This is a genomic window from Streptomyces chartreusis (genome assembly GCF_008704715.1).
Lineage (GTDB): Bacteria > Actinomycetota > Actinomycetes > Streptomycetales > Streptomycetaceae > Streptomyces > Streptomyces chartreusis.
The window spans coordinates 4,802,910-4,858,583 of the sequence record NZ_CP023689.1; the positions used below are offsets into that span (position 1 = coordinate 4,802,910).

General features: G+C 72.3%; 55 protein-coding genes and 2 pseudogenes (2 of these 57 running past the window's edge). 31 read left to right on the plus strand and 26 right to left on the minus strand.

All coding sequences use genetic code 11. The features are described 5' to 3' along the window. The 3 genes in view from CP983_RS20815 to CP983_RS20825 are tightly spaced (at most 51 nt apart) and all read right to left on the minus strand, a layout consistent with a single transcriptional unit that may run on beyond the window. Positions 1-727: the 5' end (the start) of a vWA domain-containing protein gene (locus tag CP983_RS20815; protein ID WP_229914992.1), read on the minus strand. Its footprint begins 788 nt before the window's first position; only the first 727 of its 1,515 coding nucleotides appear in the window; the start codon lies at positions 725-727; its stop codon lies beyond the left edge, outside the window. Continuing rightward, on the minus strand, positions 724-1,974 hold the full coding sequence (locus CP983_RS20820; RefSeq protein WP_150501077.1) for an AAA family ATPase: 1,251 nt from the start codon (positions 1,972-1,974) through the stop codon (positions 724-726). Before CP983_RS20820 ends, CP983_RS20815 begins: the two co-directional genes overlap by 4 nt. A 51-nt stretch (positions 1,975-2,025) precedes the next feature. Beyond that, positions 2,026-3,435 (minus strand): hypothetical protein, encoded by a 1,410-nt coding sequence (locus CP983_RS20825; protein ID WP_150501079.1) that lies wholly within the window; start codon positions 3,433-3,435, stop codon positions 2,026-2,028. Between the two features lie 233 nt (positions 3,436-3,668). Between CP983_RS20825 and CP983_RS20830 the strand changes: the two genes are divergently transcribed. Further along, positions 3,669-4,607, plus strand: a complete 939-nt coding sequence (locus tag CP983_RS20830) for an expansin EXLX1 family cellulose-binding protein (RefSeq protein ID WP_150501081.1) — start codon at positions 3,669-3,671, stop codon at positions 4,605-4,607. 15 nt (positions 4,608-4,622) lie between these two features. Here CP983_RS20830 and CP983_RS20835 read toward each other — a convergent pair whose 3' ends face one another. The 4 genes from CP983_RS20835 to CP983_RS20850 form a co-directional block, all read right to left on the minus strand. After that, complete coding sequence (locus tag CP983_RS20835; protein WP_150501083.1) at positions 4,623-5,153, minus strand: hypothetical protein; 531 nt, start codon at positions 5,151-5,153, stop codon at positions 4,623-4,625. Beyond that, on the minus strand, positions 5,137-5,631 hold the full coding sequence (locus CP983_RS20840) for an RNA polymerase sigma factor (protein WP_150501085.1): 495 nt from the start codon (positions 5,629-5,631) through the stop codon (positions 5,137-5,139). Before CP983_RS20840 ends, CP983_RS20835 begins: the two co-directional genes overlap by 17 nt. 131 nt (positions 5,632-5,762) lie before the next feature. Further along, complete coding sequence (locus tag CP983_RS20845; RefSeq protein WP_167537741.1) at positions 5,763-6,398, minus strand: class F sortase; 636 nt, start codon at positions 6,396-6,398, stop codon at positions 5,763-5,765. After that, on the minus strand, positions 6,395-6,793 hold the full coding sequence (locus CP983_RS20850; RefSeq protein WP_150501087.1) for a Tat pathway signal sequence domain protein: 399 nt from the start codon (positions 6,791-6,793) through the stop codon (positions 6,395-6,397). The genes CP983_RS20845 and CP983_RS20850 overlap by 4 nt, the downstream gene beginning before the upstream one ends. A gap of 178 nt (positions 6,794-6,971) precedes the next feature. Here CP983_RS20850 and CP983_RS20855 point away from each other — a divergent pair, with 178 nt between their 5' ends. The 6 genes from CP983_RS20855 to CP983_RS20880 all read left to right on the plus strand — a co-directional run bounded on the left by CP983_RS20855 (position 6,972) and on the right by CP983_RS20880 (position 10,464). After that, positions 6,972-7,394 carry a DUF6153 family protein gene (locus CP983_RS20855; protein WP_373309881.1) on the plus strand — a complete coding sequence of 141 codons (423 nt, stop codon included), beginning with the start codon at positions 6,972-6,974 and terminating at the stop codon, positions 7,392-7,394. Between the two features lie 108 nt (positions 7,395-7,502). Beyond that, a complete protein-coding gene (locus CP983_RS20860; RefSeq protein WP_150501089.1) occupies positions 7,503-8,135 on the plus strand; it encodes a DUF305 domain-containing protein in 633 nt (210 codons plus the stop codon). Positions 8,136-8,421: 286 nt separating this feature from the next. Further along, the gene (locus tag CP983_RS20865) at positions 8,422-9,249 is read left to right on the plus strand and encodes a class I SAM-dependent methyltransferase (protein ID WP_150501091.1); all 828 of its coding nucleotides are present in this window, start codon (positions 8,422-8,424) and stop codon (positions 9,247-9,249) included. A 30-nt stretch (positions 9,250-9,279) separates the two neighbouring features. Continuing rightward, a complete protein-coding gene (locus CP983_RS20870) occupies positions 9,280-9,729 on the plus strand; it encodes a VOC family protein (protein ID WP_107904860.1) in 450 nt (149 codons plus the stop codon). 68 nt (positions 9,730-9,797) lie between these two features. Further along, positions 9,798-10,166, plus strand: a complete 369-nt coding sequence (locus tag CP983_RS20875; RefSeq protein ID WP_125529253.1) for a DUF6479 family protein — start codon at positions 9,798-9,800, stop codon at positions 10,164-10,166. Between the two features lie 109 nt (positions 10,167-10,275). Next, positions 10,276-10,464, plus strand: coding sequence for a hypothetical protein (locus tag CP983_RS20880; protein ID WP_163016870.1), 189 nt, complete (start codon positions 10,276-10,278; stop codon positions 10,462-10,464). Here CP983_RS20880 and CP983_RS20885 read toward each other — a convergent pair. After that, positions 10,424-11,017, minus strand: coding sequence for a DUF7144 family membrane protein (locus CP983_RS20885; RefSeq protein ID WP_229914993.1), 594 nt, complete (start codon positions 11,015-11,017; stop codon positions 10,424-10,426). The genes CP983_RS20880 and CP983_RS20885 overlap by 41 nt on opposite strands. A gap of 176 nt (positions 11,018-11,193) precedes the next feature. Between CP983_RS20885 and CP983_RS20890 the strand changes: the two genes are divergently transcribed. Beyond that, positions 11,194-11,652 carry an FxLYD domain-containing protein gene (locus CP983_RS20890; RefSeq protein WP_150501093.1) on the plus strand — a complete coding sequence of 153 codons (459 nt, stop codon included), beginning with the start codon at positions 11,194-11,196 and terminating at the stop codon, positions 11,650-11,652. Between the two features lie 36 nt (positions 11,653-11,688). Here the strand turns inward: CP983_RS20890 and CP983_RS20895 are convergent, their stop codons facing one another. The 8 genes from CP983_RS20895 to CP983_RS20930 form a co-directional block, all read right to left on the minus strand. Further along, positions 11,689-12,435 (minus strand): class I SAM-dependent methyltransferase, encoded by a 747-nt coding sequence (locus CP983_RS20895; RefSeq protein ID WP_150506756.1) that lies wholly within the window; start codon positions 12,433-12,435, stop codon positions 11,689-11,691. Between the two features lie 146 nt (positions 12,436-12,581). Further along, positions 12,582-13,364 carry an ABC transporter permease gene (locus CP983_RS20900; RefSeq protein ID WP_150501095.1) on the minus strand — a complete coding sequence of 261 codons (783 nt, stop codon included), beginning with the start codon at positions 13,362-13,364 and terminating at the stop codon, positions 12,582-12,584. Then, positions 13,361-14,350, minus strand: coding sequence for an ATP-binding cassette domain-containing protein (locus tag CP983_RS20905; RefSeq protein ID WP_107904865.1), 990 nt, complete (start codon positions 14,348-14,350; stop codon positions 13,361-13,363). The genes CP983_RS20900 and CP983_RS20905 overlap by 4 nt, the downstream gene beginning before the upstream one ends. 110 nt (positions 14,351-14,460) lie before the next feature. Beyond that, a complete protein-coding gene (locus CP983_RS20910) occupies positions 14,461-15,300 on the minus strand; it encodes a DUF4097 family beta strand repeat-containing protein (RefSeq protein ID WP_150501097.1) in 840 nt (279 codons plus the stop codon). Positions 15,301-15,393: 93 nt separating this feature from the next. Next, on the minus strand, positions 15,394-15,912 hold the full coding sequence (locus tag CP983_RS20915) for a hypothetical protein (RefSeq protein WP_150501099.1): 519 nt from the start codon (positions 15,910-15,912) through the stop codon (positions 15,394-15,396). A gap of 245 nt (positions 15,913-16,157) precedes the next feature. Further along, on the minus strand, positions 16,158-16,988 hold the full coding sequence (locus CP983_RS20920) for a carboxypeptidase regulatory-like domain-containing protein (protein WP_150501100.1): 831 nt from the start codon (positions 16,986-16,988) through the stop codon (positions 16,158-16,160). A gap of 141 nt (positions 16,989-17,129) precedes the next feature. Next, positions 17,130-17,414, minus strand: coding sequence for a hypothetical protein (locus CP983_RS20925; RefSeq protein WP_229914994.1), 285 nt, complete (start codon positions 17,412-17,414; stop codon positions 17,130-17,132). Continuing rightward, positions 17,415-18,113, minus strand: a complete 699-nt coding sequence (locus CP983_RS20930) for a TetR/AcrR family transcriptional regulator C-terminal domain-containing protein (protein ID WP_150501102.1) — start codon at positions 18,111-18,113, stop codon at positions 17,415-17,417. A 179-nt stretch (positions 18,114-18,292) separates the two neighbouring features. On the opposite strand from CP983_RS20930, the gene CP983_RS20935 reads away from it, so the two are divergent. The 3 genes from CP983_RS20935 to CP983_RS20945 all read left to right on the plus strand — a co-directional run bounded on the left by CP983_RS20935 (position 18,293) and on the right by CP983_RS20945 (position 20,969). Then, a complete protein-coding gene (locus CP983_RS20935; protein WP_150501104.1) occupies positions 18,293-19,228 on the plus strand; it encodes an ATP-binding cassette domain-containing protein in 936 nt (311 codons plus the stop codon). Positions 19,229-19,299: 71 nt separating this feature from the next. After that, positions 19,300-20,118 (plus strand): ABC transporter permease, encoded by an 819-nt coding sequence (locus CP983_RS20940; RefSeq protein WP_150501106.1) that lies wholly within the window; start codon positions 19,300-19,302, stop codon positions 20,116-20,118. Between the two features lie 200 nt (positions 20,119-20,318). Next, complete coding sequence (locus tag CP983_RS20945) at positions 20,319-20,969, plus strand: DUF4142 domain-containing protein (RefSeq protein ID WP_150506760.1); 651 nt, start codon at positions 20,319-20,321, stop codon at positions 20,967-20,969. Between the two features lie 9 nt (positions 20,970-20,978). Here the strand turns inward: CP983_RS20945 and CP983_RS20950 are convergent, their stop codons facing one another. Further along, a complete protein-coding gene (locus CP983_RS20950; protein WP_150501108.1) occupies positions 20,979-22,643 on the minus strand; it encodes a glycoside hydrolase family 13 protein in 1,665 nt (554 codons plus the stop codon). 249 nt (positions 22,644-22,892) lie between these two features. Here CP983_RS20950 and CP983_RS20955 point away from each other — a divergent pair, with 249 nt between their 5' ends. After that, entirely contained in the window at positions 22,893-23,825 is a 933-nt protein-coding gene (locus CP983_RS20955; RefSeq protein WP_150501109.1) for an LAETG motif-containing sortase-dependent surface protein, read from the plus strand. Positions 23,826-23,921: 96 nt separating this feature from the next. Here CP983_RS20955 and CP983_RS20960 read toward each other — a convergent pair whose 3' ends face one another. Both CP983_RS20960 and thrS read right to left on the minus strand, forming a co-directional pair. Then, positions 23,922-24,893, minus strand: coding sequence for a nucleoside hydrolase (locus CP983_RS20960; RefSeq protein ID WP_150501111.1), 972 nt, complete (start codon positions 24,891-24,893; stop codon positions 23,922-23,924). A 137-nt stretch (positions 24,894-25,030) separates the two neighbouring features. Beyond that, positions 25,031-26,323, minus strand: a pseudogene (gene thrS, locus CP983_RS20965) (threonine--tRNA ligase); the annotation flags it as partial. A gap of 188 nt (positions 26,324-26,511) precedes the next feature. On the opposite strand from thrS, the gene CP983_RS20970 reads away from it, so the two are divergent. Together CP983_RS20970 and CP983_RS44760 are read left to right on the plus strand one after the other, a co-directional pair. Beyond that, positions 26,512-27,360 carry a helix-turn-helix domain-containing protein gene (locus CP983_RS20970; RefSeq protein WP_150501115.1) on the plus strand — a complete coding sequence of 283 codons (849 nt, stop codon included), beginning with the start codon at positions 26,512-26,514 and terminating at the stop codon, positions 27,358-27,360. Continuing rightward, positions 27,320-27,445: pseudogene (locus CP983_RS44760) on the plus strand (DUF397 domain-containing protein); the annotation flags it as partial. The gene CP983_RS20970 and the pseudogene CP983_RS44760, both read left to right, overlap by 41 nt. On the opposite strand, the gene CP983_RS44765 reads toward CP983_RS44760, so the two are convergent. Beyond that, positions 27,410-27,625 carry a hypothetical protein gene (locus CP983_RS44765; protein WP_229914995.1) on the minus strand — a complete coding sequence of 72 codons (216 nt, stop codon included), beginning with the start codon at positions 27,623-27,625 and terminating at the stop codon, positions 27,410-27,412. The pseudogene CP983_RS44760 and the gene CP983_RS44765 overlap by 36 nt on opposite strands. Positions 27,626-27,723: 98 nt before the next feature. On the opposite strand from CP983_RS44765, the gene CP983_RS20980 reads away from it, so the two are divergent. The 6 genes from CP983_RS20980 to CP983_RS21005 all read left to right on the plus strand — a co-directional run bounded on the left by CP983_RS20980 (position 27,724) and on the right by CP983_RS21005 (position 33,371). Beyond that, positions 27,724-29,073 carry a helix-turn-helix domain-containing protein gene (locus tag CP983_RS20980; RefSeq protein ID WP_150501119.1) on the plus strand — a complete coding sequence of 450 codons (1,350 nt, stop codon included), beginning with the start codon at positions 27,724-27,726 and terminating at the stop codon, positions 29,071-29,073. Between the two features lie 58 nt (positions 29,074-29,131). Then, the gene (locus CP983_RS20985) at positions 29,132-30,151 is read left to right on the plus strand and encodes a permease (RefSeq protein WP_229914996.1); all 1,020 of its coding nucleotides are present in this window, start codon (positions 29,132-29,134) and stop codon (positions 30,149-30,151) included. Beyond that, complete coding sequence (locus tag CP983_RS20990) at positions 30,148-30,954, plus strand: TIGR03943 family putative permease subunit (RefSeq protein WP_150506764.1); 807 nt, start codon at positions 30,148-30,150, stop codon at positions 30,952-30,954. Before CP983_RS20985 ends, CP983_RS20990 begins: the two co-directional genes overlap by 4 nt. Positions 30,955-31,123: 169 nt before the next feature. Next, positions 31,124-31,891 carry a GAF and ANTAR domain-containing protein gene (locus tag CP983_RS20995; protein ID WP_150501121.1) on the plus strand — a complete coding sequence of 256 codons (768 nt, stop codon included), beginning with the start codon at positions 31,124-31,126 and terminating at the stop codon, positions 31,889-31,891. 11 nt (positions 31,892-31,902) lie between these two features. After that, on the plus strand, positions 31,903-32,181 hold the full coding sequence (locus CP983_RS21000; RefSeq protein WP_150501123.1) for a ribosomal protein L7/L12: 279 nt from the start codon (positions 31,903-31,905) through the stop codon (positions 32,179-32,181). A 20-nt stretch (positions 32,182-32,201) separates the two neighbouring features. Then, on the plus strand, positions 32,202-33,371 hold the full coding sequence (locus CP983_RS21005; protein WP_229914997.1) for a thymidylate synthase: 1,170 nt from the start codon (positions 32,202-32,204) through the stop codon (positions 33,369-33,371). A gap of 18 nt (positions 33,372-33,389) precedes the next feature. On the opposite strand, the gene CP983_RS21010 is transcribed toward CP983_RS21005, so the two are convergent. Next, positions 33,390-34,163, minus strand: a complete 774-nt coding sequence (locus CP983_RS21010; protein ID WP_167537742.1) for a hypothetical protein — start codon at positions 34,161-34,163, stop codon at positions 33,390-33,392. Between the two features lie 330 nt (positions 34,164-34,493). Between CP983_RS21010 and CP983_RS21015 the strand changes: the two genes are divergently transcribed. Beyond that, entirely contained in the window at positions 34,494-36,491 is a 1,998-nt protein-coding gene (locus tag CP983_RS21015; protein ID WP_150501125.1) for an Ig-like domain-containing protein, read from the plus strand. A gap of 9 nt (positions 36,492-36,500) precedes the next feature. Here the strand turns inward: CP983_RS21015 and CP983_RS21020 are convergent, their stop codons facing one another. Further along, complete coding sequence (locus CP983_RS21020) at positions 36,501-37,754, minus strand: hypothetical protein (RefSeq protein WP_150501127.1); 1,254 nt, start codon at positions 37,752-37,754, stop codon at positions 36,501-36,503. A 70-nt stretch (positions 37,755-37,824) separates the two neighbouring features. Continuing rightward, positions 37,825-39,027 (minus strand): PP2C family protein-serine/threonine phosphatase, encoded by a 1,203-nt coding sequence (locus CP983_RS21025; protein WP_150501129.1) that lies wholly within the window; start codon positions 39,025-39,027, stop codon positions 37,825-37,827. Positions 39,028-39,171: 144 nt separating this feature from the next. Between CP983_RS21025 and CP983_RS21030 the strand changes: the two genes are divergently transcribed. Next, positions 39,172-39,618 (plus strand): hypothetical protein, encoded by a 447-nt coding sequence (locus CP983_RS21030; protein WP_150501131.1) that lies wholly within the window; start codon positions 39,172-39,174, stop codon positions 39,616-39,618. A gap of 203 nt (positions 39,619-39,821) precedes the next feature. Beyond that, positions 39,822-40,739: a hypothetical protein gene (locus CP983_RS21035; protein ID WP_150501133.1), complete on the plus strand. Its 918-nt coding sequence runs from the start codon at positions 39,822-39,824 to the stop codon at positions 40,737-40,739. Here CP983_RS21035 and CP983_RS21040 read toward each other — a convergent pair. Next, positions 40,654-41,973 carry an aminotransferase-like domain-containing protein gene (locus tag CP983_RS21040; protein WP_150501135.1) on the minus strand — a complete coding sequence of 440 codons (1,320 nt, stop codon included), beginning with the start codon at positions 41,971-41,973 and terminating at the stop codon, positions 40,654-40,656. The two genes, CP983_RS21035 and CP983_RS21040, sit on opposite strands and share 86 nt — an antisense overlap. Positions 41,974-42,048: 75 nt before the next feature. Between CP983_RS21040 and CP983_RS21045 the strand changes: the two genes are divergently transcribed. The 3 genes from CP983_RS21045 to CP983_RS21055 are packed head-to-tail and all read left to right on the plus strand — an operon-like array spanning position 42,049 to position 45,878. Beyond that, positions 42,049-42,861 carry an alpha/beta fold hydrolase gene (locus tag CP983_RS21045; RefSeq protein ID WP_150501137.1) on the plus strand — a complete coding sequence of 271 codons (813 nt, stop codon included), beginning with the start codon at positions 42,049-42,051 and terminating at the stop codon, positions 42,859-42,861. 42 nt (positions 42,862-42,903) lie between these two features. Then, positions 42,904-43,905 (plus strand): endonuclease/exonuclease/phosphatase family protein, encoded by a 1,002-nt coding sequence (locus CP983_RS21050; RefSeq protein ID WP_167537743.1) that lies wholly within the window; start codon positions 42,904-42,906, stop codon positions 43,903-43,905. A 29-nt stretch (positions 43,906-43,934) separates the two neighbouring features. Beyond that, entirely contained in the window at positions 43,935-45,878 is a 1,944-nt protein-coding gene (locus tag CP983_RS21055; protein ID WP_150501138.1) for an FUSC family protein, read from the plus strand. 95 nt (positions 45,879-45,973) lie between these two features. On the opposite strand, the gene snpA is transcribed toward CP983_RS21055, so the two are convergent. Further along, on the minus strand, positions 45,974-46,621 hold the full coding sequence (snpA, locus tag CP983_RS21060) for a snapalysin (protein WP_373309885.1): 648 nt from the start codon (positions 46,619-46,621) through the stop codon (positions 45,974-45,976). A 178-nt stretch (positions 46,622-46,799) separates the two neighbouring features. On the opposite strand from snpA, the gene CP983_RS21065 reads away from it, so the two are divergent. Continuing rightward, the gene (locus CP983_RS21065) at positions 46,800-47,744 is read left to right on the plus strand and encodes a LysR family transcriptional regulator (RefSeq protein ID WP_107904890.1); all 945 of its coding nucleotides are present in this window, start codon (positions 46,800-46,802) and stop codon (positions 47,742-47,744) included. A 17-nt stretch (positions 47,745-47,761) separates the two neighbouring features. On the opposite strand, the gene CP983_RS21070 is transcribed toward CP983_RS21065, so the two are convergent. Further along, the gene (locus CP983_RS21070) at positions 47,762-49,843 is read right to left on the minus strand and encodes a PhoX family protein (protein ID WP_150501140.1); all 2,082 of its coding nucleotides are present in this window, start codon (positions 49,841-49,843) and stop codon (positions 47,762-47,764) included. A gap of 276 nt (positions 49,844-50,119) precedes the next feature. Here CP983_RS21070 and CP983_RS21075 point away from each other — a divergent pair, with 276 nt between their 5' ends. The 4 genes from CP983_RS21075 to CP983_RS21090 all read left to right on the plus strand — a co-directional run. Continuing rightward, complete coding sequence (locus CP983_RS21075; RefSeq protein ID WP_150501142.1) at positions 50,120-51,613, plus strand: VWA domain-containing protein; 1,494 nt, start codon at positions 50,120-50,122, stop codon at positions 51,611-51,613. Between the two features lie 167 nt (positions 51,614-51,780). After that, the gene (metG, locus tag CP983_RS21080) at positions 51,781-53,496 is read left to right on the plus strand and encodes a methionine--tRNA ligase (RefSeq protein ID WP_150501144.1); all 1,716 of its coding nucleotides are present in this window, start codon (positions 51,781-51,783) and stop codon (positions 53,494-53,496) included. 41 nt (positions 53,497-53,537) lie between these two features. Next, positions 53,538-55,106: a methionine--tRNA ligase gene (gene metG / locus CP983_RS21085; RefSeq protein WP_150501146.1), complete on the plus strand. Its 1,569-nt coding sequence runs from the start codon at positions 53,538-53,540 to the stop codon at positions 55,104-55,106. A 117-nt stretch (positions 55,107-55,223) separates the two neighbouring features. Beyond that, positions 55,224-55,674: the 5' portion of a hypothetical protein gene (locus CP983_RS21090; protein WP_107904894.1), read on the plus strand. The gene runs 26 nt beyond the window's last position; only the first 451 of its 477 coding nucleotides appear in the window; its start codon is at positions 55,224-55,226; its stop codon lies beyond the right edge, outside the window.

The window sequence follows — 55,674 nt, forward strand, 5'->3', positions numbered from 1 at the left end:
CCAGGTCCTGCGTCCGCGGGCCCAGCCGGAACTGGCGCAGATAGTCCTCCATCAGCTCGCCGTCGCGCAGCATCAGGCTCGCCGGGTCGACGGCGCCCTCGGGGCGGGCCAGTCCGTCGCCGTACACGTCGTCGTTGATCTCGCAGTCCGCGGCGATGTTCATCCGCAGCCGCTCCCCCGGCCCGGTCAGCCCGCGCTCGCGTGCCACCCGGTCGCCGCGCGTGTGATGGTCGCGCAGCAGATGCGACACCTCGTGCACCCACACCCCGGCCAGCTCCTCGACCGGCGTCCGCGCCACGAACGCCGGCGACACGTAGCACCGCCAGTGCCGGTCGACGGCCATCGTCGGCACCGACCTCGACTCGACGACGTGCAGCGCGAAGAGGGCGGTCGCCAGATAGGGCCGCACCCGCACGGCATGCAACCGAGCGGAAAAGAGCTTGTCCCGGTCGAGCGACCCAACGCCGGGAGCGGGCGGCGAGGACCGCTCGCGCTCCGGGCGCCCGGCCCGGTCGCGGGCAGGGTCGGGGAGCCGGTCACCGGCACGGGCCGGGGGCCTGTCACGGTCGGGGCCGGGCGACATGCTGGGGTCGGGCGGTGAGGGCCGCTCGCGGTGCGGGAGCCCGGTCCGGTCGCGGGCCGCGTCGGGGAGCCTGGCGGCGTCGAGGGGCCGGGCTCCGTCCTGATCTCCGGGCGCGGCTTCCGCGCGGGCGTGGTCGGGAGTCATCGGCGGGCCTTCTGCTTCTCTGCGATCGCTGTTGTCCGGGCCGCCGCTCGGTCCGCGCGGTGGGACAGGGTCACCACGCCGGAGAGGCGTTCGATCGTCGCCGGGACGTCCCAGTCCTCCTGGCGCAGGGAGGCGAGGGTGCTCGCGGGGACGACGACCAGGTCCGGGGCGCCGGTCTCCAGGGCGCGGACCAGCAGGGCCCAGGCCGCGTCCCAGCGGGACCTGTCGGGCCGGGTCCGTACCGCCTCCACCACCGCGTCCAGCGCGGCCTGCCGCAGATCCCCGCGCTCGGGCAGCTCGGCGCGCGCGGGGTCGGCGAGCAGCAGTTCCGGGTCGGGCAGGTCCATCCGGTCCACGCACGCCAGCAGTTCCAGTCCCGGCCCGTCGCCCACGGTGCCCCGCACGAGCATCGACAGCACCTCCCGCGAGGACCCGGCGGCGGTGGCGAAGGCGACCAGGGACTGGGTCATCTCCCAGCTGCGCGGCGACGGCCAGGCACCGCCCCGGCGCGCCTCCCCGCTCGGCAGCCGGTGCACGAGCGCCGGCCGTCCGGACAGCAGCCCGTGCACCGCGCGCCGCGCGAAGTCCACGGCCCCGGCCAGCTTTTCGGGGTCGAGCCGGGGCAGGGTCGCCCGCGGCCAGGTCCCGCCGAGTCCGCGTACGACGACCTCGTGGTCGTGGGCCCATTGCAGATGCACGAACCGGTTGGCCAGCGGCGCGCTCAGCTCCCAGCCGTCGGCGGCCGAGGAGCGCGGGTTGGCGGCGGCCACGATCCGCACCCCGGGCGGCAGCCGCAGCGCGCCGACCCTGCGCTCCAGCACCAGCCGCAGCAGCGCGGCCTGCACGGCGGGCGGCGCGGTCGACAGCTCGTCCAGGAACAGCAGTCCCCGCCCGGCCCGCACCAGCCGAACGGCCCAGTCCGGCGGGGCCATCGGCACGCCCTGCTCGGCGGGGTCGTCCCCGACGACGGGCAGCCCGGAGAAGTCGGAGGGTTCGTGGACGCTGGCGATCACCGTGGTCAGCGGCAGGTCGAGTTCGGCGGCGAGCTGGGTGAGCGCGGCCGTCTTGCCGATACCCGGCTCGCCCCAGAGCAGGACGGGCAGATCGGCGGCCACGGCCAGCGTGAGGGCTTCGAGCTGGGGGTCGGGGCGGGGTTCGGTCGTGGTGTCCCGAAGGAGCGCCAACAGGTCGGCGGCCACGTCGAGTTGGGAGGCCGAGGGCGAGGAGGGCAGGGTGGAAGCAGGCATGTGTCATCACCGTGGGTCTGTGCGGAGCGGGCAGAGGATCGGTCGCGCGGGTCAGGAGAAGGTCGCGTGCCGCGGGCGGGCCCGGTGGGCGCCGGAGCGACGGGGGACGCGTTCGTCGTAGCGGACGGGTCCCGGCCGGGGGCCGGCCAGCCCGGCCCGGAAGAGCCCGTAGGCGACGCGGCGCCGCGCGATCGCCTCCAGCTCGTCCCGCAGCGCCCCGGCCCGCAGCACCGCGTCCGGCCCCAACAGCCCCTCGACGACGGCCAACGCCCCGGCGATGTCGCCGTGCCCGAGGCGTTCGCGGACGTCGGGCAGGCACTCGGGACGGCGGTGCGCGTCGTCGATGGCCCGGAGACAGGGCAGCGGGGTGCCGGTGAGCGCGGCGAGGAGTTCCTCGCGCCGGATCTCGTCGGGCGCGTGGTCGAGGGGCGCGAGCACGCCGTCGACCAGCCCGATCCGATGCCGGTCGCCGCGGCACGTCACCCACCGCGCCGATCCGTGTCCCTCGGCGGGCCGTGCGCTCCGGGTCCCGGAACGCTCCGGTACGAGCGCGGAGGCGACCAGCGGATGCAGCCGGCCGGCGTCGATCGCACCGGCCCGCAGCAGCTCCAGATCGGGCAGGACCCAGGTCGCGGCATCGGGCAGCACGGGCAGGGAGGGCGACGCGCAGGCACGGCGCCCGGCGGACTCCACGATCCGCGGCCCGCCCGCTCCGTCCCCGTCCCCGGGCACCTCCAGCAGGACCCGGTGCCGGTCCCCCAGCCGCACGACCACGGCACCTCGGGTGCGTCCCTCGGCGCGCAGCAGCAGCGACGCCTCGTCGGCCCACCGGTCGACGGCACAGAGGGACCCGTACGGCACGCCGCCGCCCGGCAGATCGGGACCCGCCCCGGCCCCGGCACGGATCCGCAGCTCACCGGCGCGGCGGGCGTCCCAGAGATGCCGGTGCAGATCGAGCCGGAACCGCCGGCTGGGCCGGGGATGCGGGTGGGGAGGGGCAGGTCCGTCCGGCGGCGCTGCACCGCCGCGCCCGTGTCCCCCGTCCCACAGCGCCAGGCTGATCCGCTGGCCGGCGTCCGCCCACGCGGGCGGAGTCCGCACCACGAGTTGCAGCGGCTGCCGGCGCCCGCGTCCCGTGCCCCCGTAACGGGCGAGCGCGAGGGTCACCCCGGGGCGCAGCAGTCCGTCGGGGGCGATCCGGGGCATGTGCCAGCGCAGCAGGTCGGGGGCCAGGGCGCGCAGGTCGTCGCGGACCCGGGCGGCGGCCTCCCGCCCGTGGTCACGGGCCAGGGAGCGCAGATTGAGATCGACGTCGATTCCCGCGGCGGCACAGGCCCCCGCCCAGTCCCCGGCGAGCCGGCGGGCGGTCGCGGTCTCGATCATGGAGGCCGGCACGGCGAACTCGCGCACGCGCGGCCAGAAGGAAACCCAGGGTTCCCCGTTCGCGTTCGGAGTGCCCATCAGCACTCACCTTGCGCGGACGGGACCCCCGATCTGTCAACAGAATGAGTCGTCATCGCGGCGAGAGTAACTCCCCGCGCGCGGACGGCGCGAGGGATTTAACCGGGTCGGACGCACCCCTATGACGCACCCCGACAACGCACCCCCCCCCAAAAAAACGCGCGGCAACCTTTCCGCCCTCGGCGACCACTGACACATGGCCAGCTCTCACCGAACCGCGTAAGGACCCACCCGTGGCATCCAGTCCCCGTTCCCGTCCCCATCGCCGGTCCCCGGACAAGCGGCGCACGGCCGCCGTCTGCGCCGCCGTCGTGGCGGCCGTCGCCGTGGCCGTGTCCCTGGTCGTGGCCCTGCGCCCCGACGGTGGGACCGAGGCGGTCGCGTCGACGGCCGCGCCGGCCGCCGCCACCGCCCGCTCGGCCACCCCACACTCGACACCCGCCCGGAAGCCGAAGCCGACGCCCGAGCCGACGTCCACACCGAAGAAGCCGGCGCCGAAGCCCACCGAGGCGTCCCCCACCGCCACCCCTCGACCCGCCCCGGCCTCCGCCCCGTTGGCGGGACGGATACGCCCCGGCGTCGACCACAAGGGAACCGCAACCTTCTACGACACCGGAGACGGCGACGGCGCCTGCCTGTTCGGCCCGACCGACGACGTCATGACCGCGGCGATGAACACCACGGACTACGAGACCTCCAAGGCCTGCGGGGCGTACGTCCAGGTCCGTGCGGCGAGCGGCGCCACCGTCACGGTCCGGATCACCAACGAGTGCCCCCTGCCCTGCGCCCCCGGCCAACTCGACCTCAGCGCCCAGGCGTTCGCCACGCTGGCCGCGCCCGTCACGGGACAGATCCCGATCACCTGGCGGCTGCTGAGCCCGGCCGTCTCCGAGAAGATCTCGGTCCGCTACAAGACCGGCTCCAGCCGCTACTGGTGCGAGATCCAGGCGGTGGGCCACCGGAACCCCCTGGCCCGCCTGGAGGTGCGGACGGCCGGCGGCTGGCAGCGGCTGACGCGCACCGAGTACAACTACTTCCTGTCCGAGCAGGGCGCGGGCTGCGGGGCGGCGATCCGGCTCACGGACATCTACGGCGAGACGCTGACGGTCGACGGGCTCGCGATACGTCCCGACGTGGCGCAGCCGACCGGGCTCCAGTTCGCGGCGCACTGACCCGCCGCCACCTGACTACCCGGCGGACGGTGTCGCCTCGTCGCCGGTCCTGCGCGTCGGCTCCGTCGACGGCCGTGCCGTGGGGGTCGGCATCGCGTCCGGAGTCCGGGAACCCACAGCCTGTGGATCGCGGGTGGGCTCCGAGGTCGGTGTCCCGGGCCGCGCGGTCGGCGTCGGGGCCGCCGTCCTGCCCTGGGACGGGGTGCGGGCCGCGGACGCCGAGGGACTCGGGCTGGTGGGCGAGGGGGAGGGCACTGTCGTGCGGTCGCTCGTGGGCGGGGGTGCGAGCGGCGGCGCGGGGTTGACCGGCCCGTCCGGGCGGCCCGAGGTGAACGGCAGCGCGACCAGCAGCGCCACGGCGCAGGTCACGCCCACCCCGGTGGCCGTACGCAGCAGGCGTCGGCGGGACGCCTTGCGGCGGACGGTCTCGTAGTGGCCGGGGGGCGGGGCGAGGTGGTCCGCAGGCGGGCGGAGGATGACCGCGAGGGGGTCGTCGGGGGCGAACTCCGGGCCGTCCACGTCGTCCTCGTCAAAGCGTGTGGTCAAGGCTTCTCCTCAGGTGGACGCGGAGCAGTTCACGGGCCGCGTGCAGGTCGGCCTTGACGGTCCCTTCCTTGCGTCCGGTCAGCACGGACACCTCCCGGATCGGCATGTCAGCGTAGTAGTGGAGGAGGATCGGGGTGCGGAGCCGTTCGGGGAGGGACTGGACCAGCAGGCGCACCGAAGGGTCCGCCTGTTCCGCGTGCGCGTTGTTGACGGCCGCCTCCGTCGTGGCTCGCCGCATCGCCCGGCGCTCGCGCTCCAGTTTGCGCCAGTGGTCCCGGACCAGGTTCGCGGCGGTGACGTAGAGGAAGCCGCGCGGTTCCTCCACCCGGTTCCAGCGGGCCCACAGCCTGGTGAAGGCCTCGGAGGCGATCTCGTGCGCCGTCTCGTCGTCGTCGACGAGACGGCGGCACCAGCCCGCCAGGCGCGGGTACAGGGCAGCGAACAGCTCGGACGCTGCCCTGTCTCGGGACCGTTTCAACGCACTCCATGATCGGGACGGCGGATCGGCATTCGTGGGCCCGGCTCCGGCGGGCTCATGAGGGAGGATGCCGGGCCGTCGGCTCGCGTTCCCACGGCCGCCCGGCCCGGCTCCGGATCCCTCTTCCTCGGTCAAGGGGTTGCCGGGCTCAGCGACGCGAACACGATCACGTTGTCGCGGTACTCCTGGCCCTCGCGCGGGCCCCCACAGGTGATCAGACGCAGCTCCGGGCGGTCGACGTCGCCGTAGACCTGGTCCGCCGGGAAGTCGGCCTTGGCCACCGTCCGTACGGCGCCGACCGTGAACTCCGCCGAGGAGCCGTCCTGCCTGCGCGCCACGATCCGGTCGCCCCGCCGCAGTTCCCCCAGGCGGCGGAAGACACCGTCGCCGTAGGCACCGACCGTGACATGGCCGAGGATCACCGACGGGCCGACCTCGCCCGGCGTCGGCGAGTGCCGGTACCAGCCGGCCCGGTCGTCGGCGGTGATCGGCGGCACCTCGACGGTGCCGTCCCGTGCCAGGCCGAGCCCCATGACGGGGGTGTCGACGCCGATCGCCGGGATCCGCAGCCGGACCGGCACCGAACGGCCCAGCGCTCTGGCCGAGTTCGCCGACGCCGAGGAGCCGGAGGACGAGCCGTCGCCCGTCTCCTGGTGCCCCCTCGGCCTTCTGGCGCTCGCGTCCTGCTCGGTGGCCTGTCCGGCGCAGCCCACCAGCAGCGACGCCATCGCCGCCGTGGTGAACGCCCGCCTGGAGAGCCCCGTCATGCGCCGGTCGCCCTCCGACGCCGTACGACGAACGTGGTCGCGCCGCCGGCCAGCAGCAGGGCGGCCGCGCCACCGCCGATCAGCCCGCCCTTGTCGCTCCCGGTGCCCGAGGTCGGCGTCACGCCGGTGTCGGGCGCCCCGGACGGCCGGACGGAGACCTGGCCGCTGCCCGGCGCCGGGGTCGGAGCGGCGGACGGCGCGCGGGTCGGCTCGGCCGACGGCGCCGAGGGGACGGGGGAGGGGTGCCGGGTCGGCTCGGTGGTGGGGGCCGGCGAGGCGGCCGAGGGCCGGGTCGGGACGGGGCTCGGGGTGGCCGAGTCGGCGAACGCGGGGGTGGCGGCGGCCAGGAGGGCCGTGCAGGTCAGTGCCAGGGCGCTGAACGTGGTGCGGCGCATGGACTCGCTCTCTTTCGTCGGTCCGCCGGTACTGCCGTGTCCGGCGGGCTGGGTGACGGGTCGAGCGGAGAGACGAGGCAGCGGCGGGACGGGTTGTAAAGAGATGGCAAAGTCGTCGTACGGCCGTCTGCCGGAGGTCCGTTGAGTCGCTCGCGCGCGGTCTACGTACGATGAGGGCGTGACAGCCCGTGCACAGCATCACCGTGCGCTGCGGCTCCCGATCCCGGGACCGTGGCGCATGCTTCTGCTGCTCGGGCTGCTCGCCGGGCTGTTCGGCATGCACGGACTCGGGCCCGGCGGCATGGTCGCGTCGCACTCCGCGGCGGGGCACGGGCACGCCCGCGCCATGAGCGGCCATCCGACGGCCATGACCGACGAGGCCGTCTGCCACGGCGGCGGCACGAGCGGCGGCCACGCCCAGCACGCCGACGCGACCTGCGCCTCCGGCGCCGTCGGCACCGGTCCCGCGCTCCCGGCCCTGGTGCCCGACCCGGCCGGCACCGGCGTCACGGGCGACCCCGCCCGCCGCTCCCCGGCCGCCGTGCCGGACGGCGATCGCGCGCCTCCCTCACTGGCCGAACTGCAGATCCTGCGGACCTAGGACAAGGCCGAGCCGTCCCCCGTCACGACCGGGCGTACGGCGCTCAGCCATGTCCGTGCCACGCCCCGCGAGGGCGCGGCAGCTCACGTACCCGCAGGAGTTCCCAGCATGAACAGCACGCGTACCTTCGTCCGCCGGACCGCCCTGGCCGCCACGGCCGTCACCGCCGCCCTCGTCCTCGCCGCGTGCGGCGGAGACGGCGGCGACTCGGACGCGGCCGCCGAGGCGTCCTCCTCGTCCTCCGCGAGCGCCGGCGCGCACAACGCGCAGGACGTCACCTTCGCGCAGGGCATGATCCCGCACCACCAGCAGGCGTTGCAGATGGCCGAGATGGCCGCCGACCGCGCCTCGTCCACCCAGGTCAAGGACCTCGCCGAGCGGATCCGCAAGGCCCAGGACCCGGAGATCGAGACCATGTCCGGCTGGCTGAAGACCTGGGGTGAGGACGTGCCGTCGGCCGCGCCCGGCATGGGCCACTCCGGTCACTCCGGCGGCTCGGGGATGGCCGGGATGATGGACGCGAAGGACATGGACGAGCTCATGAAGGCGTCGGGCAAGGCCTTCGACACCCTGTTCCTCACCCTCATGGTCGAACACCACGAGGGCGCCGTGGAGATGGCCGAGAGCGAGAGGGCCGAGGGCCGCTACGCCCCGGCGACCGAGCTCGCGGACGCCGTGGTCACCGCCCAGACCGCCGAGATCAAGGAGATGAACAAGCTGCTCGGCAAGACCGCCGGCTGACACCCCGGCGAGCGGCGGCCCTCTCCCGTCCCCGGGCCGCCGCCCGCCGCCCCCTTCATTGCAGCCCCGACAACCTCCGGTACGACTGCCCCGGCCCCGCCCTGCCCACGATCACCGCGCACGCCGGACGCGCCGCGCAGTCCGCGGCGGGGCGGGGCGGGGTGCCGCGGGGTGTCCATGGTCGGGCGGGGGCGGCGGCGCGTGCGGCGGCCGATCGTCGTTCGCGGTGCCTCTTTGACAGCCGCGGAGGTTTCGGTGCCCGGCGGTGCGGAGGATCGTTGCGGGTATGACAGAGCAGCGCTTCGACGTGTGGTCGTCGGGAGCCGCCTACGAGCGGTACATGGGCCGGTGGTCCCGGGCCGTCGCACGCCGGTTCCTGGCCTGGCTCGACCGCCCGGCCGGTCTGCGCTGGCTGGACGTGGGCTGCGGCACGGGTGCGCTGTCGGCACTGGTGACGGAGCTGCACGACCCGGACCGGGTGCTGGGCTGCGACCGCTCCGAGGCCTTCGTGGCCACGGCCGCCGCCGCGCCGGTCCGCGCGGCCGGCTTCGTCGTGGGGGACGCCATGGCGCTGCCCGTCCGCGACGGCGTGTTCGACGTGGCGGTCAGCGGCCTGACCCTGAACTTCCTGCCCGAACCGGCCGCCGCCGTAGGGGAGTTGACGCGAGCCGTGCGCCCCGGCGGGCAGGTCGCGGCGTACGTCTGGGACTACGGCGAGGGCATGGGCTTCCTGCACGCCTTCTGGACGGCGGCCACCGCGACCGACCCGGCCGCCGCCGCGCTGGACGAGGCCCGCCGCTTCCCCGGCTGCGGCCCGGAGGCTCTCCACAGGCTGTGGACCGACGCGGGACTCGCCGACGTCTCGACGACCCCGGTCGAGGTGCCGACGCTCTTCGCGGACTTCGCCGACCTGTGGGACCCCTTCCGCACCGGCCAGGGCCCCGCCCCGGGCTACGTCGCCACCCTCGCGCCGGCCGCCCGCGACCGCCTGCGCGACGCCCTGCACGCGCGGGTGCCGATCGCGCCGGACGGTTCCGTCCCGCTCACGGCACGGGCCTGGGCGGTGCGGGGCGTACGGCCCCCGCGGAATCAACCGCCGTCGCGACCGGGTTGACCGAGGACGACCGTCGAAGAGGAGCCGCTCATGTCCGAGTCCGCAAGCCCGGCCGAACGCCCCGCCCGCGTCCACGAGCTCCGTCTGGTGGTCACGGCCGCCGACTACGACGAGGCGCTGCGTTTCTACCGGGACGAGCTCGGGCTCCCGGAGCGTGCCGCGTTCTCCTCGCCCGACGGCAGGGTGACCATCCTGGACGCGGGCCGGGCGACCCTGGAGCTGACCGACCCGAACCACGCCGGCTTCATCGACGAGGTGGAGGTCGGCCGCCGCGTCGCCGGGCACATCAGGGTCGCCTTCCAGGTGGACGACTCCGCGGCCGCCACCGCGAGACTGGCGGCGGCCGGGGCCGAGGTCCTGGCGGAGCCGACCCGTACGCCGTGGAACTCCCTCAATTCGCGCCTCGAAGCGCCGGGGGCCCTTCAGCTGACGCTGTTCACGGATCTGGGGGACGAGGAGGAGTGGGAGGAACGCGCGTAGACCCGCCGGGGCGCGGAACCGTCCGTTCCTCCGGGAGCTTATTCGACCGTTTCGGTGATAATTGGGGCATGAGTACGGCGACGTTTGAACTCGCGGCCACGTCGAGCGAAGTACTCAACGTGATCGCCGCCTTCGTTGGTGGAATGGTCATCGCCGGCGCACTGGTCTGGGCGGTGCAGTTCGGCATGCGGGTCCGTGACAGGGAGCTGCCACGGCCCACTCCGGATGAACAGACGCACCTGCCCGACACCGGACCGGTCCATGAGCTCCGGGAGGTGCGCGAACCCGACGAGGTCCCGCACGCGGAAGGCCGGGAACGCCTGCTTCCGCACGACCTGCACCATGCGGGCAGCAGACGGAGCGAGGACCAGAACCGCAAACGCTGGCTTCCCGGCAAGAGCGGTTCCTTCGGCGGCGGCGGAATAGGCCACGCCTGAGCCGCACCACCTGAGAGCCCGAGCTTTCCGGCAGGGCCGGAATTCGGGCGACGGAAGCCATGGCCCGATGCCACCCTGTCCGCATACGGACGGGGTGGCTGGGGGTTGAGTGAGCAGGCGACGTTTCGTGGCCAGGGGGGTGCCCGGCGGCTATCGCATCTGGGACAACCACGGCCGCCGTTTCTGGGGCGACCTCTACGAGCTGTGCCCCGACGACCTGCTGACCGAGCTGAACGGCCGCAAGGACCCGGCCCGGGTCAGCGAGCTGCTGCGGCGTTACCGCGCTTTGAAGCGCTAGCCGCGTCCGAGTGGCGGGAGACGTCCGGGGCCAGGGCCAGGGCGAGGATCACGAAGAAGTCGATGCCCACCATGATCACGGACCAGACCGGGGTGTACGGCAGGAACAGGAAGTGGGCGACCATGCTCAGGGACGCCAGGAAGATGCCGGTGATCCGCGCCCACCAGGCTCCCTGGAGGATGCCGGCGCCGGCACCCAGGGCGAGAACGCCGAGGCCGAGCAGGATCCAGCCCCATGCCGTGAGGTTGGCCTTGAAGATGTAGTCGCCGATACGGGCGTACACGTCGTCCGCGGCGATGGCGGAGATGCCCTGGAGGATGGCCAGCAGCCCGTTCACCAGCATCAGCACACCGGCGAAGACGAGTCCGCCGGTGATCCAGTCGGAGGTGGGGGCGCCGCCGGACGCGGTGCCCGGTTCGGTGCCGGCCCCGGCGGACGGCCAGGTCGCCCGGGACGTACCCGATCCACCGGGCTCGCCGGCCGCCCGGGACCCCGGAGGGCCATGGGCGGCATCGCTGGCATGCGACTGCGGCTGCGACTGCTGCTGGCTCATGGCTGCCGTACCCCACTTCTCGCGTGTTCCCGCGGTCGGGTTCCTGGGTCGGTACGACGATCGGCCGGACAGGGGGCGCCCACCACGGGGGAGACGCCGATCGGGTGACGCCCGGCGTGCGGTGGGGCCGGTGCGGATCTTCACTGGAGGGACCGGAACGCACCCTTGGAGCCCGCATGCCCGCTCACCGCCCCCACCGGCGAACGACCACGACCCTCCTGGTGACCCTCGCCCTGGCCGTCACCGCCCTGACCTCCTGCTCGGACGACGAAACGCCCACCTCGGTGGCCAGCAAGGCAGCGTCCGCCTTCGCCTCGGCGACGGCGGAGGCGGGCCGCCAGTTCGACGAGATCAAGGGCGGCATCGACGCGAAGGGCTCGGTGCAGGCGGGCGACATCACGACCGACTCCGACGGCCGCGCCTCGGTGGACGTCACGGTGGAGAACACGACCGACTCGACGAAGTCCTTCGCCGTCCAGATCGACTTCAAGGACGAGGACGGCAACCTCCTCGACGCGTCCGTGGTGACGGTGTCGGACGTCGCGGCGAACCAGTCCGGCAAGGGCACCGCCCGCAGCACCCGCGACCTGAGCGGGGACGTACGGGCGGAGGTGGAGCGGGCGGTGCGTTACTAGCCGGCGGCCCCGCCGTGCGGCTCGTCGCGCTCGTCGTCAGGCCCGGCAGCGGAGCATCACCAGGGGCGGATTGGCGAGGACGTCCGCCCAGAAGTCCGCGCCGAACTCCTCCAGGCCGGCCTCGGACACCTGGAGCGGCACCCACGCCAGGTCGCCGAATCCGGCCGCGCGCAGGCACTTCTCGTAGACCTCGCGGCGCGGGCAGGTGCTGACGAACGAGATCGGCTGCGGGTCGAGCAAGGCCGTGATGCGTACGCGCGGACCGGTCTCGGCCTCCTCGCCGGTCAGCTCGCTGCGGAAGCCGTACCGGTCCAGGGGCGGGCCGTCGAAGCGGTAGTCGGGCCTCTGGTTGAGCAGGAAGAACTCACCGCCGGGCACCAGGCTGCGGTGCACGGCGCGGCACATCCGCTCCATGGCGGCGGTGTCCTCGGCGTAGTTGAGCAGCTGGACCGCGGTCGCGACGTCGTAGCGCCGTTCCAGCGGGCGCAGTTCGGCGACGTCGCCGACCTCGTAGCGCACGCCCAGCGGCGCGCTCCGCTCCAACTCCTCGGCCACGGCGACCATTTCGCCGGAGATGTCGATCCCTAGCACCTCCGAGGCGCCCCGCCGCGCGAACTCCCTGCTGTAGAAGCCGGTGCCGGAGGCCAGGTCGAGGACCGCCTTGCCGCGCACGTCCCCGACCAGGGCCAGGAAGCTGGGCACCTCCCCGTACCGGGCCAGCGGCAGGGACTTGAACCCCTCGAACGCCTCACCGATGTCGTCGTACTGCTGCCGCACGCTCACTGCGATGTCCTCCCCGTTGTCGCCGGTCACTGGCGGGCAGTCTTCCGGCGCCCCGGCGCGGGGCCGTACTGGCGGAAGCCACGAAGATCCGGGCAGAGGTCCGGCTCCGGGTACGAACCCGGAGCCGGACCTGTGTGTACGTACGTTCAGCGCTTGGTGGTGCTGCTGAACAGCGAGCGCGACCAGACGTAGCCGACGAGGGCGATGCCGGCGCACCAGGCGAGCGAGATCCAGCCGCTGTTGCCGATCTCCGAGCCGGAGAGCAGACCGCGCAGCGTCTCGGTCATCGGCGTGAAGGGCTGGTTCTCGGCGAACCAGCGCAGGCCCGGGGCCATCGAGCCGGCCGGCACGAACGCGGAGCCGAGGAACGGCAGGAACTGGATGAGCAGCGGCTTGTTGCTCGCGGACTCGACCGTCTTGGAGATCAGGCCAAGTGCCGCCGACAGCCAGGCCACCGCGAACGCGATGGCGGTGACCAGGCCGGCCGCCGCGAGCCACTCGACAGGGTTCGCGTCGGGGCGGAAGCCGAGCGCGAGCGCCACGCCCACCACCAGGACCAGGCTCACCACCGTCGTCAGGACGCTGCCGACGACATGGCCGGTCATGAACGAGGAGCGCGTGATGTTCATGGTGCGGAAGCGGTTGATGATGCCCTCGGTCATGTCCTGGCAGACCGCGATCGAGGTCGACATGGCGCCGGCCGCGACGCCCATGATGATGATGCCGGGCGTCAGATACTCCAGATACGCGTCCCGGCCGCCGCCCATGCCGGCGCCGATCGAGTCCCCGAAGGCGTACACGAACAGCAGCAGCATCAGCAGGGGCATCATGACCGGGCCCAGGGACACGGCGGGATAGCGCAGCGCGTGCTTGAGGTTGCGCCGCAGCATCGTCCTGGAGTCGTGCACGGCGTGGGCGAGGGTGCTCATCGCAGGGTCTCCTTCATGTGGAGCGGGGTGCCGGAGGTGCCGTCGCCGGTCAGGGCGAGGAACACGTCGTCCAGGTCGGGGGTGTGCACGGAGAAGTCGGCGGCCCGGATGCCGGCGGCGTCCAGCCGGTCCAGCAGGGCGCGCAGCGCGTCGAGGCCGCCGTCGCCGGCCACGCGCAGGGCGAGGTTCTCGTCGTCGCGGGCCGCGCCGGGGAAGGCGGCGCCCGCACGCTCGTACTCGTCGGGGTCGGTGAACCGCAGCCGTACGTGGCTGCCGGGGATCTGCGCCTTGAGTTCGTCGGCGGTGCCCTCGGCGACGATCCGGCCGCCGTCGAGGACGGCGATCCGGTCGGCCAACTGGTCGGCCTCCTCCAGGTACTGCGTGGTGAGGAAGACGGTGACACCGCCCGCGACCAGCGAGCGGACCGTGTCCCACATGGTCCGGCGACTGCGTGGGTCCAGCCCGGTCGTCGGTTCGTCCAGGAAGATCACCTCCGGGTCGCCGACCAGCGTCATGGCGAGGTCGAGGCGGCGGCGCATACCGCCGGAGAAGGTCGCGGCGCGGCTCTTCGCGACGTCCGCGATCCCGAACCGCTCCAGCAACTCCCTTGTGCGGGCCGCGCCTTCACGCCTGCCGAGGCGCAGCAGGTCGGCCATGAGGAGGAGGTTCTCCTCGGCGGTGAGCAGGTCGTCGAGCGCGGCGAACTGGCCGGTGACGCCGATCGCGGCACGTACGCCGTCCGGTGACGTGGTGACGTCGTGCCCGGCCACCTGGGCCTGGCCGCCGTCGGCGGCGACGAGCGTGGACAGGATCTGCACGGTGGTGGTCTTGCCGGCGCCGTTGGGTCCGAGCAGCGCGAACACGGAACCGGCCGGGATGCGCAGGTCGATGCCGTCGAGGACGGTCTTGTCGCCGTACGACTTGCGCAGGCCGATGGTGGAGACGGCGGCGGGCGGCGGACCGTCACCTCGGCGCGGACTGGGCATGGGCATGACAGAAGAAGGCATGACGCCCTCCGTTCGAAGGCTTGGGTGGGTGGGGGCCGATCAGGGACGGGGCGCGCGGGCTCCGGTGGGGCCGGTGACGGATCGGGCGCTCAGGCCTTGGCGCGGAGGATGTCGATGTTGCCCCAGTTGCTCCGGGCGCGGACCTTGACGGTGTCCTCGGTCCGCTCCGGGGCATCGGAAGCGGCGAGCGCGTTGCGCACCTGCCCGCGGCTGGAGCGGACGTCGAGCCAGGCGGCGGTGCCCGTGCGGATGCCGACCTCGATCGAGCCGGTGGCGGTCTCCAACTGGACCTCGCCACGGGCGACTTCGCCGACGCGGAGGGCGCCGTTGGTCGTGGTGCCGGTGACCGAGGCGCCGGCGCGCGAGACGTCGACACCGCCGTTGGCGCCGCTGACCCGCAGGTCGCCGGTCACGGTGCCGACGGTGATGGTGCCGTGCGAGTTCTTCAGCACCGCGGGGCCCTCCACCGTGCCGACGCGCACATTGCCGGTGCTGCTGGTGATCTCGGCCGCGCCCTCGACCCGGTCCACGGTGGCCGTGCCGTGGGCGGCGGTCAGGGTCAGCGGGCCGGTGGTGTCGAGGCGGATGTCGCCGAGCGAGGCCTTGACCCGGACCTCGCCGAGCCGGCCCTCGCCGAGCACGGACCAGGAGTCGCTCACGTCGACGCGTGAGCCCGTGGGCAGTTCGACCGTCACGTCGACGACGCCGCTGGGGCCGATCAGGCGGCGCTCCTTGGTCCTGACGGTCAGGACGCCGCTCGCCCAGGTGACCTCGGTCTGCTCGGCGGCCCGCACGTCCTTGTCCCGCTTCGGGTCCCGGGGCCGTACTTCCACGACGGTGTCGACGCGGTCGCCCGCGGTGAGACGGATGGAGCCGGCGGCCACGTGCGCGGTGACGGAGATCGGTTCGGGAGAGTCGAAAGTAGGCATGGCTGTACCGTCCTCATGGGTCCTTGGGGCGTCCCCGCAGGTGGGACGTGGTGTGGGTGAAGTGGCTGTGCCTGGTGCGACGGGCGGGCGCGGCTAGCGCACCCAGCCCGTGAAGCTCTGGCCGACGCTGTGGGTCGTCTGGTGCGTACGCGGCCGTGTGCCGCCGTCGACCGCCGCCGACACTGCCCGCACCAGCCACGCGTTGACCGACAGGCCCTCGCGTCCTGCGGCCTCCTCGGCGCGCGCCTTGAGGTTGGCGGGCAGACGCAGATTGACACGGGCGGTGCCGCCCTCGTCGGCGTCGGCCGGGGCCGGGTGGGCGAGGGCATCGGCGGGCGCGGTCGGCTCCACGGGGGCGCCGCTGTCGGTGGGCGGCAGCGTCACCACGAAGTCGGGGTCGAGCCCGCGCAGCCGTACGTCGACCGAACCGGGGGCGAGCTCACGGGTGATCTCGTCCATCGCGGCGGAGAGCACGTTGAGCATGGTCAGCCGGGTCGCCGACTCCAGCGGGGCGGTGAGTCGCTCGGCCAGCTCTCGCGCGTCCTCCCCGCCGGCCTCGGCGGCCACCGCGAGTTCACGGCGGAGGTTGTCGACATACGGGGTGAGGTCCATGACGCCATCATGGCACCACAGTGGCGCCACCCGCAAGCCTTCTTGACGCCACAGGCGGTCCGAGCGCACCCATCAGCCCTCTCACCTGCGAAAATGTAGGGAAAATGGCCGATGCCATTACGGCACCACGTGCACCTTGACGTCACGGAATGCCGCGCGTGACACCGCGGTGGCACCAGATGGCACCACCTAACACCACTGTGACGCCAGCCGGTGCCAGCCGGTGCCAGCCGAACCATGGGGCCCTACAGCCGCCCGCCCCCACCGTCCGAGACCGTGTCGTGCTCGTCCCGCGCAGACCCGGTCACCACGATGTCGATCTGTTCGCTCATCGCGCTGACCCCGTTCAGGGCGGCCGTCGCCTGGAGGCGGCCCGCCCCGGCGGGGAGGGCGCGGCCCGGGACGCAGGACCAGGTGCCGTTCGGTGCCGCCGTCGTCGCGCAGACCTCGTCCTCCTGGGCGTCGCGGACGGTGATCTGGGCGCCCGGATAGGCCGTGCCCGATGTCTCCGGCAACGCGCTCAGCGGTACGCCGGACGCCGGGTGGGACAGGGTCGGGGCGGGCAGTCCGACCGTGACGGAGCAGGTGCCGCGCCGGTGCACCGTGCCCTCGGCGTCCCGCAGGGCGAGGGCGCAGTCGGGGAGGCGGGTGCCGGGTTCGGCGTCCGGGTCGACGGACAGGGAGAAGGGGAACCTGTGCCCCTTCCACGTCGACACCGCCCCGCCCACGAAGGTGTACGTCCCGCTGTTCCCGCCCGGCGCCACCGCGCCGCGGTAGCCGAGCCCGGCGAACGGCACACCCGTCACCCGTGCCTTGGCCGGCGCCGTCAACGTCAGTACCGATCCCTCGCCGAGCGGCTCGCCCTCGTAGCCGCCGACCTCGACGACGCCCTTCCGGCCGGGCTCGATGGTCGCGGAGGCCCACAGCTCCTGACCAACCGGATCGCCCTGACCTGCCGGTCCGCCCGGCCCGCCGGGTCCCACACCGCCGTATGCCGTCCCCGGCACGAGCACCGCGCCCGCCATCGCGAGCGACCCGAGCACCGTCGTCTTCCAGGACCTGCGGGACCAGCTCATCGCGGTGGAGCTCCTCACACACCTCGGCGGCACCCCACCCTCACCGGGGAGTTTCCCCGGCCGGGCCCGTCGCTGACACGCGCCGACCGGCCGTAGGAGCCGTCGGAGCGACGCGCACCACCCGTCCGGGCGCGGACGGAGTCAGCCGCCCGCCCCCGGATGCCGCGCCGCCTTCTTCACGTCCGATTCCACCTGGCTGCGTGCCGTGCCCTGTTCCGCGGCGTGGGTGGTGACGGCCGACTGGACCTCCTGGGCGAGGGTGCGCCACGTGCGCCAGGCGAATTCATAGGTCTCCGTCTGCGCCCTGGTCCAGGGGGTGCGGGTGGGCGGGCCGTACTCGTCCCGGAGTTCCTCCACCCGGCTGCGGGCCCGGTCCGCCGCCCGGTGTGCCACGCCCGCGGTGCGCGCCGCGCGGCCGGATCTCACTCAGACGGCGTCGGACCGCGCCGCCAGCCGGGCCGCCAGGCCGTCGAGGATCGTCTCCACGCCGAACGCGAAGACCTCGTCGACCTGCTCCGTGAAGCCCTGCCCGCGCTGCGCCTGCGCCTTGATGCTGGCGCTCAGCCGCGGGTACTTCGCAGCGACGGCGTTGATCCGCGCGATGGCCTCGGCCTCCTTCTCCGGCTGCTCGGCCGACTCCTGGTCCGCCCGCTCCTTGATCCCGGCGACCTCGCTCCCGCTCATGAACGCCATCCCCGTGACGAACATGAACGGCGTGCTCACGGCCCAGTCGAGGTCCGCGTCCCGGAACCCGGCGGCGTCGAAGGTCTCGTACGCGCACTCCTGGAAGCGGGCCATGCCCTCGCCCGCGGCGTAGTACGTGGTGATCACGCGCACCAGCCAGCTGTGCCGGTCGCACAGCCCGCGCACGGCGTACATCAGCTCGCGCGCCGCCGGCCGCCAGCCCACCGCCGGGACGTCCGGCAGCGTGATCTCGCTCCACACCTCGTCGGCCGCGAGGATCAGCAGGTTCTCCTTGTTGCCGACGTGCCAGTACATCGCCGTCGCGGCCGAGCCCAGCTTCTGGCCGAGCTTGCGCATGCTCAGGCCGTCGATGCCCTCCGCGTCCAGCAGCTCGATCGCCGCTCGCACGATCTGTTCTCGGTTCAAGGTCTCTCGCGCCATGGGTCCAGCCTAACCGCCACTTGCACACCGTAAAAGTTTTTGGACGAAGGGACTTGCACACCGTGCAAGTCTGGTTTTACGGTGTTCAAGTCTTCGAGTTGCACGCCGTTCAAGTCACTGATCGGCACCACCACTCACGTCACCGATCAGCACCACCACTCACGTCACCGGGGAGAGCCATGACCGCCATCCACGCAGAGGGCCTGCGCAAGTCGTACGGGGAGAAGCAGGTGCTCGACGGCATCGATCTGCGGATCCCCGAGGCGTCGGTCTTCGCCCTGCTCGGGCCCAACGGGGCCGGCAAGACCACCACCGTCCAGATCCTGTCCACGCTGATCTCCGCCGACGGCGGCGAGGCCCGCGTCGCCGGGCACGACCTCACCCGGCAGGCCGACGACGTGCGCCGCTCGATCGGCGTCACCGGCCAGTTCGCGGCGGTCGACGGGCTGCTGACCGCCGAGGAGAACCTCCTGCTGATGGCCGACCTGCACCACCTCGGCCGCGCCGAGGGCCGCCGCCGGGCCGCGGATCTGCTCGCGCGGTTCGACCTGGCGGCGGAGGCGAAGAAGACCGCCGCCACCTTCTCCGGCGGTATGCGCCGCAAGCTCGACCTCGCGATGACCCTGGTCGGCGATCCGCGGATCATCTTCCTCGACGAGCCCACGACCGGCCTCGACCCGCGCAGCCGCCGGATGCTGTGGGAGCTGATCCGGGGTCTGGTCGAGGACCGCGGCATCACGATCTTCCTCACCACGCAGTACCTGGAGGAGGCGGACCAGCTCGCCGACCGCATCGCCGTGCTGAACGGCGGCCGGATCGTCGCCGAGGGCACCGCCGAGGAGCTCAAGCGGCGCATCCCCGGCAGCCACATCCGCCTCCGGTTCGCCACCGAGGGTCAACTGGTCGCCGCCGCCGCGGTGTTCGACGTCGCCCAGAGCGACCCGGAGAACCTCGCCCTGAGCGTCCCGGGTGACGGCAGCCCCGCCACCGTGCGGGCCGTCCTGGACCTGCTGGAGTCGGCCGGCGTCGAGGCCGAGTCCCTCACCGTCCACACGCCCGACCTGGACGACGTCTTCCTCGCCCTGACCGAGACCCACGAGCCCGCCGCGGCCTGACGCACGACACCGGCACCTGCCTCACCGCACCCCACCCGACCCGCAACGACCTGCCCCGAGAGGACCCCTCGATGGCCACCACCGCCGCCCCCGCCTCCACCCCTTCCGCCAACCGCTCCTACGCCCTCCGCGACTCCATGACGATGCTGCGGCGCAGCCTCAAGCACATGCAGCGCTACCCGTCCCTGACCGTCCAGATCGTCACGCTGCCCGTCCTGATGCTGCTGCTCTTCGTGTACGTCTTCGGCGGCGCGATCGGCGAGGGGATCGGCGTCGGCGACCGGGACGCCTACATCAACTACCTGGTCCCCGGCATCATCGTGATGGCGGTGACCTCCGGCACGATCACCACCGCCATCTCCGTCTGCACCGACATGACCGAAGGCATCATCAACCGCTTCCGCACCATGGCGATCTCACGAAGTTCGGTCCTCACCGGGCATGTGCTGGGCAACATGGTGCAGGTCGTCGCCATCCTCGCCCTGGTGACCGGGGTGGCGTACGCGATCGGCTTCCGCCCGGACGCCGGCGCCGTCGAATGGGCCGCCGCCCTCGGTCTGCTGATGTTCCTGGCGTTCGGCCTGAGCTGGCTGTCGGCCGCGATGGGCCTGAACTCCAAGACCATCGAGGCCGCGAGCAACGCCCCGATGCCGCTGATCTACCTGCCCTTCCTCAGCAGCGCCTTCGTCACCCCCGACTCGATGCCCACCGGACTGCGCTGGTTCGCCGAGTACCAGCCCTTCTCCCCCATCAACGAGACCCTGCGCGGCCTGCTCCTCGGCACCGGCATCGGCAACAACGCCTGGATCGCCCTCGCCTGGTGCGCGGGCCTGACCCTGACCGGCTTCCTGTGGTCCCGGGCGACGTTCCGCAAGGGCGCCGAGCGCTGAGCCGCCCGGGCAGGGCTTTACGGAGCCGATGCCAAGCCAAAAGGTTTCCGGTGCCGCGCGATCCGTACCCCCGTACGAACAACCCGGCCCGCCCCCACCGTGGGGGCGGGCCCTCGGGCTATCGGGCTATCGGCCTTTCGGGCTATCGGGCAGGAGGCGGCACCGTGCGTATCTCGCGGCGCGTGATCGGATCTCTCTTCGTGGGCGGCGCGCTGAGTCTCACGCTCGTCGCGCTCGCCTATCCGTCGATGCTCGGCTTCAGCACCGTCTCCAGTTCGGCGGACCATGTCATCGCCCAGACCCCGACGGGGCCGCTCACGGAGGCCGACCGGGACTTCGTGGTGAAGGTGCGGGCGGCCGGGCTGTGGGAGTACCCGGTGGGGAAGCTGGCCCTGCAGAAGGGGACGACCCAGGCGGTGCGCACGGCCGGGCAGCACCTGGTCGACGGGCACGCCGCGCTGGACGACACCGACCGCCGGGTCGCCGCGCGGCTGAACATCACCGTGCCCAACCAGGCCAGCCCTCAGCAGCAGGGGTTCGTCGCGACGCTGGAGGGGGACACCGGCAGGCAGTTCGACAGCGACATGGCGAACATCCTGCGCACCACGCACGGCCAGATCTTCACCACGGTCGCGAAGATCCGGGCCACGACGCGGAACAGCCTGGTCCGGCAGCTGGCCGACCAGGCCAACGACACCGTGCTCGACCACATCACGGTCATGGAGAAGACGGGGCTGGTCGACTTCGACCAGGTCCTGTTCCAGGAGACGACCGCGCCCAAGCTCCCGGCCGACCAGGTGACCCCGCCCCCTCCGGCGCCGGGCGAACCACAGGTGACGCTGAAGCCCTAGAACACGGCTCTACGCCAGCCAGACCGTCGTGTCCGGGCCCAGCAGCCCGCCTTCGAGCGGTCCGCTGGCGAGCAGCACCTCACCCGGCGGCAACTGAACCGGCGTACCGGAGAGGTTGGCCACACAGCGCCAGCCCGCCGAGCGGGCGAAATGCAGGACGCCGGGCGGGGTGTCCGGCTCCCACGTCAGGTCCTCGCCCTCCAGCAGCTTGCGGCGCAGGCGCAGGGCCCGGCGGTAGAGCTCCAGGGTGGAGCCCTCCACACCGTCCTGGGCCTCGACGGCGTACGCCGCGAAACCCGACGGCTGCGGCAGCCAGGAACCGCCCGCGCCGAAGCCGTACGACGGTCCGGTCGTCGTCCACGGCAGTGGCACCCGGCAGCCGTCGCGGCCCTTGCGCACCCGTCCCGTCTGTTCCCAGATCGGGTCCTGGAGGACCTCGAAGGGCAGGTCGGCGACCTCGGGCAGGCCGAGTTCCTCACCCTGGTAGACGTACGACGAACCGGGCAGCGCCAGCATGAGGAGGGTCGCGGCGCGGGCCCGGCGCAGGCCGGCCGCCTCGTCGACGGCCGGGGCGTGGCCGCCGGACAGCAGCCAGGCGTTGTCGTCGGTGCCGGGGGGGAGCATCAGGCGTGAGGTGTGGCGTACGACGTCGTGGTTGGACAGCACCCAGGTGGCGGAGGCGCCCGCCGCGCGGGCCGTGTCGAGGGAGTCGGTGATGATCTGCCTGAGCTCCTCGGCGTCCCAGCCTCCTTGCAGGTACTCGAAGTTGAAGGCCTGGCCGAGTTCGTCGGGGCGGGCGTACAGGGCGCGGCGCGAGCTGGGGTTCACCCATGCCTCGGCGACGGCCATGCGGGGCGGGCGGTAGGAGTCGAGGATCTTGCGCCAGTCGCGGTAGATCTCGTGGACCTCGTCGCGGTCGTAGAAGGGGTGGGTGCCGGGCGGGAGGTCCGGGAGGGCGTCCTCGCGGCTCAGCTCGGGTGTGCCGAGGTCGCGCAGCGGCTCGCTCAGGTCCTTGGCGAGGGCGTGGGCCACGTCGACGCGGAAGCCGTCGACGCCGCGGTCGGACCAGAACCGCAGGGTGGTGCGGAAGTCGGCGCGCACCTCCTCGTGCGCCCAGTTGAGGTCGGGCTGCTGCGGGGTGAACAGGTGGAGGTACCACTGGCCGTCGGGGACGCGGCGCCAGGCGCTGCCGCCGAAGACGGACTGCCAGTCGGAGGGCGGGAGTTCGCCGTGCGGGCCGCGGCCGTCGCGGAAGACGTAGCGCTCGCGGGCGGCGGAGCCGGCGCCGGCGCGCAGCGCCTCCTGGAACCAGACGTGCTGGTGGGAGGTGTGGTTGGGGACCAGGTCGACGATCACCTTCAGGCCGAGGCGGTGGGCCTCGGTGACCATGGCGTCGAAGTCGTCGAGGGTGCCCAGGCGCGGGTCGACGTCGCGGTAGTCGGCGACGTCGTAGCCGCCGTCGGCCAGTTCGGAGGGGTAGAAGGGGCTGAGCCACAGGGCGTCGACGCCGAGGGCGGCGAGGTGGGTGAGGCGCTGGGCGACGCCCTTCAGGTCGCCGAGACCGTCGCCGTCGCCGTCGGCGAAACTGCGGGGGTAGCCCTGGTAGATGACGGCCTGGCGCCACCAGTCGGGGTTGCTGGACGAGAGGTCGGGCGTGGTGGTGCGGACGGTCACGCGTTCTCCTCGGGGTGTGTACGGGCGACAGTGAGAACTCTGTCCAGTTGGCCGGAAAAGCGAACACCGCGAAGAGCGGATCGGATCATTCCGAGCGTGACGGAATTGTGATTGCTCTTTGAACTTCCCTTGCGTCACCGCAGGTTGACAGCGTTCTTCCGTCCCCCGACGATGTGCACACGCTGTGGCGCATGTGACCAATGAGCCCAGTGTTTCTTCTTCGACCACTCACCCCATGAGGGGATACGCATGTCCATAGCGAGACGTGTCATCGCGCGACGCCTGCTGGGGACGGGTGCCGCGTCGCTCGCCCTGTGCGCGGCCACCGTCGCCTCCGCTTCCGGCGCCTGGGCCCACGGGTCGCACGGCGGTGACGGCTGGAAGTCCGGCGGCTCCTACCAGCCCGGCACCGGTGCCGGCACGGAGACGGCCACCGATCGCTGCCAGTTCTCGCTCGACGGCACGAACTTCTACGACTCGGTCAAGGTCGACGACCAGAACCTGAAGGTCACCGACGACGGCAAGGTGCACATCAAGGTGCGTGCCGCCGCCGACGCGACGACCTGCACGGCCTCGCTGGCCTCCTACCTCGCCCACGGGGCGACCTTCGCGACCTCCGGCGAGCAGGTCTTCGTCGACTTCGACACGGTCACGGTCAAGCCGGGCGGCACCGACAGCCTCGACATCGCGGTGCCGGACGCGGGCTGCTTCGCGCAGGTCGACCTGTACCGCGGTGCGGTGAAGTTCGACGGCAAGCTCGACGCGAACGACGGCTTCGAGCACGGTGACCTGCCCAAGGGCCCGGACCGCCCGGTCATCAAGGACAAGCTGATCGCGGCCTGGAACGGCGGCTCGAAGGACTGCACGACCGAGCCCCCGGCGACCGAGGAGCCCCCGACCACGCCGCCGGCCGAGCCGTCGGAGCCGGCCACCGACGAGCCGTCGACCCCGGCCGAGGAGACTTCCCCGCCCGCCTCGGACACTCCCTCCACCGAACCCCCGTCCCCGCAGCCCTCCGACTCCCCGTCGGCCCCCGCCCCGTCCCCCAACGGCGACGACGACCTCGCCCAGACGGGCGGCAGCAGCGCGACCGGCCCGATCGCCATCGGCGCGGTCGTCCTCCTCGCAGGCGGCGCAGCCTTCGTCGTGGCCTCGAAGCGCCGCCGCACATCCAACTCCTGACCGCCGACACACAAAGGGGCCCGGGGTGAACCCCGGGCCCCTTTCGTACGCAGCGGGCAGCACCACGTCAGCCGACCGGCGCCTCGCGGCGCGGTGTCAGGCGCGTTCCACCGTCGACAGGTACAGCTTTGTGAAGCGTTCGACGTCGACGTCCAAGGCCACGTCCACCAGGGTCTGTTCGCGGGTTCCCGTGTGGAGTTCTGACTCTCCGGGGCGGGGGCGGCGGTCGACGAGGGTTTGGCCTCGGGTGGGGCCCGGGGCGAGGGAGACCTCCACCGGGAGGAGGCGGGTGGTGATGCCTCCCGGGTCGACGACCGCGCAGACCGCGCCCGCGTCGCCGATGCCGCCCGCCTCGGGGTCGGTCGTGATGTCCGGTGCGGACGGGCGGTGGGCCAGGAGTTCGCCGGCGAGGCGGGTGCCCGGCTCGGGGTTCTCGCGCAGGCGCCGTACGTCCGCGCCAGGGACCACGACCCGCTGGAAGACGTCCAGGCCGTACATCGTGATCGGCACCCCCGCGGTGAGTAGGATCGCCGCCGCCTCCGGGTCGTGCCACACGTTGAACTCCGCGACCGGCGTGGCGTTTCCGCAGGCCACCGCGCCGCCCATGAACACGATCCGCTCGATGTTGCGGGTGACCTCGGGGTGCGTGCGCAGCAGCAGGGCGATGTTGGTGAGCGGTGCCGTGGGGATCAGGGTCACCGGTCGCGGCGACGCCAGGATCTCGCGGCGCAGCAGCGCCACCGCGTCCACGTCGGCCGGCGCGCGCCGCGGGGCCGGCAGGCCGAGGTCGCCCATGCCGTCCTCGCCGTGCACGTGCCGCGCCGAGCGCGAGAACTCGATCAGCGGACGGTCGGCGCCCCTGGCCACGGGGATCTCGGGGGCACCGGCCTGCTCCAGCACGGTCAGGGTGTTGAGCACGACGCCGTCCACGTCCGTGTTGCCCGCCACGCAGGTGACCGCGCGCAGGTCCAGCCCCGGATGGCGTACGGCGAACAAAAGGGCCAGGGCGTCGTCCACGCCCGTGTCGCAGTCGATGATCACCGGAATCGGCCGGTCGCCGTTCTGCACGAGTGGCTCCCCTCGTCACGGGTGCGGTGGCGACCGCACGAGAGCGACCTTACGGTGTCGTACAGGTGGAGTGCGTCGTCGTACGGCGCCGCCGTGCAGGCATGCGCGCGCGGCGCCGTACGACGTCTTTTCTCGTTCTACGACTCCTCCCACAGCTCGGCGCCGCGTGCCGCCACCCGGCCGGCGATCCGGGCCAGCAGCTCCTCCACCGGTACGGCACCCGGCCTGCGCCCGTCCCGCAGCCGTACGGCCACGAGGTCGCCGTCCGCCGCCTCCCGCTCGCCGATGACCGCCACGTACGGCACGAGCCGTGCCTCGCGCACGCGGGCGCCCAGGGTGCCCTGCTCGGGACCGGCCAGTTCCGCGCGCAGACCCATTCGGCGGGCCCGGTCCAGAATTTTTCCCGCCTGCCCGTACTGCGCCTCCGCCACCGGCAGGATCAGCAGCTGCACGGGCGCCAGCCAGGCCGGGAACGCGCCGCCGTGCTGCTCCAGCAGATGGGCCACCGCCCGCTCCACGCTGCCGATGATGCTGCGGTGGACCATGACCGGGCGGTGCTTCGCGCCGTCGGGGCCGATGTAGTGCAGGTCGAAGCGTTCGGGCTGGTGGAAGTCGATCTGAACGGTCGACAGGGTCGCCTCACGGCCCGCCGGATCGGCGATCTGGACGTCGATCTTCGGACCGTAGAAGGCCGCCTCACCCTCCACGGCCTCGTACGCGATCCCGGAGGCGTCGAGAACCTCCCGCAGCAGGGCGGTGGCCCGCGCCCACAGCTCCGGGTCGGCGACATACTTCCCGCCCTCACCGGGCAGGGAGAGACGGTGCCGTACGGCCCTGATCCCCAGATCGGCGTAAGCACGCGCGATGAGTTCCAGCGCCGCCCCGGCCTCCTCCACCGCCTGGTCCAGGGTGCAGAAGACATGGGCGTCGTTGAGGTGGATCGCGCGCACGCGGGTGAGGCCGCCGAGGACGCCGGACAGCTCCGAGCGGTACATGCCGCCCAACTCGGCCATGCGCAGAGGTAGTTCGCGGTAGCTGTGGGCGCGTGAGCGGTAGATCAGCGCGTGGTGCGGGCACAGGCTCGGCCGCAGGACGACCTGCTCGGCGCCCAGCTCCATCGGCGGGAACATGTCGTCGCTGTAGTGGTCCCAATGGCCGGAGATCTCGTACAGCTCGCGTTTGCCGAGCACCGGCGAGTACACGTGCCGGTACCCGGCCTCGCGCTCCACGTCCCGGATGTACTCCTCCAGCACATGCCGGACGGTCGCCCCGTCCGGCAGCCAGTACGGCAGGCCGGCGCCCATCAGGGGATCGGTGTCGAAGATGCCCAGCTCGCGGCCGAGGCGGCGGTGGTCGTGCATGGCTGCTCCTTCGGATGAAGGGACGAGCGCCCACGACGAAGCCCCGGGGCACTCGCCCCGGGGCTTCGGATTCGCTCAGCTTTCAGCGCGGCGCCGGGACGGGGTCCGGCGTCGTCGTCAGAGACGGATTGGCGCGCTGCATGGGGCGACGGTAACAGGGGCGGGCGCTCGGGCACGGGTGATTTTTGCAGTTCCCGTCACCACTGCGAAGTCATGCGGTTACGCTCGGCTACATACCGACTTGGGGGTGGTGCGCCTTGGTTCACGTTCGTCAACTCGACCCCACGGCTTCTCCGTTGGACTACTTCGGCTACGAGCTCCGCCGGAAGCGGGAGGAGGCGGGGCTGACACTGAAGCAACTGGGTTCGGTGCTGTTCTGCTCCGGTTCCCTGATCGGCCAGATCGAGACGACGCTCAAGGTTCCGACCAGGGAATTCGCCGAACGGGTGGACGCGGCGCTGGTGACGGACGGGATGTTCTCGCGGCTGGTGGGGCTGGTGCTGCGCAGCCAGTTGCCGACGTGGTTCCAGCCCTTCGCCGACATGGAGGCGAAAGCGACCTACGTCTCCACCTATCAGTGTCAGCTGGTGTACGGGCTGCTTCAGACGAAGGAGTACGCGCGTGCCGTGCTGGCCACAGGTCAGCCGGAGAAGCTCGACGAGTTACTCGCAGCCCGCATGGAACGACAGCGCATCCTCAAGCGGACGCGGCCTCCCCTGACCTTGGTGGTGCTCGACGAGGCGGTGCTGCACCGGCCCGTCGGCGGCGTGGAGGTCATGCGGGACCAACTTCTCCATCTGTTGAGCCTCAAGGACGAGCGCTGGATCCGGCTCCAAGTGCTGCCGTTCCGAGCCGGTGAACACACCAGCTTGGACGGCCTGTTCACGCTGCTTCGCTTCGACGCCGATCCCGACCTCATCTACACCGAGGACCTGATCTCGGGCCATATGACGGCCAATTCGGAAACCGTCCGCGAAGCAGCCCTTCGTTACGCTGGCTTGCAGGGAGCCGCCTTGTCCGTGGAGGATTCGGCGGAGCTGATCAAGGGCGTACTGGAGGAGCGTTATGGACAGCAAGCCGGCACAGGTCAACGTCCTTTGGCGTAAGTCCAGTTACAGCGGCAGCACGGGTGGCGAGTGCGTCGAGGTCGCCGACCTAGCCCCCCGCATCGCCGTCCGCGATTCCAAGAACCCCGGCGTCGGCACAGTGACCCTCACCCCGGAGGCATACACCGCCTTCGTGGCGTTCGTCGCCGAAGGCTGACGCTCGGGCCGGGCCCGCGTTGGCCGCCAGGATCAGCGTTGCCACGGCGACCAGCGCGGCAGCCACGCCTCGGGTGTACCGCTCGGTGGTGCTGGTGCGTTCCTGCACGGCGACCTCGCAACAGCTACGGGTTAAACACGTTTAATACGCGGTTTAACCTATGGTCGTCGGACTCGAACGGCAAGAGGCTCAGGGGGAGTTGACCCATGTCGGACCGTGACGACCCGGGAACCATCGGGCGCAGAGTGCAGCAGCTGCGGGCCGACCGTGGGCTGACGCAGCGGCAGCTTGCCGAGCCGGCGTACACCCCCGCGTACATCTCCACCCTGGAGGCCGGCCGGGTGCGCGCGTCCGACGACGCGCTGCGGCACATCGCCGAGCGTCTCGGCGTCGCCTTCGAGGAGCTGGCCACCGGCCGTGCCGCGCACCTCGTCACCGACCTGCGCCTGCGACTGACCGAGGCGCAGCGGATACTCGCCACCGGTGACACCGAGGCCGCCGCCGAGCAGTACACCGCGCTGCTCGCGGAGGCCGAGGGCAACGGCTTCGCCGAGGAGCTGGCGGCGGCACTGCTCGGGCTCGGCGAGTGCGGCATCGACGCCGGTGAACTCACCTCCGCACGGCACCACTTCGAGCGTGCCGAGCAGGTCCTCGCGGAGGCCGGCGCTCCCCTGCCGGCCCGCGTCCCGGCGCTGCGCGGACGAGCCGTGTCGCACTACCTCACCGGCGAACTCCGCTACGCCGTCTACCTGCTGGAGTCCACCCTCGACGAGCTGAACCGGGGCGGACTGCACGACCCCGACGCCCTGTTGCTGCTCTACGCCAGCGTCATCGGCCCGTACATGGACATGGGCGCCCACGCGCGGGCCGCCCAGGCCGCCGAGTACGCCCTCGCGCTCGCCCCGCAGGCCGGCGATCCGGCGCTGGTCGCCCGGATGCACCGGTCCGTCGCCCGCACCCTGCTCGCCGAGGGGAGGATCGCCGAGGCCGACGCCTCCCTGGCCAAGGCCGCCGAGCTGTACCGGCAGCTCCAGATACGTACCGAACTCGCCAACTGCCACTGGATGCGCGGCTACGTCTACGCCCAGAACGGCGACCTGGAGCGCGCCGAGGCCGAGATGCGCGAGGCGCAGACGATGCTCACCGCCAAGCGGGCCGCGCTGTACACCAGCCAGGTCGCCGTCGAGCTCGCCGACGTACTGCACCGGCGCGGCAAGTCCGACGAGGCCGCGGCCCTGCTGCACGAGGTGCTCAGCGACCTCAGCCCCGAGCGCGGCGCCCTGCACGCGGCCGCCGCGCACCGCCTGCTCGGCATCATCGCCGAGGACTCCCGGGACACCGAGACCGCCGAGGAGCACTACGTCCGTGCCCTGAGCCTGCTGGAGCGGGCGGGCGCTGCCGGTGACCTGGCCGACCTGTGCCGGCTCCTCGGCGACCTCTTGCGCCGTACCGGCCGGGTGGAGGCGGCGCTCGACGCGTACCGCACGGGACTCGGCCACCGTACGGCCCCCGGCACCACCACCCTGGGGCCGGCGCCCGCACAGCCTCCTCTGTGAGGAACCCCAGCCTGCCCACAGCCCCCACCGGTTAGCCTTCGCGGAGCAATTCGAACAGGTGGGGACGGGCACGGTGGAGAACCAGCGGACCGTGGTCGACGGGCTGCGGCTCGTCGTACGCACGCTCGTGTACGCCGTGGTCGGCGGCGTCGCCCTCGTCGTCATCGCCACGGTCGCCTCGGTCCTCGGGCCGCTGCTCGCCCTCGACCTGTACACCCCGCCCGTCGCCGCCTGGTGGACCGTCTTCACGGCCATCGCGGTGCAGGGCGTGCCCTTCCTGCTGCTCGGCACGGTCGTCTCGGCGGCGATCGGGGCCTTCGTACCGGAGAGGGTGTTCAGCCGGCTGCTGCCGCGCAACCAGGCCCTCGCGGTGCCCGTCGCCGGAGCCGCCGGGGTCGTCCTGCCGGGGTGCGAGTGCGCGTCCGTGCCGGTGGCCGGGAGCCTGATGCGGCGCGGGGTGGCCCCGGCCGCCGCCCTCGCGTTCCTGCTCTCCGCGCCCGCCATCAACCCGGTCGTGCTCGTCGCCACCTCCGTCGCCTTTCCCGGGCAGCCGGAGATGGTGCTCGGGCGGCTGGTCGCCTCGCTGGCCACGGCGGTCGTGATGGGCTGGCTGTGGGCGCGGTTCGGGCGCGAGGAGTGGCTGCGCCCGCCCGAGCGGCACGCAGGGCACGGCGCCCGGGGGCTGCGCGCGTTCGCCGCCGGGCTCCAGCACGACTTCCTGCACGCCGGTGGCTTCCTGGTCCTCGGTGCGGCGGCCGCGGCGACGTTCAACATCGTGGTGCCGAGGTCCGTTCTGGACCTCTTCACCGGGTCGGTGTGGGCGTCGGTGCTGCTTCTCGCGCTGCTCGCGGTCGTGCTGTGCGTGTGCAGCGAGGCCGACGCGTTCGTCGCCGCCTCGCTGAGCGGCTTCTCGCCGACCGCGCGGCTGGCGTTCATGGTGGTCGGCCCGATGGTGGACCTGAAGCTGATCGCCCTCCAGGCGGGGACCTTCGGACGGTCCTTCGCCGTGCGGTTCTCGTCCGTGACGTGGGTGGTCGCCGTGGTGAGCAGCGTGCTGGTGGGGTGGTGGCTGCTGTGAGGCGGTACGGGCCGGCGGTGCTGCTGCTCCTGACGGGGGCGGCGATCCTGAGGATCTCGCTGTTCAGCGAGCTGTATCTGCGGTACGTGCAGGCGGGACTACGGCCGTATCTGGTCGTGTCCGGGTTCCTGCTGGTGCTGCTGGCGGTGGCCGCGGCGGTCGCCGGGCGAGCGGAACAGGAACCGCACGCCGAGCAGGGCCAGCACGCAGAGCACGACGAACACGCCGGCCGCGATCAGCAATGCGAGCACGGCGAGCACGACGAGTGCGATGACGATTCCCACGCCCACGATCAGCACGGCGGCCACCATAGCCCCCGTATCGCCTGGCTCCTCACCCTGCCCGCCCTTGCCCTCCTCCTCTTCCCGCCGCCCGCGCTCGGCTCCTACAGCGCCGAGCGGGAGGCGGCGCAGCGGGCGGCCCAGGGGGTCGGGCACTTTCCGGCGCTGCCGAGCGGGGATCCGGTGGAGCTGACGCTCGCGGAATTCAGCTCGCGGGCGATCTATGACAGCGGGCAGTCGCTGGCGGGGCGCACGGTGGCGCTGACCGGGTTCGTCACCCGGGACGACGACGGCACCTGGTACGTCACGCGGCTTCTGGTGGCGTGCTGTGCCGCCGACGCGACCACCGGCAAGGTCGAGGTGCGGGGCGGGGAGGCTCCGCCGGTCGACTCGTGGGTCACGGTGACCGGGACGTGGCGTCCTCGGGGCGCGCTCGGGACGGATGCGGCTTGGCCTCCGGTGGTGGATGCCGGGGCGGTGCGGCGGGTTGAGCAGCCGGCTGATCCGTACGAGAAGCGGTGAGTGCCGGGGTATGCCGGTGGTCGTCCGCGGGCCGGTGGGGGTTGATCGCGCAGTTCCCCGCGCCCCTTCAGGGCGCGTAGGCACCGCGTTTCGTGGTGGCCGCCAGGGGTAGTCGGGCGGGGTCGAAAGGCGGGACCAGTAGGCCGCGCTCGGGAGCGAGGAGGCAGCCGTGCGGCCCAGAGACGAGCATCGTGGTGAGCGGGAAGGGGTCGGCGCCGCGGACGCCGTTGCCGAAGGTGTGCGCGGTGTGGGGCCGGGCGAGATACCGGGGCGGCTGTGCGACGTGGCGGTGGAACTGCTGCCCGTGAGCGGCGCGAGCGTGTCGCTGCACAGCCACGGCCTGCCCGTACAGCTGGGCGCGAGCAGCGCGCAGGCGGCGTATGTGACCGAGATCCAGGCGACGTTGGGCGACGGGCCCTGCCAGTCGGCCGCCGAGAGCGGCACCCCCGTGCTGGCCCGCGACCTGACGGCGGGGCAGGACGTGGCGCGCTGGCCCGTCTTCGCCCAGCAGGCCACCGCCGCCGGCGTACGGGCGGTGTACTCGATGCCGCTCGGCAGCGCGACGGTGTGCGTGGGCACCCTCGACCTCTACCGCGAGTTCCCCGGCGACCTCAGCGACCGGGAGCTGCACACGGCCCGCACGGTCGCCGGGATGATGACCGTGGCCCTGATGGCGCTGCCGCACATGGAGGAGGCCGGGCAACCCGGCGACGAGCGGTGGCTGAGCGGCCTCGCCACCGACCATGACCAGGTCTACCAGGCCACCGGCATGATCATGGCCCAGCTGCACGTCGGCACGGACGAGGCGCTGGCCCGGCTGCGGGCACACGCGTTCGCGCACGGACGTACGGCACTGGACACGGCGGGGGACGTGGTGACGCACCGGCTGCGGTTCGACGAGGAACAGGACGAGGGGGGCGAGGGAACCGCCCCCTAGGATCGTCGACCATGGAAATAGCGGGTCTCTTCTTCATCCTCATCGGCGTCCTGGCCGTCATCGGCGTCCAGAGCCGGATCGACCGGGCCGACAAGCGCGTCGCCCGCGTCGAGCGCAAACTCGACCTGGTCATCGACCACTTGGGACTGCGCGAGCCCGTCGACCCGCGCATGGACGAGGTCGTCGCGCTGCTGCGGAGCGACAGGAAGATCCAGGCGATCAAGGTCTACCGGGAGATCACCGGCGCGGGCCTGAAGGAGGCCAAGGACGCCGTCGAGCGCATGGCCTAGGGCGCTCGTAGCCTTGGTTCATGGCGGATGCCACGTCCGACAGCGACGACGAAGCCATCCAGCTCCCCACCTGGACCAAGGCCCTCGGCTGGTGCGGTGTCGCCGGACTGATCTACCTGCTGATCTGCGCCGTGAGCATCATCAGCCGCGGCTTCGCGGGGCTGGGCAGCGACGCGGCGCACACGATGTTCGCCTTCGCCTCGCACCCGTGGGTCGGGCTGAGCGTCGGCGTTCTCGGTACGGTCCTGATCCAGTCGTCGACCACGACGACCGCCATCGCCGTCACCGCCGTGGGGTCGGGCGCGCTGCCCATCGAGGGCGCGATCCCCATCATCCTGGGCGCGAACGTCGGCACCACCGTGACGACGAGCCTGGTCGCGCTGACCTTCATCGGCAATCGCACGGAGTTCCGCAGGGCGCTGGGCGCCTCGACCGTCCATGACTTCTACAACTGGCTCGCGCTGCTGATCTTCTTCCCGATCGAGCTGATCTGGCATCCGCTGGAGCACATCAGCGGGGCGCTCACCGATGCCCTGTACGGCACGGACTGGCTGCCGAACCCGGCCCACTTCAACTTCGTGCGGGCGGCCACCAGGCCGGTGGAGAGCGGAGTGATCCACGCGACCTCGCACGTCAGCAGCACACTCGGTCCGCTGTTCACCATCGTGATCGGCGCCCTGCTGATCCTGGTCGCCGTCCGCTACCTGGGAAAACTGCTCAAACTGCTCATGGTCGGCAGGGCCCGCGACATCCTGATCAAGGCCGTCGGCCGCAACCCCTACCTCGCCATGGCGTCCGGCATGGGGGTGACCGTCGTGACCCAGTCCTCGACCATCACCACGTCCGTGCTGGTCCCCTTCGCCGGAACGGGCATCCTGACCCCGGCGCAGGTGTATCCCGTCGTCGTCGGCTCCAACCTCGGCACGACGTTCACGGTGGTCTTCGCGGCGTTCGCGGGCGTCGGACCGGACGCGAAGATCGGCCTCCAGGCGGCCTTCGTGCACCTGATCTACAACCTCTTCGCGATCGTCGTGATCTATGTGATCCCGCTGCTGCGCCCCGTGCCGCTGTTCTGCGCCGAGAAACTCGCCGGCGTCGCCTCCGAGCACCGGTGGGTCCTCGCCGTCTACATCGGCACCGTCTTCATCACCTTGCCCGCCCTGGTCATCGTGCTGGTGGGCGTGGTCTGAGCCGCCCGGCGCGACGCGCTAGACGTCCTGCCGGCCCCGCTCCCTGACCTCCTGAAGGCGGTGGGCGCCGAGCTCCACGGCCGTCCAGGTCGCATCGGCCGGTACGTCGGCGAGGCCGCCGTTGGTGACGGTGATCGCGTCGTCGCCGACCCGGACGGCGGCGAGGTGCAGGGTGAGCGTGGGTGCCTCGTCGGAGTCGGAGACGCCGCGCAGGACGATCCGCAGACCCTGGCGGGCGTCCCCGACCTGTGGCATCTCGGCCTCGCTGACCTCCACGTCCAGCTGCCCGCCGCGCGCGGTCGCGCCGAACTGCCCGCACTCGTCGGGCAGGCTGCCGAGCCACGCCAGGGTCGCGTCGACGTCCTCGGGGCGATGAGCGACGATCCGGTAGCGCAGCTGGGCCCCGTCCCATGTGTCGTCCAGGCCGGTCGAGGCGCGGGTGCGGGCGTCCGGTCCGAAGAGGTCCTCCGCGTACAGGGCGTCGAGCAGCCGCCGGCACTCCGCCGAGTCGGTGGACGCCTTCAGCATGGTGTCCCGCCAGGTGGCGAACCCGTCGGTGGCCACCCAGGGTTCGCCGAGGTCGGCCTCGGTGATCAGCGCCGACCGCGCCTGGGCCTCGGTGAGCGTCGGGGCGGCCGCGGGCGCCCGTGTCCGGCCGCTCGGTGCCGCGGGGGAGGCGGGACCGGCCGAGGCCGCCCGGTCCGGCCACGAGACGGAGCACGCGGGCGCGGCCAGCAGCGCGCCTGCGGAGAGCGCCGAGACGATGACGGCACGGGCCTGGGGACGGGGCATCGCGGGCCTCCTGGGCTGGTGTCGAGGGCGCGCCCAAGATCGGCACGTCTTCATAAGGCACCACCCCGGGAGGGCCACCACCAGCGCGCCGAGCCGTCCGGGTGACGCTGCGGCGCCGCCGGGAGGAACCCCCGGATCCCGGCACCGTCCGGCCCCGATCTCGGCACCATCCGGCCCCACGGTGGGTTTCCGGCCGTTCTCACCGGTCTCTTACGGCCGCCTTTACCCGGCTGTCAGTGTCGTGACCTAGCCTTCGATCATTCAGGCGGTACGCGTGACCCTGCCGCGGTCGCCTTCCCTTTCTTTTTCGTTCCGGGGGGTTCGAAAACCGTGCGCAGACGCACTCTCCCTGCCGCGACGGCACTCGCGGTCCTGTTCAGCTCGGTCGCACTGGTCGCGACCGGCGCCGGGTCGGCGGCCGCCGACTCAGGCGTCTCCCTGCCCCTGAAGTCGACCGGTGACATCGTCGTCGACGGCTCCCACCAGCGGGTCTTCATCAGCGACCCGACCGCGGGACAGGTCGTCGTCACGAACTACGCCGGCGCCGTCGTCGGCACCGTCGGCTCGCTGCCGGGCGTGCGCGGCCTGGAGCTGTCGCCCGACTCGGGCACCGTGTACGCGGCCGTCGGCGACGCCGACGCGATCGTGGCCATCGACACCGCGACCGCGACGGAGGCCCACCGCTGGTCCACCGGCACGGCCGCGCCCGAGTACGTGGCCCTCACCGGCGGCAAGGTCTGGTTCAGCTACGGCTCCGGCGGCGACGGCAACATCGGCTCGCTCGACCTGAGCGGCACCGAGCCGGTCCTCGCCCTCGGCCAGGACACCGCCCGCACCTTCTACGACGCCCCGATCCTGGACGCCTCCCCGGGCGCCCCGGGCACGCTGGTCGCGGGCGCGCCCGGCCAGAGCCCGGTCGTGCTCGCCGTGTACGACGTCTCCTCGGGCACCGCGAGCCGCGGCGCGTACGCCTTCGACCCGGGGAACACCGGCGGCGGCAACCTCGCCGACCTCGCGGTCACGCCCGACGGCAAGGACGTGATCACCGCCAGCGGCGCCCCGTACTACCAGGCGGCCTACAAGCTGTCCGACCTGTCGGCGGACGGCAAGTACGTCACCAACACCTACCCGAACGCGGTGGACATCGCCCCGAACGGCGACGTCGCGGCCGGCACCTTCTCCTGGTACGACCCGGACGTGCACGTCTTCAAGCAGGGCGTGTCGACCCCGCTGAGGCAGTACGACTTCCCCAACACCGGCAACAGCAGCGGCTCCGACACCCTCGCCCCGCGCGGCCTGGCATGGGCGCCGGACGAGAGCAGGCTGTTCGCGGTGTCGCTGAACGACAGCGACGTGTACACGCTGCGGATCCTCGACGCCCCGACCAAGACGCCCACCACCCTCACGGCGAACGCCCCCGCGACGGCGCCGCGCGCCCAGCAGCTCACCGTCACCGGCACGCTGACGTCGTCCTCGGCGTTCCCGGCCGGCACCAAGGTCTCCGTCACCCGTACCGACGAGGAGTCCCCGGCCGGCAAGGCGCTCGGCACGGCGACCGTCGCCACCGACGGCTCGTACTCCTATCCGGACAGCCCGCCGGCCGGCGGCAAGGTGACGTACACCGTCTCCTACGCGGGCGACGCGGACCACGCGGGCGCCACCGCCACGCACTCGGTGACGGTCGCGAAGTCGGCGGCCACGGTGACGCTGGACAACAACCTCAAGGTGTACGGCTACAACAGCAGCGTCACCTTCACGGCCCACCTCGGCACCACCTACAAGAACCGCACCCTGGAGATCTGGGCCGACCCCTACGGCTCCGACAAGCCCAACGCCCTGGTGAAGAAGGGCACGGTGGACTCGCACGGCAACCTCACGGCGACCGTCCGCCTGACCCGGGACGCCAAGATCAGCGCCAAGTTCACGGGGGACACGCGGTACGCGGCGCGGGCGACGACCAACACCGTCTACACGAAGGTGAGCGTCTCGTCGTCGCTGAGCGGCGCCTACAAGACGGCCACGGCCTGGAACGAGAAGTACTCCTACTTCCACCAGTCCAAGGACCCCGTCCACAACACGTCGATGACGATGTACCCGGGCCGCAAGTACCAGTTCCAGATCCAGCAGTTCTACAGCGGCGCCTGGCACACGACGGCCACGGAGTACTTCGGCCTCGACCGCTACGGCAAGGACTCGGTCCTGCTGGACGACAACCCGCCCACGGGCGTGCGCTTCCGGATCCGCTCGTCCTACATCGACACGAAGTCGGGCGACAACGTCAACGCGACGACGTACGGCGGCTGGAAGTACTTCACCTTCACCCGCTGAGCTTCACCCTCACCCGCTGACCTGAAGCTCCTTCAGGCGCTGGTGGACGTTGGCCAGGGCGCCCCTGCGGCGCCCCGGCACCCGGCTCCGCAACTCGGCCAGGGAGGACCCCAGTTCACGCGCGAGCATCGCGTCGCGGATCTGGCCCCACTGGTGGTGGGCCCGGTCCACCGCGGCCTCCACCGCGGGTGTGTCCGGGGTCTGCCCCGCGCCGAGCCGGGCCGAGGCGACGGTCAGCCAGGTACGGCAGCTGCGCACCGGGTCCCCCGCCAGCATCGCCAGGTCCGCCCGCACCTCGCTCCAGTGCAGGGCCTCCGGCGACGCGGGCCCGTGCGCCCGCATCGCCCCGTGCTCCTCCAGCGCGGCCAACGCGTCGGCGTCACCGTGCTGCCCCAACTGCACGGCGGCGGTGATCGCGGCGTGCGGGTCGACGGGGGCGGGGCTCCGTGTGGGACGGGGCGGCAGATCCGGCAGGGGGGCCAGTACGAGGGTCGGCTGGGCGGTGGGCACGGGAGCCGGTGCGGGAGTCGGCAGCGAGGCCGGCGGGGCGCTGGGCACGAGAGCCTGCGCGGCGGGTGCCGGGGACGGTGGGGGGCTCGGGACGTAGACCGGCATGGGGGCCTGCGCCGGCGCCTGGGCCGTCAGCACGATGTCCGTGCCCACGCCGGCCTCCGGCGCGATCCGGGCGAGTGCCTGCTGGTGCAGCTGGTCAAGGGGCGGCCGGTGCCCGCTGCGCAGGAGCGTCGCGACCGCCTTCATGTACGCGGGGCCCGCCACCGTACGGCGGTTCGGCGGCGGGGCGACACGGCCGTACACGGCACTGGTGCGCCCCGAGTCGAGGGGGTTGGCCAGCAGCCACTCCCAGGTCTCCGAGTCGGCGTGCAGGTCGACGACGAGCGAGGTCGAACCCGGTGGGCGCAGCCGCAGTTCCTCACGGAACCAGTGCCAGGGGAACCCGGTGTAGCGGACGGTCGCCGGGGTCGAGCGGGCCAGCGCGAGGTGCGGCAGGTGCTGGCGCCTGTCGAGCTGGAGCTGCCCGGCGACGAACACGGTGAGCGGCCCGGGCGCGGCCGCCGCGGCCCGCAGCCGGGTGAGGACGGCCTGCGGCTCCAGCGGGTCGGCGAGCTCGACGACGTTCGCGGTGTCGGTGCCCGAGAGCACCGGGGGCGGCACCGCGGCGAGGACGGGAAGCACGGAGGCGGCGTCCACCAGACAGCCCTTGCCTGCCGGTGAGGCGGCCAGCAACAGCACGGTTCCGGGCATCGGTCCCTCCCCATCCCCCGTCGATCACTTACGGCAGCACCGTAACCGCTGCGGGTGCAAAGAAGGGTTCTCAGCCCCGCAAACGTCCATTTCCGTCCCCATTCCCCCCACCCTTCCCGGCACCTGCACTCCGCCGCACCGCGAACACCGTGGTGTCGTCGGCGAGATGCCCGCCGCAGTGCCGCAGCGTGCGCTCCCGCACGAAGGCCACCAGCCGCAGGGGCCGGGCGATGCCCGGGTCGGCGGCGACGGCCGCGGTGACGTCGGCGGCGAGCGGGTAGAAGGCGCCGTGGTCGTCCCGGGCCTCGGTCACGCCGTCCGTGGTCATCAGCAGGGTCTCGCCGGGACGCAGACGGGCGTGCAGCACGGGGAGCGGCTCGCCCAGGGGGTCGAGTTCGGCCATGCCGAGGGGGAGGCCGTGGCCGGGCGGCAGGTGCCGTACGCCGTCGGGGCCGACGACGAGCGGGCAGTCGTGGCCGAGAACGATCGCTTCGACGGCCTCCGCCTCGTGGTCGGGGAAGCCGATCAGCACGGCGGTGGCGAAGCGGTCGCGCTCCTCCCGGCCGAGGGCCTCGCGCATGAGGATGTGCCGCTGGAGCCGCTCCTCCAGGCGCAGGGCGACCGCCGCCAGGTCCGGCTCGTGGTACCCGGCCTCCCGGAACGTGCCGAGCAGCGCGGCCGCCACCTCCACCGCGCCGAGCCCCTTGCCCTGGACGTCGCCGAGGATGACGCGGGTGCCGTGCAGGCCGATCTGGATGTCGTAGAAGTCGCCGCCGACCCTGGCCTCGCTGTCGGCGGCGAGATAGACGGCGGCGTGCTCCAGGCCGCCCCAGCCCGGCGGCAGGGGGCGCAGCACGGTGCGGCGGATGGTGGCGGCGACGTCCTGGATGTGCACCATGCGGCGCTCGCCGCGCACCCGGACCACACAGGCCGCCGTGGCGAGGACGCCACCGATGCCGGCGAGGACCAGGTCGGGCAGCCCGGCCTGGTACTGGTGCGGCAGGACGGCGTCCGCGGCGACGTACGTGGCGGGCGCGAGGACCGCGAAGACGGCCGTGCCCCGCACCCCGCAGATCGCGGCGGCGATACCGGGCACCAGCACGATCCAGGACAGCACCCGGAAGTCGCTGCTGGTGTGGAAGTCGACCACCACGATGCCGATGAGCAGCACCAGCGGCGGCAGCCAGGCGACGCTGCGGCCCCGCACGCGCAGCAGGTCCTGCCGGCGCGCGTCGCCCTTCAGGCCGGATGCACCGTCGCTGACGGCCCTCATGCGCCTCAGACAAGCACGACGTCAGGCCCGCCGCATCCGGGTACCCGGACCCGGGTCACCCAGGCCGGCACGCACGCCGACTTGCCGTCCGACCGCTCCCGGGTGTGCCCTTGATGGCGGGGGCGAGGAGAGAGGAGTGCTCTCATGGCTCACGCGGCACCCGCGCCCGGCGCACGGACCCCGGCGGCGCTCACCCCGCTGCCCGACGTCTTCAGCGCACGGACCCACCGCATCGCGGGCATCGTGACACCGGTGGTCCTGGGGCTCATCTACGGCTACTGGGCCGCGGCGAACCGGCGCTCCGGCGGCGAGATCACCGGCTGGAACCTGCTCTTCGGCTTCGTCACCGCGGCCGTGTTCATGATCGCCTACGTCGGCGTCCGCGCCCTGGCCCCGCACATGCGGCGCGAGCTGCACGCCATCGTGTGGGCGGCCTTCGTGGGCGCCGCGTTCGGATTCCTGTACAGCGAGGCCGGCGCGGCCATCATCAGGTCCTGTGTGATGGGGGCGGTGATCGGCGCGGTCACGTTCGTCGTGATGTTCTACCGCTACTACACGCACGAGGACGCGGCCGGTCATCGCATCCGCTGAGCAACGCACGGGTCGGCCCGGCCGCCGACAGCGCTGTCGGCGGCCGGGCCGACCCGTTTCCCCTTATCCACCCACGAACCCGGTCCTCTCCCCTGATCCATGAGACACCCGTTCGGGTGAACCCTCCACCGGAGAGCGGTGCCGTGCGGCCGTATGCGGGCGTCCCGCTGGCGCATCCGCCCCGGTGACCCTTGCCTGAAGGGGTGTCCACCCGTCTCCGCAACGCCCTGTCGGCAGCGCTGATCGCCCTGTCGTGCCTGCTCGTGCCGTTCGGCGCGCTCGCGGCCTGCGTGACGTACGGGCTGGCCGACACCGGCCGGTACGTCACGGCGATGGCGCCGCTCGCCGCGGACCCGGCCGTGCAGGGCGCGGTCGCGGACTCCGTCGAGGGCGGGATCCTGGACGAGGTCGACGACCGGCTGGAGGCGTCGTCCGCGGCGCCGGAGCCCGGCAGTGTGCGGCCCTTCGTGGACGACGCGGTGCGCTCGTTCACCCGCACCGACGCCTTCCGCACGGCGTGGGACGCGGGCAACAGGGCCGTCCACGACGCCGTGCTGCGGGCCCTGCGGGACGACCGCGAGCGCGCGGTCACCGTCGACCTGGCCCCGATCACCGCGCAGGTCAAACGCCGGCTCACCGAGGACCACGTCCTTCTCGCCCGGCGCATCCCGGTCGAGCACACCGAGGTCCCCGTGCTCCCGGCGGACGAGGTCGCCCGGCTCAGGAAGGGGTACGACGTGCTGGAGGTCGCCGGGTTCTGGCTGCCGGTCTCGGCGGCCGTCCTCGCCACGGCCGGTATCGCCGTCGCCGCGTGCCGCCGCCGCGCGGTCACCGCGACCGCCCTGGGCACGGCGCTGGGCGGCGCGCTCCTCGCCCTCGCGGTGGCGATCGGCCGCCGCCTCACCCTGGCCGACATCGGGGAGGCGGCGCACCGCCCGGCGGCGGGCGCGATCTACGACGCCCTGACGCAGACCCTGCGCACGGTGTCCTGGCTGCTGGTCGTCCTCGGTCTGGCCGTGGCCCTGGCGTGCCGGTTCACGGAGTTCCTCGCGCGACGCCGGCGAGCGTCCGCAGCGCCCGCCGCAGATCCGGCTCAGGAGCCGACGCGAGCCCGAGTCTGACGGCGTCCGGGGTGCGGTGGGGGTCGACGGCGAAGGCCGGGCCCGGCGTCACCGCGATGCCGTGCACGGCCGCGGCGGCCGTGAAGGTGTCGGCCCGCCACGGTGCGGGCAGCTCCCACCAGGCGAAATAGGCGCGCGGATCGGACCGTACGGCGAAGTCCCGCAGCTCCTCGGCGACCACCCGCTGTCTGCGTGCCGCGTCCGCCCGCTTCGCCGCGACCAGCCGCCGCACGGTGCCCTCCTCGATCCACCGCACGGCCGCCTCCAGCGCGAAGCGGCCCGCGCTCCAGCCGCCGGACCGCACGGCCGCCGCCACCGCCTCGACGCGGGCCTCGGGGACTGCGACGAAGCCGACGGTGAGGCCGGGGGCGACGCGCTTGGAGAGGCCGTCGACGACATGGGTGAGGCCCGGCGCGTGCGCGGCGAGGGGGTCGTCGTCCGTGAGGAAGGACCAGATCCGGTCCTCGACGACGGGGATGCCCAGGTCGAGCGCGGTGCGGGCGAGCAGGCGCCGGCGCTCGGGGCCGGTCGTCAGCGAGGTCGGGTTGTGCAGGGTGGGCTGGAGGTAGAGCGCGGCCAGGGGAGCGCTGCGGTGGGCGGCGGCGACGGAGTCGGGGCGCGGGCCCTCCTCGTCGGTGGCCAGCGGCACCAGGGTGATGCCGAGCCGGGCGGCGATCTCCTTGACCACGGGGTACGTCAGCGCCTCGACGCCGACCCGGCCGCCCGGCCGGACCAGGGAGGCGAGGGTGGCGGCGACGGCCTGGCGGGCGTTGCCGGCGAACAGCAGCTGCTCGGGGGCGGGGCGCCAGCCGGGGGTGGCGAGCAGCGCGGCCGCCGCCCTGCGGGCCGCGGAGGTGCCGGTGGCGGGGGACGGGCGCAGTGCCTCGGTGAGGACGTCGGGGCGCTGGAGCTGCGCGAGGGCCGGGGCGAGCAGCTCGGACTGGCCGGGAACGGAGGGGTAGTTGAGCTCCAGGTTGACCGGCGCCGCGGTCGCGGCCTCGACGAGGGCCCGGCCGGTGCCCTCGGGAGCGGCCCGTACGAAGGTGCCGCGGCCGACCTCGCCGACGACCAGCCCGCGCCGTACGAGTTCGGCGTAGACCCGACCGGCCGTCGACCCGGCGATCCCGCGCCGGCGCGCGAACACCCGCTGCGGGGGCAGCCGCTGGCCGGGCCTGAGCCGTCCGGCGGTGATGTCGTCGGCCATGCGGTCGGCGATGCGCCGGTAGTCGTTCACGTGTCCTCCCTGACATTGCACCGAGGGCAAAGATCTTATTGCACCGAGGAGTTGAGGCGATCTAGGGTCGTTCACATGACCCCTTTCCTCGCATACGAGGACAAAGGCGCCGATAGTTCGTCGGTCCCCCTCGTCCTCGTCCACGGCCATCCCTTCGACCGCACGATGTGGGCCCCGCAGATCGGGACGTTCTCCGCCACCCGCCGGGTCGTCGCCCCCGACCTGCGCGGCTACGGCGCCTCCCCCGTCGTCCCCGGCATCACCCCGCTGTCCGTCTTCGCCGCGGACATCGAGACCCTGCTGGACGACCTGGAGGTGGACACCTTCGTCCTCGGCGGTCTGTCGATGGGCGGCCAGATCGTCATGGAGTGCTACGCCCGCTTCCCCGACCGCATCCGGGGACTGGTCCTCGCCGACACCTTCCCCGCGGCCGAGACCGAGGACGGCAGGCGGACCCGCGCCGCCATGGCGGACCGGCTGCTGCGCGAGGGCATGCGCGGATACGCCGACGAGGTGCTGGAGCTGATGGTCGCGCCGTACGCGTCCGCCGAGGTCAAGGCCCACGTCCACGGCATGATGACGGCGACCCCGCCCGAGGGGGCCGCGGCGGCCCTGCGCGGCCGTGCCGAACGCCCCGACTACCGCGAGCTGCTCACCCGGGTCACCGTCCCCGCGCTGGTCGTCGTGGGCGCCGACGACACCTACACCCCGGTGCCGGACGCCGAGGCCATGCACTCGGCACTCCCGCACTCGACGCTCCGGGTGATCGAGGGAGCGGCCCACATGCCGAACCTGGAGCGGCCGCGGGAGTTCGACGAGGCGCTGGCCGCGTTCCTGGAGCACGTCGACGGCTCCTCGCAACCTTCGCCCCACGGGCCCCGTCTTTGAGGGAGGATTCGGGCATCGCACCCGCGAGCGGAAGGCCGGGACTTGGACACTGCGGCTGCCGAGTGGACGGCACGACCGGACGGCATGCCCCAACGGCGCGGCGGCCGGCGGTTCGGCGCCTGGGTGGCCGGCCTGATGTTCCTGCTCGTCAGCGTGGTCGTCGGCTGCCGGATCGCCGACACCGACGGCATCACCCCCGTCCCGCAGCTCCTGGCGTTCCTGCCGTGGCTGCTCGTGCCCGCCGGCTTCGGGCTGCTGCTCGCCGTGCTGGGCCGCTGGTGGTTCGGCGTCGTGTGGGCACTCGCGCTGCTCGGCGCTCTTGCCTGGTTCATCGAGCCGTACGGCAGGACGACCCAGCCGGTCGGGCCCCCGGTCGTCTCCTTCCGGGTGCTGACCTCGAACGTCGAGTTCGGGCAGGCCGCCGACGCCCTCGCCGCCGCGGTCCGCCGCGCGAAGCCGGACATCGTGTTCGTCCAGGAGTGCGACGCCGGCTGCGACGACACCCTCAGGAAGGAACTGGGCGGCGACTATCCGCACCGGGCCGCGACCGTGCTCGCCGGCTCGAAGGGCTCCCTCGTCCTCAGCCGCTTCCCCCTCGACGCCGCCGACGACGTCCCCGGCACCATGGCCATGCCCGGCGCCGTCGCCGACGTGCGCGGGAACGCCGTACGGCTCCAGCTCGCCCACCCCATGCCGCCGCTGCCCGGCCGGACCGACGTGTGGCGGCGCGAGCTCGGCGAGCTGCGGGACTTCGCCGCCGAGGACCACCGCACGCCCCTCGTCCTCGCCGGGGACTTCAACGCCTCCCAGGACCACGCCGCCTTCCGCCGCATCCTGGACACCGGCATGCAGGACGCCGCCCGGCTCGACGGTCACGACCGCACGCCCAGCTGGCCGGCCCGCACGACACCGACGTTCGGTGTGCAGATCGACCATGTGCTGCTCTCCGAGGACTTCTCCGCGAGCGCCGTCCGCTTCCTGGACCTGGCCGGCACCGACCATCGCGCCCTTGTCGCCGACCTCACGCTCCACCAGCGACGATGAGCTGAACACGGGTGCCCATAATGGGCCGCATGCCCCGCGAGCTCCCCATCGGCCTCACACCCCCCGACTGGCTCGTGCGGAACCTGCGGGCCCAGCCCGCCCCCGTGAACTGGCCCGCCGTCGTCCGGGCGGCCGTCGCGATCGCCCTGCCGCTGGCCGTCGGCCTCGCCGTCGACCGCCCCTTCTACGGCGCCCTCGCCTCCATGGGCGCCCTCAACGGCGTCATCAGCGACACCGCGGCCGCCTACCGCGTCCGGATCCCCACGATCGCCATCCCGCAGCTCTTCGGCGCCGTCGGCGTCACCGTCGGCGCTCTGGTGTACGGGCGCGGCTGGGTCGCCGTCGCCGCCGTCACCGGGGTGGCGCTGGTCTCCGGGATGATCTCGACCATCGGCGCGGTCGCCTCCGCGTCGGGCCTGGTGCTGCTGCTGACCTGCGTGGTCGGCGCGGGGCTGCCGATGCCGGGCGAGTGGTGGCTGGCGCCGCTGCTGATGTCCGGCGGCGGACTGCTCGTCCTGCTCCTCGCGCTGCTCGCCTGGCCGCTGAGATCGGGGGTGCCGGAACGGTCCGCGGTCGCCGACACCTACCGCAGGGTCGCCGCGCTGCTGACGGCCGTCGACGGCGACACCCAGGACTACGACGACGCCCGGCACGCCGTCACCCAGTCCCTGAACCAGTCGTACGACATCGTCCTCGCCCACCGTGCCCGCCACCACGGCCGCAGCCCCGAACTCGCCCGGCTGCTCGCCCAGTTGAACGCCATCACGCCGGTCGTGGAGGCCGCCCCCGCGGCCCGCCTCAGCGGCATCCGGCTGCCGCCCGAGATCCCGGAGGCGGTACGGCATCTCGCGTCCGCCGTCGAGACCGGGTACACCGGCCCGATAGGGCTGAAGACGCCCGTCCCGGCCACCGAGACCGCCCGCGCCGTCGAACACGCCCTGCGCCACGCCGCCGAGGTCGTCGCCAACCCCGACGTCGACCCGCGCGGCATCGACGACCGCCTCGGCCGGCCCGCCGCGCTGAGCATCCGGGCCGCGCGCGCAGCCCGCAACGTCGCGCTGTCCGCCGCGTCCTGGCGCTACGGCCTGCGCCTGGCCCTGTGCATCGGCATCGCCCAGGTGCTGGTGTCGATCACCGCCGTGCCCCGCTCCTACTGGGTCGCCCTGACCATCACCTTCGTCCTCAAGCCCGACTTCGGCTCCGTCTTCTCCCGGGCGCTGCTGCGGGCCCTCGGCACGGTCGCCGGGCTGGTGATCGCGGCGGCGGTGCTGGCGGAGGTGCCACGGGGCTGGTGGGACGTACCGGTGCTGCTGATCCTCGCGCCGCTGGTCCCGGCGCTCACACCGCGCGGGTACGGCTATCAGACGGCCGCCATCACGCCGGTGATCCTGCTCCTCTCCGACGTCCTGAACCGCCAGGGCACGGGGCTGCTGCTGCCGCGCCTGGTCGACTCCCTGATCGGGTGCGCGATCGCCCTGGTCGCCGGGTATCTGCTGTGGCTGGAGAGCTGGCACACCCGCGTCGGCGACCGGCTCGCGGGCGCGGTGGAGGACACGGCGCGCTATGTGGAGGCCGCGTTCGGGCCGGGCGCCGTCGATCCTGCGGCCCGCGCCCGGATGCGGCGCGGCCTCTACCGCGACCTCTCCGCCATCCGCACGGAGTTCCAGCGCGCCCTGACCGAACCACCGCCCACCGGCCGCCGGGCGGCCGCCTGGTGGCCCCTGGTCGTGGCGGTGGAACGGATCGTGGACGCGACCACGGCGGCACGGGTCCGGGTCCGGCACGGAGCGGCCCCGCCGTCCACCGCCGAGATCACCCAGGTGGCCCGCCAACTGCGGGAGCTGGCGGAGGGCGTACGCGAGGCCGAGACCCTCTACGAGGTCCGCACGGACCTCACGGGCCCGGCGGGAAGCGTCCTGGAGCCGCTGAGGCAGGAGGTGGCGGCGGCCCGCGCCATCACGTCCCCTCGCTGAATCCGACCTCTTCTCGGGCGTACCCAAAGGCCGGCGCGGCCGCCCCGTGCAGGAGGGCGACCGCGCCATGTGGGGGGTGGGTCTGGCCTTGCTTACTACCGGGCGGCCTTGTGCAGGGCCTTGTCCATCGCGGCTGCGAACCCGTTGGCCCACAGCTGCTCGACCTTGGCCCGCTCGTTGGCGTCCGGCTGGGAGTTGGTGCAGGACGGGCCGGGGCCGCCGCCCGACATCAGCTCGGTGCACGGACCCTCGTAGTGGTCCGGCAGGCCGAGCACGTGCCCCGTCTCGTGCGCCGTGACGCGGGTGGAGTCGTACTCCTGGTTCTGCTGGTAGTCCAGGAAGATGTAGCCGTTGCCGTGACCGTCGGTCGAGGCGTACGAGCCGCGCGGGTCATTGCCCTCGCGGTACGTGAAGTCGGCGTTCGAGCCCTCCTGGAGCTTGACGTTGGACACCGAGCCGTTCCAGATCTGGGTGCTGCGGGCTATCTGCGCGCTGAACTGGGGCGCCCCGGACGCGTCGTAGGTGACGGTGACGGCCGCGGCGCTCGGGTTCTCGGCACGCTTCTCGGCGACCGACTTCAGGACGGCCTGGAAGAAGGCCTTACTGGCGTCGGAGTCCGAGGACTTGGCGACGTAGCCGGCGTGATCGGGAGCGGCCGAGGCCGGAGCGACCGTGCCGAGGCCGAGAGCCGCTACGCCGAGACCGACCGCGACCGCCGAACGGGCGGACAGGGAAAAGGACATACGCATCGATGACTCCTAGGTGGGGGGTGAGTCGTCAAGGCGAGTGTCTGCTCCTGTGTGGCCGCTGTGATGATGGCAATCGCTGATAGCACTGCCCTATCGAGGCCCCAATTAGCAAGGATCGGAGGGGATTTGTGCGGCTGGTGAAAGCTTTGATTCCGTTTTAGTGTCCCAGGGCATGGAGCTCGAGGTGAGACACCTCCGCGCGCTGTGCGCCATAGCCGACACCGGCAGTCTGCACCGGGCGGCCCGCCAGCTGGGCGTCGCCCAGCCGTCGCTCAGCACACAACTGCGCCGGATCGAGCAGGAGCTGGGCGGAGCGCTGTTCCTGCGCGCGAGGACCGGCTGCCGCCCCACGCCGCTCGGCCGGCTGGTGCTCAGCCGCGCACGCCCCCTGGTGGCCGATATGCGCGCCCTCGTCTCCGAGGCGCGGGCGGCCGCGGCCGGCGGCCCGGAGCTGCGCGTCGGCTCCACCGCGAGCAAGGCCCTGGCGGGCTGGCTGCGCCGGCTTCGCGGGCAGGGCCAGGACCCGACACTCCACATGAACGTCTCCCCGAACGCCCTGCTGCGCATGGTCGCCGAGGGCCAGCTGGACGTCGCCTTCGTGCACGAGGTCGAGGGCTCGCCGCTGCGCATCCCGCCGGAGCTGCGGCTACGCGTGTTGATGGAGCGCGAACCGCAGTTCGTGTCACTGCCGACCGACCATCCGGCCACCGCGAAGTCGGAGGTCAGCCTGCGTGACCTGGCCGACGACCGCTGGATGGTCGACCCGACGGTCGACGGGGAGTGGGACGCCGTGCAGCGGATGTTCCGGGCGGCCGGCGTCAACCCTCACGTCCTGCACGGCGACTACTACACGGCCGACTCCCTGGTCGCCACCGGCGAGGTCGTCGCCGTCTGCCAGCCGACCCACGCCGACAGCCCCACGATGGCGGTACGGCGCCTGCACGGCGACCCGCTCGGCGTACGCCTCCTCCTCGCGGCCCGCACGGAGACGGACCTCGACGGGGTGTATCCCGCGCTGGAGGAGGCGTACTGGGAGGCGGCGCGGCAGGCGCCCGCGTACCGGGAGTGGCTGGAACACGACGACGAACCGCAGCCGCCGGTCCCAGCACTCCCGTAGGGCCTGATGCCACCGGCTCAGACGCCGATGTCGCAGCCGTCCTTGCGCCAGACGGCCACGACGGCCGGCCGGTTGATCTTGCCGGCGCCGTCGGGCCAGGCGCTCAGCGGCTTCTCGGCCGTCGCGCCGTCGATCTCGCCCGGGTGCTGCACGGCGACGAGCACCCGGCGGTCCTGGATGACCGGGCCGCAGGTCTCGGCGCCGTTCGGCATCGTCAGGAACTGCTTCAGCTCACCGCGGCGGTCACCGCGGGTGGCGACGCCGAAGAGGCCGTCGTGGTTGCCGAGGGCGTTGCCGTCGGTGGAGATCCACAGGTTGCCGTAGGAGTCGAAGGCGACGTTGTCCGGGCAGGAGATCGGGGAGACGTCGTCCTTCGGGAACCCGGCGAAGTAGGTGGCCGGGTCGCTCGGGTCGCCCGCGACCAGGAACAGCGTCCAGGCGAACTTCTTGCTGTCGGCGCGGTTCCAGCGCTCGGTCAGCTCCAGGATCTGGCCGTGCTTGTTGGCGTTGCGCGGGTTGGCCTCGTCGGCCTTCGCGTTCGAGCCGACACCGCGGTTGGAGTTGTTGGTGAGGGCGACGTACACCTTGCCGGTGTGCGGGTTGGGCTCGATGTCCTCGGGCCGGTCCATCTTCGTCGCGCCGACCTTGTCACCGGCGAGACGCGTGAAGACGAAGACCTCCTCGGCGCTCATGCCCTCGACGTGCGAGACGGCGCCCTTGGCGGTCGCCGTGGCCAGCGGGATCCACTCGCCGCTGCCGTCGAACTCGCCGTCGGCGGGAAGCTTCCCGCTGCCGTCGATCTCGATGGCCGGGGAGTCACCGGTGAGCCTGGCGACATAGAGGGTGCCCTCGTCGAGCAGCGAGAGGTTGTGCTCGCGCACGGCGCGGGACGACCCCTTCTTCATCCGCTTGCTGCCGATGAACTTGTAGAAGTAGTCGAAGCGCTCGTCGTCACCGGAGTAGACGACGGGGCGGCCGTCGTCGGTGAGCCGCACGGTGGCGCCCTCGTGCTTGAAGCGGCCGAGCGCGGTGCGCTTGCGGGGCTTGGCGGTGGGGTCGTACGGGTCGAGCTCGACGACGAATCCGAACCGGTGCGGCTCGTTCGGCTCCTGGGCCACGTCGAAGCGCTTGTCGAAACGCTCCCACTTGCGCTCGGTCGCACCGGTGCCGAGGCCGTAGCGCTTGTCCGTCGCCCGCGTGGCGTTGGCGAAGTACTGGTTGAAGTTCTCCTCGCCGTGCAGTGTGGTGCCCCACGGGGTGACACCGCCGGAGCAGTTGTTGAGCGTGCCGAGGACCTTGGTGCCGGTCGGGTCGGCGGAGGTCTTCAGCAGGTCGGAGCCGGCCGCCGGGCCGGTGACCTTGAACTCGCTGGTGGCGGTCACACGGCGGTTGAGCGGGTGCCGGGCGACGGGCGTGAGCTTCCCGGACCGCCGGTCCTCCTCGACGACGACGGCGGACAGGCCGTGCGCGGCCCAGGCGACCTCGACCTGCTGCTTCGTCGGGTTGGCGGCGTCGTAGCCACGGAACATGAGCACTTCGTCGGTGTACTCGTGGTTGGCGACGAGGACCTGCCGGTGGCGCTCGCCCGGCAGCGGCAGCAGAGCGAGGAAGTCGTTGTTGTAGCCGAACTGCTTCGACTGCGACTCGGCGGTCTGGTTCTCCGGGTCGAAGGCGGGCGCACCGCGCAGGATGGGCTCGCCCCAGCGGATGACGACGTTCTGCGCGTAGCCGTCCGGGACGGTCACGGTGTCGGCGGTGTTCGGCGCGACGGGCTCGAAGCGCAGACCGCGCGCGCCGCGGGAGGCGTGGCGGGTGCTGGTCGCGGCGGTGGCGGCGGCCGGCTCGGCGGCGCTCGCCTTCGGGGCGGCGACGGTGGCGGAAGCGCCGACCGCGGTGGCCGCGGTGACGACGGCCGCGGCGCGCATCACCGTACGGCGGCTGAGGGCGTCGGCGATGACATCACCGACATATGGGTTGGTAGTGGTGTTCGGCACCTCGTGGAAACAGGCGTCTCCACACCGGAAACGGCAGGTCAGGGCTGCTCTGCCACCATGATGCGAGTCGTTGTTGACGCTGACGATCGGCAACTGAATACGCATGGCTCTTGGTACTCCCCTTGCTTCCCCTTGAATGCAGCGTGGGGGACGGTAGAAGCACGTTTGTGCGGGAGCGGGGCGTTTGAATGAACGAAGGGTGAACCAGGGGTGGATGTACGGCAGTTGATACGCCGCCGTTGATCGACCCGAAGGGCCACTTGACTCCTGAGGACCTCAGGTGTCCGCCCCTCCCCAAGATCGCCATCCGGGGCCGCTAACCTTACGTGTCCGTCCTGGCCAGGGATCTACGGGCATCAACTCACGCGAAGGGTTGCGCACATGGGCATTCTCACTCTCCTGCGGAACGCATTCGGCCGGTCACGCAAAGCGCGTACCGCCGAAGCAGAGGGTGCGACGACGCCTTCGCCGGAAGCCCGGCCGACGGTCCCGTCCCCGTCCCCGGAACCCCAGCCGGCCCCGTCCGCCCAGGTCCCGGAACCCCGAAGCGCGGACCGCCCGGCCCCGGAGGCGACGAAGCCGACCGAACCGACCGACCAGGACGACGAGCACGACCTGGTCTCGGCAGCCTTCGACAACGTGACGGTCCCGAAGCCGGCGGAGCCGGTGGAACCGACGGCCGCGGAAGCCGCGCCGGTCGCCCAGGAGCCGGTGGTGGCTGAGGCGACGCCGGTCGAGGAAGAGCCGGTGGCGGTCGAGGATCCGGTGGTCGCCGAGGAGGCGCCTGCCGAGGAGCCCGCCACGGAGGCGCCGGCCGCTGAGGCGCCGGCCGCCGAGGAGCCCGTCACGGAGGCGCCGGTCGCCGAGGAGACGGTGGCCGAGGAGCCGGTCGCTGAGACCCCCGTCGTCGAAGAGGCCGTCGTCGAGGAGACCCCGGTCGCCGCGGAGCCGGCCGTAGAGGAGCCGGTGGCTGAGGAGCCCGCGGCTGCCGAGGAGCCCGCGCCGGTCGCCGAGGTCGAGCCGGAGACGGCCCCCGAGCCCGAGGCGTCCGTCGAGGTCACGCCCGAGGCCGAGCCGGAGCCCGCCGCGGAGGCCGAGCCGGTCGCCGAGGCCGCTCCGGCCGAGGCGGTCGAGGACGACGGAGCCGCGGTCGCCGACGGCGGGGACGCCGTACAGGGGCCACTCGCAGCCGACGACGAGAGCCGCACGGGTGGTGCGGGTGGGAACAACCAGGCCGAAGGCGAAGCCGAGGCCACGGCCACCCCACCCGCCGTCGCCCTCGCAAAGGCCGGCCTCACCACCGCCCGCGCCAAGGTCTACCTCGTCCTCGACCGCTCCGCGAGCATGCGCCCGTACTACAAGGACGGCTCCGCCCAGGCCCTCGCCGACCAGACCCTCGCCCTCGCCGAGCACCTGGACCCCGACGCCCCCGACACCGCCGTACACGTCGTCTTCTTCTCCACCGAGGTCGACGGCACCACCGACCTCACCCGCACCTCCTCCGAGACCGCGATCGACGACGCGCACGCCGGCCTCGGCCGCATGGGCCGCACCAGCTACCACGCCGCCGTGGAAGCCGTACTCGCCCACTACGACAAGAACGCCACCCCCGGCGCCCCCGCCCTCGTCGTCTTCCAGACCGACGGCGCCCCCGACGCCAAGACCCCGGCCACCCACGCCCTCACCGAAGCCGCGAAGAGCCACCCCTCGGTGTTCTTCTCCTTCATCGCGTTCGGCGACCACGACAACAAGGCGTTCGACTACCTCCGCAAGCTGAAGACCGACAACACGGCCTTCTTCCACACGGGCCCGACCCCCCTGGAGCTCACGGACGCGGAGCTCTACGACGGCGTACTGATCGACTGGCGCCCGTAGCCCCCGTAGATCACCACCGTCAGACAACAGTCACCACCGAAGATCCCCGGTCGGCCGCCCCCTTCCCACCCCTCAAAACGGGAAGCGGGCGGCCCACCCATGTCGGCTACGATTTCAAGGTTCGCAAAGAACCAAGAACCCGAAATCCGACCTGGGAGCAGCCCCCGATGGCTCGACACCTCATCACCAGCGCCCTTCCGTACATCAACGGAATCAAGCACCTGGGCAACATGGTGGGGTCCATGCTCCCGGCGGACGTGTACTCCCGGTACCTCCGCCAGCGCGGCCACGACGTCCTCTACATCTGCGCCACCGACGAGCACGGCACCCCCGCCGAGCTCGCCGCGAAGGAGCAGGGCATCCCGGTCGCGGACTTCTGCGCGCAGGCCCACGACGCGCAGAAGGCGGTCTACGACGGCTTCGCGCTGGCCTTCGACTACTTCGGCCGCAGCTCCAGCCCGCAGAACGTCGAGATCACCCAGCACTTCGCCCGCAAGCTGCACGAGAACGGCTTCATCGAAGAGCGCGCGATCCGCCAGGTGTACAGCCCCGCGGACGGCCGCTTCCTCCCGGACCGCTACGTCGAGGGCACCTGCCCCCACTGCGGCTACGACAAGGCCCGCGGCGACCAGTGCGAGAACTGCACGCGCGTCCTGGACCCGACCGACCTGATCAACCCGCGCTCCGCGATCTCCGGCTCCACGGACCTGGAGGTCCGCGAGACCAAGCACCTCTTCCTCCTGCAGTCCAAGCTGCAGAACGAGGTCAAGGAGTGGGTCTCCCGCCACGACGGCGTGTGGCCGCACCTGGCGTCCTCCATCGCCCACAAGTGGCTGACCGAGGGCCTGCACGACCGCGCGATCACCCGTGACCTGGACTGGGGCGTGCCCGTCCCGGCGGACACGTGGCCGGAGCTGGCGGCCGAGGGCAAGGTCTTCTACGTCTGGTTCGACGCCCCGATCGAGTACATCGGCGCGACGAAGGAGTGGTCGGACCAGGACCCGGAGAACCGCGACTGGAAGTCGTGGTGGTACGAGGCCGACGACACCGTCCGCTACACCGAGTTCATGGCGAAGGACAACGTCCCCTTCCACACCGTGATGTTCCCGGCCACCGAGCTCGGCATCCGCGAGCCGTGGAAGAAGGTCGACTTCGTCAAGGCCTTCAACTGGCTGACGTACTACGGCGGAAAGTTCTCCACGTCCCAGAAGCGCGGTGTCTTCACCGACCAGGCCCTGGAGATCCTGCCCGCCGACTACTGGCGCTACTTCCTGATCGCCAACGCCCCCGAGTCCGACGACTCGTCCTTCACCTGGGAGCACTTCACGGCCACGGTGAACAAGGACCTGGCCGACACCCTCGGCAACTTCGTCAACCGCGTGCTGTCCTTCTCCAAGAAGCGCTTCGGCGAGGAGGTCCCGGCGGGCGGCGAGCCCGGTGAGGCGGAGGCGAAGCTCGGCGAGCAGATCGCCGAACTCCTCGCCGAGTACGAGTCGCAGATGGAGGCGCTCCAGTTCCGCAAGGCGGCCGCCGCCCTGCGCGCCCTGTGGTCGGCCGGCAACTCCTACCTGGAGGAGAAGGCCCCCTGGCTGGAGATCAAGACCGACAAGGACGGCGCGGCCCTCACCCTGCGCACCGCGATGAACCTGATCCACCTCTACGCGGTGGTCTCGGAGCCCTTCATCCCGGCCAGCTCGGCCGCCATGCGCCAGGCGTTCGCCCTGACCGACGACACGGCGACCTGGATCACGCAGGACGAGGCCAGGTCCCTCACGGCCGTCCCCGTCGGCACCCCCTTCACCGTCCCCCCGGTCCTCTTCGCCAAGCTCACGGACGAGGACCTGGAGACCTACAAGGAACGCTTCGGCGGCGAGGCCGTTTAAAGCAGGTGAGGGCCGTCGCCGGGGTGTGATGGAGTGAGGTCATGACGTACTACGTCACGACCCCCATCTACTACGTCAACGACGCCCCGCACCTGGGTCACGCCTACACCACCCTCGCGGCCGACGTCCTCGCCCGCTGGCATCGCCGGCGCGGCGAGGACGTCTGGTTCCTGACGGGCACGGACGAGCACGGGCAGAAGATCCTGCGGACCGCGGAGGCGAACGGCGTCGGCCCCAAGGAGTGGGCCGACCGGCTCGTCCACGAGTCCTGGCAGCCCCTGTGGGAGCACCTGGAGATCGCCAACGACGACTTCATCCGCACCACGCAGCAGCGGCACACGGACCGGGTGCGGGAGTTCGTCCAGGACCTCCACGACCGGGGCGAGATCTACCAGGACAGCTACGAGGGGCCGTACTGCGTCGACTGCGAGGAGTTCAAGCTCCCCGGTGAACTGCTGGACGGCGAGGGCGAGTACGCCGGCCGGAAGCTCTGCCCGATCCACAAGAAACCGGTGGAACTGCTGAAGGAGGAGAACTACTTCTTCAGGCTCAGCGCGTACACCGACCGGCTGCTCGCCCACTACGAGGCCAACCCCGGCTTCATCCAGCCCGAGTCCGCGCGCAACGAGGTCGTGAACTTCGTACGGCAGGGCCTCCAGGACCTGTCCGTCTCCCGCTCGACGTTCGACTGGGGCGTCAAGGTCCCCTGGGACGAGCAGCACGTCATCTACGTGTGGATCGACGCGCTGCTGAACTACGCCACGGCCGTCGGCTACAACGAGAACCCGGAGAAGTTCGGGTCGACCTTCCCCGCCGACGTCCACCTGGTCGGCAAGGACATCCTCCGCTTCCACGCGGTCATCTGGCCGGCCTTGCTGCTGGCGAACGGCCTGCCGCTGCCCGGCAGGATCGCCGCCAACGGCTGGCTGCTGGTCGGCGGCGAGAAGATGAGCAAGTCCAACCTGACCGGCATCAAGCCGCAGGACCTGACCGCGCACTTCGGCGTGGACGCGTACCGCTGGTACTTCCTGCGCGCGATCGCCTTCGGCCAGGACGGCTCGTTCTCCTGGGAGGACTTCTCCGCCCGCTACACCAGCGAGCTGGCCAACGACTACGGCAACCTCGCCTCCCGCGTCACCGCGATGGTCGGCGGGTACTTCGACGGCGAGCTGCCGGCCGCGACGGCCGACGGCGAGGCCGAGCGGGCGGTCCGGGAAGGGCTGGCGAGGGCCGTCGCGGAGGCCGACCGCCGGATCGGTGAGGAGCTGGACTTCCAGGGCGGCATCCTGGCCGTCTTCGACTTCGTGAAACAGGTCAACGGCTATCTCACCGAGCAGCAGCCGTGGAAGGCCGCCAAGGACCCCTCCGAGGAGGCCGCCGCCCGCCTCGCGACCATCCTCTACACGGCCGCGGAGTCCCTGCGTGCCGTGGCGGTCCTGCTGGGCCCGGTGATGCCGGAGACCTCCGGCAAGCTGTGGGAATCCCTGGGCGCCGAGGCGTCCCTCGGCGCCCTCGCGGACCAGCGGATCCAGGATGCCGCCGAGTGGGGCAGGCTCCCCGCGGGCGCCACAGTCACGAAGGGCGCTGTTCTCTTCCCACGACTGTCGTGAATTTCTTGACCGATCGGTGGCCAACTCGGGGACATCACGGGGATGTTGTCCATCCTGTTGGCATCGATCCCGCCCCGGGGGCACCATGACCCCCCGCACGACCGTATGGTTTCCGCCATGGCAGTCCCTGAGGTCATCCCGATCGCGTACGAGCCGCACGGCCGTACCGAGGCGATCGGCTTTTACGAGGACGGGCAGTTCATGGGGTCGGTGACGTACGCCTTCCCCAAGGGCTTCGAACTCGACACCGGCTGGGAAGAGCACAAACGCCTCTACGCGGTCCTGCACACGTTCGATCCCGACGGCAGGTACCGCGACTCGGAGATCTGGTGTGCCGGAACCTGGGCCGAGCAGCAGCGTGCCCCGCAGGGCGGCGACTCGCCGCTCGCCCGTGCCCGCGCCCGGCTGGCGACGCTGCTGCGCAGCCTGCCCCGGCGGACGTACACGGACATCGCGATACGTCCCTTCCAGCTCACCTTCGAGGGTGTGCTGTTCGGTCTCGTCACCGACGAGGACGACGAGGAGGCGTGGGCCGAGCTCCATCCCGACAATCTGGGCTTCGGCGAAC

Excerpts from the sequence above, each read along its gene's own strand:
- CP983_RS20935 (WP_150501104.1), top strand. The coding sequence starts at position 18,293 with ATGACCGCCATCCACGCAGAGGGCCTGCGCAAGTCGTACGGGGAGAAG.
- CP983_RS21020 (WP_150501127.1), bottom strand. The coding sequence starts at position 37,754 with ATGCCCGGAACCGTGCTGTTGCTGGCCGCCTCACCGGCAGGCAAGGGC.
- CP983_RS21025 (WP_150501129.1), bottom strand. The coding sequence starts at position 39,027 with ATGAGGGCCGTCAGCGACGGTGCATCCGGCCTGAAGGGCGACGCGCGC.
- CP983_RS20920 (WP_150501100.1), bottom strand. The coding sequence starts at position 16,988 with ATGAGCTGGTCCCGCAGGTCCTGGAAGACGACGGTGCTCGGGTCGCTC.
- CP983_RS21005 (WP_229914997.1), top strand. The coding sequence starts at position 32,202 with ATGGCGGATGCCACGTCCGACAGCGACGACGAAGCCATCCAGCTCCCC.
- CP983_RS20885 (WP_229914993.1), bottom strand. The coding sequence starts at position 11,017 with ATGAGCCAGCAGCAGTCGCAGCCGCAGTCGCATGCCAGCGATGCCGCC.
- CP983_RS20980 (WP_150501119.1), top strand. The coding sequence starts at position 27,724 with ATGTCGGACCGTGACGACCCGGGAACCATCGGGCGCAGAGTGCAGCAG.
- CP983_RS21000 (WP_150501123.1), top strand. The coding sequence starts at position 31,903 with ATGGAAATAGCGGGTCTCTTCTTCATCCTCATCGGCGTCCTGGCCGTC.
- CP983_RS20850 (WP_150501087.1), bottom strand. The coding sequence starts at position 6,793 with ATGCGCCGCACCACGTTCAGCGCCCTGGCACTGACCTGCACGGCCCTC.
- CP983_RS20915 (WP_150501099.1), bottom strand. The coding sequence starts at position 15,912 with ATGGACCTCACCCCGTATGTCGACAACCTCCGCCGTGAACTCGCGGTG.
- CP983_RS20870 (WP_107904860.1), top strand. The coding sequence starts at position 9,280 with ATGTCCGAGTCCGCAAGCCCGGCCGAACGCCCCGCCCGCGTCCACGAG.
- CP983_RS20825 (WP_150501079.1), bottom strand. The coding sequence starts at position 3,435 with ATGGGCACTCCGAACGCGAACGGGGAACCCTGGGTTTCCTTCTGGCCG.
- snpA (WP_373309885.1), bottom strand. The coding sequence starts at position 46,621 with ATGTCCTTTTCCCTGTCCGCCCGTTCGGCGGTCGCGGTCGGTCTCGGC.
- CP983_RS21075 (WP_150501142.1), top strand. The coding sequence starts at position 50,120 with ATGGGCATTCTCACTCTCCTGCGGAACGCATTCGGCCGGTCACGCAAA.
- CP983_RS20910 (WP_150501097.1), bottom strand. The coding sequence starts at position 15,300 with ATGCCTACTTTCGACTCTCCCGAACCGATCTCCGTCACCGCGCACGTG.
- CP983_RS20940 (WP_150501106.1), top strand. The coding sequence starts at position 19,300 with ATGGCCACCACCGCCGCCCCCGCCTCCACCCCTTCCGCCAACCGCTCC.
- CP983_RS20845 (WP_167537741.1), bottom strand. The coding sequence starts at position 6,398 with ATGACGGGGCTCTCCAGGCGGGCGTTCACCACGGCGGCGATGGCGTCG.
- metG (WP_150501144.1), top strand. The coding sequence starts at position 51,781 with ATGGCTCGACACCTCATCACCAGCGCCCTTCCGTACATCAACGGAATC.
- CP983_RS21065 (WP_107904890.1), top strand. The coding sequence starts at position 46,800 with ATGGAGCTCGAGGTGAGACACCTCCGCGCGCTGTGCGCCATAGCCGAC.
- CP983_RS20890 (WP_150501093.1), top strand. The coding sequence starts at position 11,194 with ATGCCCGCTCACCGCCCCCACCGGCGAACGACCACGACCCTCCTGGTG.
- metG (WP_150501146.1), top strand. The coding sequence starts at position 53,538 with ATGACGTACTACGTCACGACCCCCATCTACTACGTCAACGACGCCCCG.
- CP983_RS21010 (WP_167537742.1), bottom strand. The coding sequence starts at position 34,163 with ATGCCCCGTCCCCAGGCCCGTGCCGTCATCGTCTCGGCGCTCTCCGCA.
- CP983_RS21070 (WP_150501140.1), bottom strand. The coding sequence starts at position 49,843 with ATGCGTATTCAGTTGCCGATCGTCAGCGTCAACAACGACTCGCATCAT.
- CP983_RS20905 (WP_107904865.1), bottom strand. The coding sequence starts at position 14,350 with ATGCCCAGTCCGCGCCGAGGTGACGGTCCGCCGCCCGCCGCCGTCTCC.
- CP983_RS20875 (WP_125529253.1), top strand. The coding sequence starts at position 9,798 with ATGAGTACGGCGACGTTTGAACTCGCGGCCACGTCGAGCGAAGTACTC.
- CP983_RS21055 (WP_150501138.1), top strand. The coding sequence starts at position 43,935 with ATGCCCCGCGAGCTCCCCATCGGCCTCACACCCCCCGACTGGCTCGTG.
- CP983_RS20955 (WP_150501109.1), top strand. The coding sequence starts at position 22,893 with ATGTCCATAGCGAGACGTGTCATCGCGCGACGCCTGCTGGGGACGGGT.
- CP983_RS20865 (WP_150501091.1), top strand. The coding sequence starts at position 8,422 with ATGACAGAGCAGCGCTTCGACGTGTGGTCGTCGGGAGCCGCCTACGAG.
- CP983_RS20820 (WP_150501077.1), bottom strand. The coding sequence starts at position 1,974 with ATGCCTGCTTCCACCCTGCCCTCCTCGCCCTCGGCCTCCCAACTCGAC.
- CP983_RS20930 (WP_150501102.1), bottom strand. The coding sequence starts at position 18,113 with ATGGCGCGAGAGACCTTGAACCGAGAACAGATCGTGCGAGCGGCGATC.
- CP983_RS20900 (WP_150501095.1), bottom strand. The coding sequence starts at position 13,364 with ATGAGCACCCTCGCCCACGCCGTGCACGACTCCAGGACGATGCTGCGG.
- CP983_RS20860 (WP_150501089.1), top strand. The coding sequence starts at position 7,503 with ATGAACAGCACGCGTACCTTCGTCCGCCGGACCGCCCTGGCCGCCACG.
- CP983_RS21045 (WP_150501137.1), top strand. The coding sequence starts at position 42,049 with ATGACCCCTTTCCTCGCATACGAGGACAAAGGCGCCGATAGTTCGTCG.
- CP983_RS21030 (WP_150501131.1), top strand. The coding sequence starts at position 39,172 with ATGGCTCACGCGGCACCCGCGCCCGGCGCACGGACCCCGGCGGCGCTC.